Here is a 49,096-nt window from a genome sequence, read left to right on the forward strand (position 1 = left end):
ATAAAGAGAATTTTTTAAAAACATGGGAATAAATGTGATATTTAATGGTTTTATGATGAGATTCGCCCTAGTTATAAACTAGGGCGTGCGGAGTTTAGGGTCGAATCCTAACTTCACAAGGAGTTCGACCTTTTAATTTATCCGGGATTCTTTGAGTGTCGTAATACTCAATATATACTTCCATATTTTTCTGTATCGGCAACAGGCATTCCCATCCGCCGACTCATCGGGAAACATGAATCGTCCGAATTTAATCCCTGAAATTATTAAACTGGAACGGCTGACCGAGCTCGGCATTACGCACCAGAGCAATAACCTCCTGCAGATCATCTCTCTTCTTTCCGGTCACACGTACTGTCTCACCCTGAATCTGTGCTGTTACCTTAATCTTGGAATCTTTAATAAGCTTAACAACCTTCTTGGCCATTGTCTGATCGATTCCACTCTTGAGCTTTACAAGCTCATTGCATCTTTTTCCTGACGGTTCAGGATCCTGAAAATCCAGTGATGCAGGATCAATGTTACGCTTAGACATCTTGTCACGAAGAATATCGTTCATCTGCTTAATCTGGAAATCGGCATCCGCAGCCAGCTTAATCTGCTTATCCTTTTCCACAAGGGTAAAAGAGGCATCAACACCTCTGAAATCAAAACGATTGGTAATTTCACGATTAGCATTGTCAACGGCATTCTGAACCTCATTCATCTGCAGTTCAGAAACAATGTCAAAAGAAGGCATAAACACTCCACTTATATAACAGAAGGAATCGTGCGATACGATTCCCAACTCAAAACAAAAACAAAGGGACGCTCAATATCATGTCTCACGGAACCACCCCGGTCCGACGAACATTCATGAACGATTCAGAACCTTTTCATAACCCTTAAGAAAATCTTCACCCTTTTTAATGACTGAATCCCCATCCATTCCGCACTGTTCATAAATTTCGGCAGGTGACGCCTGATCAATGAACTCATCAGGTATACCAACGTTCAGTACCGGGCATATCAGATAATGTTTGCTGATGATTCGGGACACCTCCTCTCCGGCGCCTCCCTGAACCACGCCGTCCTCAAGGGTCACAATAACACTATGCGAACCTGCCATTCTGACGATCAGGTCCTCATCCATAGGTTTAACAAACCTCATATCCACTACGGAATACTCTTTACCGGAATCATTAACGGCTCTCAGGACATCGTGAACAAGAGGCCCCCACACGATGAAGCATATGTCCTTTCCTTCCTTCAGAACACACCCCTTCCCTATCTCGACCGTAACATCGGTAATTTCATTATCGGTAATTCCCTTACCTCTAGGGTAACGGACTGCGGCTGGATGTCCATATGAAAGTGCCGTATTAAGCATCTTCCACTGCATTCCCAGGGAACTCGGGGTCATAAGTATCATGTTCGGAACCGAACGGATAAAAGAAATATCAAAAACCCCCTGATGGGTAGGACCGTCAGGCCCTACAACTCCCGCACGGTCGATAGCCACCACGACCGGCACGTCCTGTATGGCAAGATCATGAATTATCTGATCATATGCTCTCTGAAGGAATGTTGAATATACGCATACCACAGGAAGCATTCCGCCCACAGCAAGGCCGCTGGAAAGCAGCAGAGCATGCTGCTCCGCTATGGCCACGTCAAAATAGCGGGATGAGTATTTCCTTGAAAAAGGCACCATGCCAGAACCGGAACACATGGCCGGAGTTATCCCCAGCACCTTTTCATTGTGCTCTGCGGCATACATAAGCCAGTTTCCAAAATTCTCATCGAAGGTATTGCGTTTTTTCTCTGAGGTCTCAACACCAACGGGAACTTCAAACTTTGGAACTCCGTGATAGGCAGTAGGATTCTCTTCTGCCGGCTGATACCCTTTACCCTTGATGGTACCAATGTGCAGAATTCTCGGGCCTTTAATCTGTTTAAGGTTCTGAAGTACGGCAACAAGTGTTTCGATGTCATGTCCGTCTATCGGGCCGACGTAATTAAATCCGAATTCCTCGAACAGGGTTCCCGGAAGCATCATGCCCTTCAGATGTTCATGGGTTCTTATTGCAAACTCTTTAATCTTGGGCAGGGAAGACAATGTCTTTCTGCCTTTTTTCAGTATGTTGTTGAATGAAGGAGAACTCAGCCACATGGCAAGATGCTTTGACAGACTGCCCACACTTTCAGATATGCTCATCTCATTGTCATTTAGAATGATGAGTATATCCTCGTTAAGATCTCCCGCATGATTCATAGCCTCAAAAGCAACCCCGCCGGTCAGGGCTCCGTCACCGATTACCGCAACAACCTTTTTGTTGTTTTTCTGCATGCGGTTTGCTATGGCAAGCCCCAGAGCCTCACTGATGGATGTACTGGCATGTCCTGTGGAAAACACGTCATATTCGCTTTCACTTCTCCACAGAAAAGGGTGTAACCCGTCCTTCTGACGAATGGTCTGGAGTCTGTCTCTGCGACCGGTCAGAATCTTATGCGGATACGCCTGATGCCCCACATCCCAGATAAGCTGATCATGCGGGGTATCAAAGACATAGTGCAGGGCTATTGTAAGTTCAACAGCCCCGAGACCTGAGGCAAAGTGTCCGCTGGTCTTGCTCACGGTACTGATTAAAAAATCCCTCAGCTCTGCGGCAAGTGGCGTCAGCTTGCTCACAGGTAACTTTTTCAAATCCTGTGGCGAATCGATCTTACTTAACAGAGGATACTGCTCATTACTCATCTGATTAGTGATCCCTTTCAACTATGTACATGGCAAAATCACGCAACACCGAAGTGTCATAAGGAAGAGGCTTAAGAGCGTCTACCGCAGTTACAGCCAGTGATTTTGCATATTCCTTTGCCTTATCAAGCCCCATAAGTTTAGGGTATGTGCTCTTGTTTGAATCGATGTCTGATCCCTGAGGCTTGCCAAGGGTCTCGGTATCGGAAATAATGTCAAGAACATCGTCCCATACCTGAAAAGCCAGCCCTATGCAGTGGGAATATGTGCGAAACGCCTTTCTGGTGTTATCGTCTATGTTATGAGTACACAGCAGACCGAGATCAACGGCGCTCTCAATAAGCGCACCGGTCTTGTACTGATGAACCGTTTCAAGCTCCTTCTGGGAAACCTGTCTGTTCTCAGCCTCAATATCCAGTTCCTGACCGCCGCACATTCCCTGGTACCCGCTTCCCACGGCAAGAACCCTTAACATTTCAAGCTGATTGGAAATCATTGACTGACCAAAGTCGGCACGTGCAAGGATCTCAAAGGCGAAGGCCTGAAGAGCATCACCAGAAAGAACTCCTGTTGCTTCGCCGTACTTCTTGTGCACGGTAGGGTGACCGCGTCTAAGGTCATCATCATCCATTGCGGGTAAATCATCATGTATCAGTGAATACGCATGCACGCATTCAATAGCAACGGCAGGTGCGTCAGCAACACTTAAATCTGCGCCGACAGCCTTTGCCGTGGCGTATACAAGAAACGGACGAACCCTCTTGCCGCCAAGCAGGGTTCCGTAACTCATTGCTTCCTTTAATTTCGGTGCGACGACAGGCAGATTATCAATGGCCTGCTTTAATCTATCATTAACCCTGTTCTGATATTCAGTTAAAACTTCCTTTAAAGTCATATCATTTACCCGTCATGTACACATATCCGCTCATGAGAATACTTCATGTATTTTGCGGTTTTTATGAATAATCCAGTCTATATTCCCGCATCAAAGTCGGAAATGACATCATCACCAGTTTTCGAACCATCAGCAAGTGACTGACTGTCCGTTAAAATCTTTACCTTGCCCTCTGCTTCCTTGAGTGCCTTTTCACAGCCCTTAATGAGCCCCACTCCCTGCTCAAACAGACTTAAGTGTTCTGACAGCGGCAGATTTCCGGACTCCATCTTCTTTACAAGACTTTCAATCTGTTCAAGCATCTGCTCCAGAGTCTGAGGATTTTCCATAACTTCATTCCTGCCGATCAACACAAAATATTTACTAAAAGGAAGCAAGCGTCCTATAATGCAATCCTTAAGAAAGGATGATTATAACACGGTATCAATATTCATGCGAATACATCAGATAAATGTGTTACATCCGCAGGATTATTCACAGCCCGCCCAGCACAGACATGAAAGCAATCAGATACCACGGAACTTACCGAAAAACAGACAGCCGAGCAGAGTTGAAGACATCTCACGGGAAACCCGTGGCCTGTATTATCGGAGCCGGAAGCATCGGCCAGCTCACTGCGGAATTACTGAGACGCAGAGGACTGTTTAAAACCTGTTTTATCGACACCAGAATTAAAAAACCCAAAAGAGTGGCCTGTACCTGCTCATCAATTAACGGTCGAAGCTCATATCGCTGTGCCAAAGGAGTTTACCCTGAATCTTTTGTCAGGTATGCCGATCTGCTGATTATTACAGTAAAGGCCTTCTCAGTCGCCAAAATCATCAGGGACATTGCCCCGCATCTCAAACACGACACCCCCGTTGTTCTCATGGTTAACGGTTTTGGAGCTCAAGAGGAACTGAAAAAGCTCACTCATGAAAACAGGCTGTACCTTGCCTCAACCTCAAACGGGGCTACACACAAAAAATACAGCGTTGTGGAAAAAGGACTGGGAACGACCTACATCGGGCCGTTGAAACATGCTAAGGAAATCAGCGTTATAAAATACTTTACCAAAAGCATGCCGTCCGGAACGTACACCGCATCCATCTATGACGAACTGCTCAGAAAACTGGCTGTCAATGCCGTAATAAATCCGGTGACAGCCATTCGAAACTGCGTTAATGCCGAAATTCTGAATGATCCCGACATCATAAGAGAAATCATAACAGAAATTTCCCCCATACTGCGTCATCTCGGACTGAATGATTCTCCTGACAGTTTAATGCACCGAGTTGAAACCGTTGCGGCAAACACCGGAGCAAACTACTCATCAATGCAACAGGACTATTATTACGGCCGATTATCAGAAATTGATTATATTTTGGGTATTTTAATCAAAAAGGCCAGAATTTATGGTATAAAAACTCCATGCATAGATAAACTTTATCAGCAACTGAAAAACATGTAGATAAGGAGTTCCCATGACATCAGCACTTGTTATTATGGCTAACGGGGCGGAGGATATCGAAACAATTTCCGTTACCGACATTCTGAGCAGAGGCGGTATTAAGGTTACCGTTGCAGCTGTTTCCGACACTTCAACAGAAATAAAAACCGCTCATGGTCTTACGGTAAAAGCCGACATTCTCCTTAAAGATGCCGCAGACAATTATGATGTAGTTGTGGTACCTGGAGGATACGACGGTTCCATGAACTGCAGAAAATCGGAACTTGTCGGAAATATTCTGAATACCCAAAAAGAGCGCGGAGCCCTCATAGCCGCCATATGCGCTGCGCCGGGCTTTGTGCTGGCACATCACGGCATTCTTGATAAGAACACTGTTGCTACCGGATACCCGGGAACAACCAAAGACATTCCCGTAACCTCAGACAAGGATGTAGTCATCGACCCAGTAAATAAAATCATTACTGCTCAGGGGCCTGCATTCGCTGCCAAATTTGGTCTGGCGATTCTTGCCGTGCTCAAGGACGTGGAAACAGCCAGGAAAGTGGCTAAAGGGATGCTCTATCCGCCGGAATCAGTTATTTAACGAACGCATTTTATGCACATAGTCAAAGGGGAGCTCTTCGCTCCCCTTCTTTTGCGGTTTTATCACCTGTTTTAAAATATTCTACAGGGCACAGCAACTCTGCTGCTTTTCTCTCTGACGGTAAACCTTTACATTCTGGAATCCCTGATCCTTAAGATACATGGCCTGCATCTTACTCATTACGCCTTTCTCACAGTACAAAAGATATGTTTTGGTCTGATCTAGATCCTTAAATACTGAAGAAATCTTAAAGAAAGGAATGGTAAGATGCGGTTTATCAGTAATGAGAGGTTTGGCATCAATCTCATCCTGAGCCCTGATATCAACAACCACCTCATTGCTTGCGGCATAATCGGTTATTTCCACGTCTCCGCCGATCATTTCCTTTGTATCTTCAGGAATATCCCTTATATCCATCCATTTGGACGCTTCAGCAAGCTCTTCAACAAGAGACATGTCAATCTTGCTTTCTTCGGATTCCACAAAATTTATGTCTGCCTTTACGGTAGGACGATCGGAAATAACGCCACAGTATTCAGGCATGGTTTCGGCAAAATGAATGGTGCCTATATCTCTTGCCTTATCGATAATATCCTGCTTGTCGGTTACAGCCAGAGGTCTCAGTATGAGGGTATCTGTAACCCTGTCAATAACAGACAGATTTGTCAGTGTCTGGCTGGACACCTGCCCTACGCTCTCACCGGTTACGAGTGCCCCGGCACCAAGCTTTTTGGCAATGATTGAAGCTATGCGCATCATCATGCGCTTTAAAATCACACCTCTCACACTGTGATCGGTCTTGGTAAGAATCTCTCCCACCATTTTCTCAAAAGGAACGCTGATAAAACGAACCTTGTGTGATGAAGAATATTTGTCCCAGATATAATAGCTTTCCTGCTTAACTCCAATCTCGTGGGCATTTCCGCCCATGTTAAAGAAGAGATAGTGTACACGACAGCCGCGTCTGATGAACATATAAGAGGATACACCTGAGTCAAATCCTCCGGATATGAGACTCAAAACCTCTTCCTGAGTTGACAGGGGATAACCACCCATACCCTGATAAACTGATGTTATGAGGAACATTCTGTTATTGTCAATCTCAAGATTGATTACCATATCAGGATTTTTGAGTTTAACACCTCTTGAACTGAAATTCTGATTGAGACCGCCACCAACGTATTTTTCCACATCAATGGACTTAAAGTCCTGATTCCCCTTTCTCTTAACGCGTACACAGAAAGTCTTATCCTGAATTTTAGAACCGTAAACAGCAGCAACCTTTTCGTAAATGTCATGCATTGACTCATACTCGAACTCTTCTGATTCGAGAATTGCATGAATTCCGGGAATACGGCACAGAAACTCCGCAATTTCCTCAGGAGTTTTGGTGCATGGACATTCTTCATCAAGACGCACTACCAGCTTGTCCCAGCAGTCCTGTATTTTTACCTTGACGGATACCCTGTTGAGAACGTTTCTGATATTTCTCTGCAGGACCTTGGACATTTCCTGTCTTACGGATTTACTTTTAACGATTATTTCAGGGAAAAACTTAATAATGTATTTCATAAAAAGGCGTGTATCGTATGTATGCAGTAAAAACAAGGACACAAATATCTTGTGTCCCATTCAAATCTTTAGACTAGACGAATAATTCCGACTGTTCAGTCAGGTGGTTACTCATGATCGTGATGATGTCTGCAGCAGCATTCATGATCATGATCATGATCATGATCATCATCGTCATGATGATGTCTGCCACAGCATTCATGATCTTCATCATGATGATGCTTTCCGCAGCATTCGTGTCCGTCTTCGTGATCATGTCCATGACAGCAGCCGTGAGCACCGTGTACATGACCATGTTCTATCTCTGAATCAGTTGCCTGCCTTACGTCTATAATATCCACAAGGAACTTCAGCGTCATGCCGGCAAGAGGATGATTACCGTCAACAACAACGGTATTACCCTTAATTTCCTTAACAACTATAGGCTTCTTTCCCATATCGGTATCAGCAAGGAAGCTGTCACCGACATTAAGTTCCATGCCCTCGAACATATTGATGTCGATTTCCTGAATCAGTTCAGGATGTCTGATGCCATAAGCACGATCAGGCTGCACCAATACGTCAACCCTGTCGCCTTTTTCCTTTCCCATAAGAGCATCTTCAAGCCCCGGAACAATGTTGGAATGACCGATAAGAACTTCCATGGCATCCTGACCATTGGTTGTGTCAAGAACCTGTCCGTTTTCATCAGTAACGATATAGTCAATTGACACTACAGTATTAGAGGTAATTTTCATAAATGAATAATCTCAGTAAAATCATCTAACAAATTAAACAAACCCAGCTGATTATATCATATCGGTCAGTATAAATACGTTAAGTTCATGCTTTTAATTTTAAGAACCTGTGCAAATTATTTGTTTTCAAATGAAAAATTACATTCTGTTTTGCAATTAGCACTTATTTTTCAGGTTTCTTATGTTTTCTCGTTGTATAGATACATACATGTGCAATGCCTTACAGCATTTCTTAATCGCCCTCAGGAAAGACAGAATCATCTTCTATGGACAGTACCGGAAATATATATTAAACTCACTGAGAATATTTAACGAACGCTGAAATTCAGAACAAGTTCGTCTGACTCATTATTTCAGCACCCGCAGGCCTCAGTGTATTCCGGCGCATACGGCGCTTTTTATCAGATGACGTAAACATCTGAGATCACGACTACGGCACGATCAGCAAAAGCTTATCACAAAATAACATTAAACAGACATCATGATCTATATTAACAATCTGGAAATAATGCGTGGCACCACGACACTGCTTCAGGAAGCCACGGCTACCATATATCCGCATAAAAGGGTTGGACTTGTAGGCCGTAACGGATGCGGTAAATCAACACTGTTTGCGGCAATCAAAGGCGAACTTGCACCTGAAAACGGGGAAATCATCGTTCCAAGCGGATGGGTTATCAGTTCCGTTGCTCAGGAGACCCCGGGACTTGACCGGAGTGCCGTTGACTACGTAATGGATGGTGATAAAAAATACCGCAGCCTTCAGCGTAAGATGCAGGATGCCGAAGAAAAACACAATGGAATGGCTATTGCGGAAATCCACTCCGAACTCGAAAACATCGGAGCATATACAATAAAAAGCCGTGCTGAAACACTGCTGACAGGTCTTGGATTCAGCCGTGAAGAATATACAAAGCCTGTTAAGAACTTTTCCGGCGGATGGCGAATGAGACTTAATCTGGCTCAGGCTCTGCTCTGCCCTTCAGATCTCCTTCTTCTCGATGAGCCCACAAACCATCTTGATCTTGATACCGTAATCTGGCTCGAGGACTGGCTTAAAAATTATCAGGGGACACTGATAATCATCTCTCACGACAGAGACTTTCTGGACAATATCTGTACCCATATCATTCATATGGAAAATCAGAAACTGAACATGTATACCGGAAATTTCTCCGGTTTCGAGGAAGAGCGTGCACAGAAAATAAAGCTGCAGCAGGCTCTTTATGAAAAGCAGCAGGCGCAGCTTTCTCACCTTCAGGCTTTTGTGGATAAATTCAGATACAAGGCAACAAAGGCCAAACAGGCCCAAAGCCGTCTCAAGGCAATGGAAAAAATGGAAAGAATAGTGCTTGCTCACTACGATTCACCATTTTCCTTTGAATTCCGAGACAGTCTAGAACTGCCTCAGACTCTGGTTCGCATGGAAAAACTTAATGCCGGATATCCGGATAAAACCGTGCTCACGGATGTAAAAATCAATCTTGTTCCAGGATCAAGAATAGGTCTTCTTGGACGTAATGGTGCCGGTAAGTCAACCTTTATAAAAACAATTGCCGGAATCCTGCCACCTCTCGGAGGAACTGTCGAAATAGCAAAAGGAATAAGGGTTGGATACTTTGCCCAGCATCAGTTGGAATATCTGGATGATGAAGGAACCCCTTTATCACACCTTACACGCCTTGCCGAAAATCACAAGGAACTGGAGCTAAGATCCTTCCTGGGAGGCTTCGGATTCAGCGGAGACAAGGCATTAGACAGGGTTCGCCACTTCAGCGGTGGTGAAAAGGCACGTCTTGTACTCGCTCTAATTGTATGGCAGAGACCAAACCTCCTGCTTCTTGACGAACCTACAAACCACCTTGACCTGAACATGAGAGAGGCAATAATACTGGCCCTGTCTGATTTTAAGGGAGCCCTAATTGTTGTGTCTCACGACAGGCATCTGCTAAAAACAACCACAAATGAATTCTACCTTGTAAGCGAGGGAAGAGTTTCACAGTTCAACGGAGATCTAGATGATTACCACGACTATCTGATTGAGCTTGATAAAAAATCCGAACAGCTAAGAAAAGAGCAAACGAAGTCTCAGAATGAACTAAAGACCAATCAAAAGACATCATTTAAATCAAAAGAACAGAAAAAGCTTGAGGCTGAATTCAGAGAAAAGCTCCGCCCGCTGAAAAAGGAAATTGAAAATCTGGACAAAAAAATGACTCAGCTTACCTCTGAAAAGGAACAGCTGGAAAAAAGACTTGCAGACGAAAATCTATACAGCGCTGAACATAAAGAAGAACTTCAGCAGATTCTGCTTAAGCAGAGTCAGGTCACATCCGAGCTTGAGGAAGCAGAAATGATGTGGATGGAAAAAAGCGAGTTACTGGAACAACAGACCAATGAATTTAATAAATCTCAGAACATGGATTAAACCAACAGGAAATATAATATGCTGAGCTACAGACACGGCTTTCACGCCGGAAACCACGCCGACGTACTGAAACACATGGTTTTATGTCTTATCCTGCGACATCTTAAGGCCAAAGGCAAACCATTAAGTTACATTGATACTCACTCCGGTGCCGGTGCATATTCACTTCAGAGTGCATGGAGTCAGCAGACATCTGAATATAAGAACGGCGTTGAAAAGATACTGAACAACCGGATTCTAATGGATGCCGTACCGGAATACTACAGAATCATAGACACGGTTAACGAAGGGGAAACATCTCTGAAATACTACCCGGGTTCTCCGATGTTTACGGCTCAGATTCTTGACGAGTCCGACAATGCTCATTTTATGGAGCTTCATCCGACGGAATACGACAACCTGAAATACAACCTCCACCACTACGCATACTGCCATGTTCATCATCGTGATGCGGAAGAAGGACTGCTGGCATTACTGCCACCGGCAATCCGTCGCGGGCTGATTTTTATAGATCCGTCATATGAACTTGAAAATGATTACAAAAACACAGTAAACATGGTCAAAAAGGCCCATCTCAAGTTTTCACAGGGGATTTATGCCATATGGTACCCTCTCCTCGGTAAAGCAGGAGACAGAAGCTATGAACTGGTGCGAAATCTCACCAAGCTCAATATTAAGAGAACCATACGTGCAGAATTCACTGTATGTGCACAAGATTCCATTATGGGAATGCACGGTTCGGGAATGATAATCTGTAACGCGCCGTATAATCTTATGGATGATCTTAAGAAGATTCTACCGGAAATAACCAAATCACTGGCTCTGGACGAAACGGCAAAATTCAAACTTGAAATGCTTACTGCCGATGACTGCTAACTAATGTAAAACGGAACATTAAATATAGCAGACTTACAACCACATAAAAAAGGCCCTGAAAACTCAGAGCCTTATTTGTCGATTAAATTCCAGACTTTACCAGCAGTGATACTCGTCAGCTACATTATGGTATGCAGCAACGGACGAAGCTGAAAACTTTCTTCCTAAACTATTGATGCCCAATGCGTGACAATTAGTCTCGTCACGAGTCTGTGACCCTGTAGCAACTACAGAAATATCGTACCTATTTGCCTGAATCCCGGAACCATCAAAAACGTAGTACTGAGAGACATTAGACGGAAGAATATTCACATTATTATTCCCTGTGTCAGTCAAGCAGTTTAAGTAAGTATTATTTAGCGAGAAACAGTTCTCAAGTGCACTCGCCAACTTTACAAGTTCCTGCTGAGCGTCAGATCTTCTTGCCTGTACTATATAATTTCTGTATGAAGGAACTGCAATTGCAGAAAGAATACCAATTATTGCAATTGTTATAAGCAACTCTATCAAGGTAAAACCTTTCTTTGATTTTGAATACATCATAAACACAACCCAAAAAAATTAAAGCAACGAAACTGAAACTCTCACAACTGTCTGGTAAATAGCTGCCGAGGAGGAATTGGCCACACCATCGACACCTAAAGCAGTAATCCTAAAGTAATGTTCCTCGATATCTGAATTATTACCTGGACCCGGTAATCTCTTCATCAGTTCGACATAGTAGATCGTATTACCGTCATTCAGTACAACACACCTATTCCTATTAGCATCATCAACATTAACACACCCACTATCCCAGGCATTATCCACTCTATACCAAGGAGTTTTACTTGAAATAACGTTAACACCATCTTGCAGAGGCTTAAGGCCATTAAAAAATTCGCTAACGTCAGATAGAGAACCATTTATGTAAACAGAAGTAGGATCTATAGATATTCCATTAGGATTATCCAAACCTAACGCTCGTCTTTCATCCTGCCCAATGGCATCCGGCCTACTTAAAACAGCTAAGAAATTAATTGCTCTGTTAGCACCGGATATAGCATTATTAGCACCAACAACCCTACCATAATTAGAATTGTCTCCTCTCTGCGTTTTTGCCGTTATCCCAGCTAATGACAGTGCGATTATTCCAACAATTACCGTAATCATCAGTGCTACAACAAGAGCCACACCCTTCTGATTCTTTATATACATATCAGAACACCTCTTAATCATAATTTTGCGGATTGTTTAACAAAGATACGGTACCAGAAATAATCTTATGCATTCTGGTAGAATCCTGAATGGCATACGTTCCGTACCCTGCATCAGCGAACCCATCAAATAACGTAATTTCTGCACCATTGCCGGATCTCACCACGCGCTGACCAGTTCCCTGAGAAGTAACCATATAATACTTTACAAGATTAACATCTTTCCAAAGATTATTCGCATTCAAATATTCAGCCGTATAATACGAATCAGAATCCGCTTCACCTTCTCTTGTAGTTATTCCGTACAGAACCTGCATGTCAACTACGGAAGAATCAACTACAACTGGTGCATTCAAATTCCAATCACTAGCCCCCTCCAATGCATGCTGATTACACATCAGCCCATCCGGTCCGACATACAATATCATCTCAAGCTGAACCGTATTTGGAACATTCACACCTCTACAGTCAAAAATAAAACCATTAGCCGTAGGATCGCCAAAGAATGATGAATTATCACTTACATCATCAGCTACAGATGCACCAAAGAATCTAAACTTTACACTGTTAGACGTATTGTTGTTCAGATTGGTTGTCTCTCCACCTAAAATGAAAACATCATCTGTCCAAGCACGGGTATTATTTAAGTCGCTACCGTTAAATCCTGTAGCAACACTATTAAAATGATAATTCTGAATAACCCTTCTATAGTTTATATAACCAGCCTGAAACATGAGTGTATTGACAATATTATCAACCTGTCTCGCACTCTTGCTAGATCTGGCTGTAGCACTTGATATACCAAAGTTTAACCAGCTAGATGTAACCATCTGATACAGACCGGCAACTATAATGGAAGCGACAAGAATACTGATCATTAATTCTATTAAGCCAAAGCCTTTTTGATTAAGTTTCATTACAGCATTACCTCCACCTTACTGCACACAACGCCAGCAGACACGCGGTCTTGATTATATTTTTCCCCTCTCTCATTCTCGTTGAGCGGGCAATATTTAGCAACGGTCACTGACTCAACGTCCTGAGTCTGATCCTGTCTAATACCTGCTTTTTTGGGAACATATGCAAAACTTATTCTCAGCCTATAAGAATAAATTTCAGTTTTGGGCACATGACGACGATCCAATTGGAATGCAATATCATGGGCAACAATTTTATTTGACTGTTCTATCTGAGCGCATATATCACTAACCCCAAATCCCAAAACCGAGTTGACTGTTGTGGTTTCTCCCCTATGCCAAAGTTGGCCGGGTGCATTTTCACAAGTAAAAGCTATTCTGCTAATATTCTCTGTCTCAGTCGGCCAGTTCAAAGTTGAAACAGATCTGGTACTTACCTGAAATAATTTCACAAAATCATTAAGTACGGCTGTTTCTGAAGTTCTTGAGTACGATCCGCTCAACGCTCTTGTACTGTATGCCTGCAAAGCGGCATAACCTAACAATGCAATTGACACAATAAGCATTGACACCATAAGTTCCAGTAATGAAAAACCCTTCTGTTTTCTTAACATGTTATCCCTCCTAGAACCCTGCGCAGTTATTGTTGGTATCATCAAAAGCCTTGGTTATGTCACCTGACGGTCTCATAACTATCGTCCATGTGTTAGTCCTACCGCCAATCACGCGGCACACCTTAATGGTCACGTTCCCCTGAGCTGCATCCAGATCAAATTCATCATTTCCAGAGATTACTCTCGACATTCCGTTAGGAAGAAAATTAATATTTGCGTTATGATCGCTGTCGCTTGCCACCGTACCTGCTGCAGTGGTCGGAAAAACCCCCAATCTGATATTGGAATCAGCAATATCCAATTCAGACAGTATATCGTCGTTTTTTCCGTCGTAATCACCTCTCTTCAACGTATATTTGGCGTTTTCGTATACGAAGAAACCGCTCTTCCAATCTCTGGAACCTGCAACAGTATTCGGTGAAATGGTTACTAATTTGTTTCGTTGCTGTGCAGAAGTTCTTGCCATATCAAGCTCAGAAATCACCTTTTCAGCCAACGTGGCAAGATCCTGTTCATAACGCCAATTCCTCATTGCAGGAAGTGCAGTTAACATTAAAATACCCGCGATAACTATTGCTATAACCATTTCAATTAATGTAAAGCCTTTTTGACCACGAGTTTCAGGTGACGACATGCTTCCACCTCCTGTGTACAACATACCCGTCATATTCAGATAAGTCATAATAAACTCCGTTAGACTCAATTTATAATAATCCACACTCCTCAATTTTAATTAGTTTTTTAATCTTTGTTACACTTGAGTTAAATATTTGAGAGATAAATACAAAAAAAATCACAATAATGATAACATTATGTAAACGGTTCCATTGTTTTGTGCGAAATCAATCAATTTTTTAAAGAAGAGTCTAATGATACGCACGTCATTGTGTGATCTGACATCAAAAAAACAAGTAGTCAATGTTATAACAAGGTTGTGATAAGCTCATAATTTGGTAGTAGTGACACGTACCCGCCATTCTTATCGCCCCGTAAGTCCTCTATTGATCTTCCAAATATTTAAGAAATTTATAAAAATCATCTTTCATTATCCCCTAATTCGTGAGCATCTAAGGAAACTTAGGCTTTTTGCATTTTTGCATATATTATATTTATAATTTAATCTATAATTTTTCGTTGAAAAAATGACATTTTATAAAAAAAAATAATTTTTTTTGGTTATCCGAAAATATTTATTGCACAAAATTACGTTTTTCACAATAATGCACAAACTAAAAAAATTTTAAGCTTTATCAGAGGCACTTTTTATAAAAAAACATCTCTCGAAAGAGGGCTTCTGATAATAATCTTTTGGCAGGGGTGCAAACCCATTTGTGAGGTGCTACTAGAAGCCCATGAACAATTTATTCAATACTAAACTTAATTATCGCGAACTTATCAATAAGCATGGTTCTCCTTTATTGATATTAGATAAAGCCACAGTTCGTTTTCAGTATCAGGAACTCTCAAGAGCTCTGCCGGGCGTGACCCTTCATTATGCATTAAAACCGCTACCAAACAAAGACGTCGTTGCTTCTCTTCTTGAAGAAGGTGCCTGCTTTGATCTCGCTTCCAAGGGAGAAATTGACCTCGTAAGATCCTTAAACATTGATCCTCTGCAGTGCATTCATACACACCCAATCAAGAAAGATCTGGACATCAGATACTCTCTTGATTATGGTTGCAACACATTTGTAGTGGATAATGCGGAAGAAGCCAAAAAATTCATTCCGTACAAGAACGATGTTAAGCTTCTTGTCAGGGTAAGCTTTCCTAATCCGGAAACTCCTGTGGATTTGTCAAAAAAATTCGGGGTTCTGCCAGGGGACTGTCTTGAACTCTTAAAGTTGGCAGGAAGTTTGGGATTGAATATTCACGGCCTGTCATTCCATGTAGGGTCTCAGGTTCCTAACGCCAACAGACATGTTGAAGCCATAAATGACTGTGCCCAGATTATCAAGGAAGCTGCCGATGCGGGTATCAACCTTAAGGTTCTTGATATCGGCGGTGGCTTCCCTGTAGATTACGAAAAGGCTGAAAGCACAAATATATACAGTTTCTGTGCCCCTATCCGTGAAGCGTTGAAGCAGATACCTGATGACATCAGGGTTATCGCAGAACCGGGAAGATTCCTTAGTGCTCCTGCTATGATTAACATCTGTACCGTTGTCGGCAAGGCCGAAAGATTCAACAAGCCTTGGTATTACCTTGACGACGGTGTGTACTGCAGCTACAGCGGTCAGATTTTCGACCATGTAATCTATCCTAAGTTTACACCTTATGTTGACGGTGATAGAGAAGAATCAGTTCTTGCCGGCCCTACCTGTGACAGCATAGACATCATTGCCGAAAACATCAAGCTTCCAAAGCTTGATATCGGTGACATCGTTGTCGGAAAGATGATGGGAGCATACACCATCTCCACAGCAACTGAATTCAACTTCATCAACAAGACAGACATTCTCGTTATCGATACCGAAAGGGATGCAGAATATCAGAATGCCTAACGCAAGTTGACACCTGGACAAGCAATAATCAGCAAAAACTGCCGAAAGGCAGTTTTTTTTTGCATCTTAGTCAAGATTGTTTTCAGTGAAAATCATTGAGGCCATGCAAACCGTCCTGCCGCAATAACTTCAGGTCGTTGAATGCACCGGGAGCCTGTAAATAAAAAGGCCTCCCATCCTAAATTCCGTAATTTACGAAATTAAAACATGGGAGGACCTATATACCCGTAAGACATAAAAATTAAGTCTTAGGACTTCTTTGCATTCTGCTGATTGAAATAAGGTGCGGCATACATTTTCTTTACATAATCGCGAAGCTTAGGATCAATTCCAGATATTCTATCTTCAAATTTCTTCTTTTCTTCTTCACTTACACCTTCAGTAACACCTGCTGAAAGAAGACATGACGGGAACATGGCATAATTTGCATAAATAAAATTATCTATGGTTTCAGCCAATTTCTCAGGGGTCTCAAAATCTCCGGTAAGAGGATCGCCGGCCACAATGTTGACCCTCCCCTTATAACCGTTTATACCGCCCACTATGCTGTCAATGTCTTCGAACTGAGACTTGACATAACTGCCGTTCTTTTCAGTCTCATACAACTCTTTTGCCTTGGCTGCGTCACCGGGATCAAATTCATACGTAATTGATACCGGAACAATATTCAGTGTCTTAACATACTCAGCAAAAGTAAGCTTCTTTTTCTTGCCATACATGTAAAACATCTTCAGAATCGCTTCTTCGGTCTTGTCATTACCATCCTTGGCTCTACCTTCCCTCTGAGCAATCCACACATTATGATTTTCCTCGATGGAACGGCCGATATATTCACTTAAATGAGCAAGAGCCTTTAACTTATCCCTGCCCTGGACGGATCTTTTAACAATAAAGCTTTTGTTTAAACGCATAAGATCAGTAGCAACCTGCATACGTAAAAGATTATCACCGATGGCTATCTTTACGGTATCCAGATTATTAAAGTAACATGCCATGTCAATAAATGCGGGATCCAGCGATATATCGCGGTGATTTGAAATAAACAGATATCCTTTTTTAGGATCCAGCTTTTCGAATCCCCTGCAGGTAAATCCGTCAGTGGTATCCCTTATGATACCTTTCATAAACTTGGCAACATATTCCTGAACCTGAGCTATTGTCCTGACCCTGGAGAAGCGCATCTTTAAAACAAACTTTATAAACGGCTTGCCCAGTTTTGACAGAAAATCAGGCAGAAAACCGAATATTCTCTTATAGATGCCGGTAACCAGCTCTTCATTATCCAGTATACTCTGTATGGCATCATGAACCTCATCATCACGATAATGTCTGATATCGTCAAACTCGGAAGATTCAGTAGTAATCACTTCTGCGGCTTCTGTCTGAGATAAAACCTTCTGACTTTCACTGTTCTGAGCGGAAGAATCTGTGCTCATTTAAAATTTCTCCAAATCCAGAAAAATTATTCCTTCGTGTTTAAAACTTAATTTATAGACCTGCAGTTACCACCTCAAAACTTGTTAAATGCAGGTTATCAACTTTACAACTACATGATATAATACACTAGAGTGATTAATATCACAGGATGTATCTAGCATGTGGCAAAGATCTTAATATACTAATGCAATTTTAGCAAATATTGAGTATCATTCAGAAATGAATGTATGTTTGGTTATTAAAGTCTATGCCTAAGATAGCACCTGAAAGATGCATCTTTTGTAATCAAACCTGATAAAAAGGTTGATAGCGTATATAAGGATAAATAATGTTTATTGGAAAACCTCAATCAGACCCAACTCAGGAATGGTTTCTATCTCACTGCCATGTGCATAAATATCCGGCTAAGAGTACTCTGATTCACGCCGGCGAAAAAGCTGAAACCCTTTATTACATCGTCAAGGGATCAGTTGCCGTATTGATTAAGGATGAAGAAGGAAAGGAAATGATTCTTTCTTATCTTAATCAGGGAGATTTTATCGGAGAATTAGGTTTATTTGACGAATCTGAAGATCCGATTCGTACCGCATGGGTTCGTGCAAAGGGTCCTTGTGAAATTGCTGAAATTTCATATAAGAAGTTCCGTCAGTTAATTCAGGTTAATCCTGAGATTCTGATGCGTCTGAGTGCCCAGATGGCTCGCAGATTGTCAAAGACCAGCGGTAAAGTCGGTAATCTTGCCTTCCTCGATGTTCAGGGTCGTATCGCACGTACTCTCTTCAACCTGGCTCACCAGCCTGATGCCATGACTCATCCGGACGGTATGCAGATTAAGATAACCCGTCAGGAAATCGGTCAGATTGTTGGCTGTTCAAGAGAAACTGTAGGCAGAATCCTGAAGATGCTTGAAGAACAGAACATCATCAGTGCTCACGGTAAAACCATCGTTGTGTTTAATACCCGTTAACACACACAGGTTTTCTCAAGGAATATCATTACCCGGCATCCTTTCAGAAGCCGGGTTTTATTTATCCAGTTCATATATCTTAAAGGTTTAAAGCACCTTTCAAAACCTTTCTGGCAGGACAGTAGATCCCCCTTACCAGATAAACAGAAGGAGATAACCGACGGCTACCTCCTTCCTTAAACACTAAAATATCAGCTTTTCAGATTAGCAGGAAAATACCACTGCTAAAGCCTTATCCATACGAGCAAAGCCTTCGTTAATATCGTCAACTGTAATATTAAGCGCAGGAACGGTTCTGATAACACTGTGCCCCGCAGTCAGAACAAACAATCCCTGATTCAGACATTCAGAGGTAATCTTCTTCAGCAGAGATTCATCCTTCAGTTCAGCACCAATCATCAAACCGACACCGCGAACTTCCTTGAAACAGTCGTACTTGGCATTAAGCTTTTCATAATGCTGTCTGAATAAATCAGCCTTTTCAGTAACTTCATTTAAGAAACCAGGTCTGTTAACCAGTTCAAAAGACTTACAGCCAACAGCAGTGGCCAGAGGATTGGAACCAAAGGTGGTACCATGAAGTCCAGGCTTGAAAACAGATGCTACTTTATCCTTAGCAAGCATTGCTCCGATGGCAATACCTGCACCCAATCCCTTTGCTGAAGACATAATGTCCGGTTCAACCTGATAGTACTGGTATGCGTATAAATAACCCGTTCTGCCGAAGCCGGTCTGAACTTCATCAAAAATCAGCAGTGCATCATTTTCATCACAAAGCTGGCGAACCCCTTTGATGAATTCAGGATCTGCCGGAAGGATACCGCCTTCACCCTGAATAGGTTCCATGATGACCGCACAGGTTCTCTCTTTTGAAATCAGAGACTTAAGCTGTTCAAGATTATTGAACTCGGCGTGAATAATGTCACCTGGTAACGGACCAAAACCTTCACAGTATTTAGCCTGACCACCAACCGTAACATCAAACAGGGTTCTTCCATGGAAACTGTTATAGAATGATATTATCTGAGATTTTTCCTTTCCGTACTTCTCAAAAGCGTATCTGCGGGCAAGCTTTAATGCAGCTTCATTGGCTTCGCCGCCTGAATTTGCAAAAAATACCTTATCCGCAAAGGTACTCTCTACCAGATGCTTAGCCAAAGTGATTGCAGGCTCTGTGCACATATAGTTTGAAATGTGCCACAGCTTATGAGCCTGTTCATCCAGTGCAGAAACAATTTCAGGATTGCAGTGTCCCATTACGTTGACAGCGATACCGCCACCGAAATCGACATATTCCCTTCCTGCATCATCCCAGAATCTGGAGCCGCTTCCCTTTACCGCTACAAATGGAGCCGGACAGTAAACACCCATCAAATACTTATCAAAATCTGCTCTGGTAACATTACTCATACAAATTCACAACCTCACTAATAATTAAGCGTCTATATTCAAACAGAAGTGCTTAATTCTACAACAAGCAACTGTACAATACAGTTGAAACTTACATTACGATTATACTTCTTTTTAATAATTATGCAATAATTCTGCATAATTATTCAGTATCAAACATAACATGATTTACACGAAAAATTATGCCGTTTTATCGTTTTCTTCAACGTCGGCAAGTTCCTCTTTCAGACGCGCAACATGGGTCCCGGGAACCGAAGTTAATTTCGCCAGCAGATAATAGAACCCCGGAAGGACGACAAGAGTAATCAGTGTTGCCACGCTCATTCCAAAGAATATTACTGCACCGACGGCTCGACGGCTTTCAAAACCTGAACCGTTCGCCATAATAAGAGGAAGAGCTCCTATAATTGCCGTCAGGGAAGTCATCAGAATCGGCTTTATTCTTCTGACTGATGCCTTAATGGTTGCGGTCATAAGATCCGGAGCTGATTCCCTCAGCTGATTAGCAAACTCCACGATAAGTATGCCGTTCTTGGTCACCATACCTACAAGAAGAAGAAGCCCTATCTCACTGTATATGTTTATTGACAGCTTCATTATCCACAACCCGAGAAGTCCTCCGAAAATACCTAGAGGAATGGTAATCATGATTGAAACAGGATGAATCAGACTTTCAAACTGAGCTGCCAGAACAAGATACGTTACGATGACTGACAGCAGGAAAACCATCAGCATTTCATTCTCACTGTCCCTGAAATTCCTTGATTCACCGTTAAGTGAAACACTCATGCTTTTATCAAGGTTCTTGACAGCCCAGGCATCCATCCAGTCCAAAGCTTCCCCGAGACTCTTGTCAGCGGCAGGATGAGCAGAGATGGTAATTGCCTTCTGACGATCGAAATGAGGCAGTTTTCTGGCTTTTGCAACAAGTCTGAACTCGGCGACACTGCCAAGTGAAACCATCTCTCCGTTTTCTGTTCGGATGTTTAATGAAGCAATGTCGGTTATATCTTTAAAAAGTTTCTCTTCGGCCCTGATATATACGTTATATTCCGTATCATTCTCTTCAAAAGACGTTTTTGTGGTACCACCAAGATAAGTCTGCAGGGCATTCGATATATCTGTCATGGTGACACCAAGAACGGCCGCCCTGTTATAATCAATCACAGCTTCAATTTCCGGCGTTCTCGCACTGTAGTTGCTGTCTGCATTAACAATAATGCCTGCTTCATTGGCATCCTTTATCAGTCTGAGAGTCATATTATTAATCTGATCGAAACTGTTTCCCTTAATCACATACTTTATCGGAGAACCAGACGTTCCCTTAAAACCCGGCTGATATATGTACACTTTCAAATCAGCTATGTGTTTAAGCTTATCATTGAGATATTTGATAAACTCCGTTGACGTTACGCTTCTTCTGCTCCAGTCCTCAAGCTGTATAACTACGAATCCGCTTTGATCCGACCCCTGACCTAACGACGGAGTACTGAAACTTACGGACTTTACAACACCGTTACCCAACATTGGCAGAAGTTCATCCTCCAACGCAGTCATACTGCGTTTCATTCTGTGGATGCTTGCCCCTTCCTCACCTAAGGCATAAATATAAATTACACCTCGATCCTCGCTTGGACTTAGCTGATGCGGAATTACCTGATAAAAAAGAAACATCAGACCCACAATGGCAACAAGGATTGCCGGATACAGATAGACTCTTCTAAGCATCTGGTGCAGGAACCTTTCATAAACAACTTCCAGAATACCTATAAATCTGTCAACCAGACCAAAAAGCTTCTTTCCTTCCTTCTTCCTCTTAAGAACAAAACCGCACATGGCCGGACTCAGTGTAAGAGCCACAAAACTCGAAAAGAAAACTGCCATGGAAATCAGAACGGCAAATTCAACAAACATCTTTCCGGTAACACCTCTGATAAACACAAGAGGCAGAAATATGATTATGAGAACAACGGAAGTGGACACTATGGCAAACCCCACTTCCTTCGAACCTCTCCAGCATGCGGCAAGAACTCCTTCACCGCTGTTTATGTGAAAGGATATATTTTCAACCATGACAATCGCATCATCGACAACCAGACCTATTGCAAGTATAAGACTGAGCAGTGTGATGATATTTATTGAGAACCCGAAAAAATATGCTCCGATAAATGAGGCTATCAGAGAAATCGGCACGGTCAGTGCAGGAATCAGTGTTGTGTTCCATGAACCTATAAACAGGTACAGCACGACAATTACAAGAAAAACTGTTATAGCCAGAGTCTCATAGACCTCTGTAATGGAATTCTGAATGTATACGGTGCTGTCAAAATCAGTATCCAGAACAAATCCGTCCGGCAGGAACTGTTTCAGTTCCTCAACCTTTTTCCTGATATTTCGGGATACATCAAGAGGATTGGCATTTGATTGAGGAATAACCCCTATACCTATACTTGAAATGCCGTTACGATGATATATGCTTTCCTCATTCTTGGCTCGGGTTTCAATGACTGCCACATCACGAAGACGGATGGTTTTGTCCATACCATTATGTCTTATCGGCAGCAGTTCAAATGTTTTTGGATCAATGTATACCCTTTTAATCTGAACAGGAAACACCATGTCCTGATTTCGGATTTCACCGCTTGGCAGTTCTATATTCTCATCACCGATGGCGTTTCTTATATCTTCTACGGTAACACCCATTACAGCCATCTTCTGTGGAATGAGACGTACGTACAGTACCTTTTCAAGGGCCCCAACAAGTTCAATCTGGGAAACTCCGTCAACAAGACTCAGGTTCTTTTCAAGAACATTGGTTGCATAATCTGACAGATTTACCCTGTCAACAACAGAACTGGAAAGATTCAACCACAGGACAACCTCTCCGTCACCACTGTCTCTTGATACCATCGGTTCATCTATGTCATCGGGAAGCTTTTTACGGGCATGAGAAACTGCGTCACGAGCATCTGACACAGCTTCAAGCATGTCTTTACCGCTTTTAAACTCTATGGAAATCCAGGAACGGCCGCTTCTGCTGTTGGAAGATATCTTACTTATACCGGAAATACCGGAAAGTTCATTTTCTATGACGCGGGTAACCTTTGATTCCACTACCTCAGGAGAAGCTCCAGGGTATGTAGTTATAATCGTGAGTGAAGGATAATCTATATTGGGAAGTTCACGGATCGGAAGTCGAAAAAAGCATACCAGTCCGAATATCAGTAACAATAGACTCATGACTGATGCAAAAATCGGTCTTTTTATTGAAATTTCACTTAAAATCACAACATCTGATCCCTGGTACCGGTTTTATCTTTTTTCTTAAGAGGCACCTCACCGCTGACGGCCTCAATGTCTTCCTGCTTGATGACGGCAACCGTATCACCGTCATGAATTCTGTTTACCCCCTCAACAACTATCGATGTTCCAACCCTAAGTCCCTGATTTACGGCAACCATGGCTCCGTTCACGGGACCTAAAACAACCTTTCTTCTGAATACCTTATTCTCTTCGTTAACAACAAATACGTAACGATCTTCACCGGCATATACAAGAGATTTAAGCGGAACTACGGGAAGCTTTTCGGAAGCCATGTTCATGGAGACCTCAAGCATCATACCGTCAAGAAGTTTAAATTCCTGGTTATCGAAGTAAATACGCACACCAACGGCAAGTGTATCAACATTAACGTGAGTATCAATCTGCTTAACCTTTCCGCTGAATATATGCCCAGGCCAGGCATCGGTTGTGGCAGTAACCTCCTGCCCTACCACGATTTTGGATAGAAAACGCTCAGGAATGGGAAAATCCACATAAACCTGACTAATGTCATCAAGCTGAAATAAAACGGTCTCAGGCTTAACAAACTGGCCGGCCGTGATATTATGAAGGCTGAGAATTCCGTCAAACGGAGCTGTTATATCTCTCGCATTAAGCTCAGCCTGTCTTGCATCAACCACCGCAGTCTGACTCTTGACAAGTGCCCGTATCTGCTCATAAGAATCCTGACTGACAACCCCTTTGTTTATAAGCTTTCCGGACATCTCAAGGCGTCTCTGGTAATTTTTGAGAACCACCTCAGATTCCTTAAGCAAAGCCTTGTGTCGGTCATTCTCCAGCTGAACAAGCAAATCACCGGTCTTTACCATCTGTGTCGGGCTGACAAAAACCTTAGATATTCTTCCCGTAACTTCAGAAACAATCTGAACGGATCTGTTAGCATGAACCCTACCTACAAGAGGCAGTCTTGTACCTGCAGAAGAATACTCGACTTCAGCAATCCTAACCGTAGTCGGTACTGACTTATCCCTCAGAACAGCCGGATACTTAAGAATTGATGAACAGTTAACGGCATACAGCACTCCGCAGATTACCGCCACCGATAACAAACCGCCTATAATTCTCCACATACCGACTGTCCCATAATTAAACAGATCTTAGGTTACAAAACAAAACCCACGGCCTTATATACCTTATCGATGATTACCTGTGCTCTCTCAGAAGCCTTGTCTGCACCTGTTCTGAGAACTTCACGCAGATATGATTCATCCGCACGGAGTTCCTTATAGCGGTGCTGAACAGGTTCAAGGAAAGCCACTACGGCATCAGCAACCTCAGTCTTAAGATGACCATACATCTTACCTTCAAAATGCTTTTCCAGCTCTGCAACAGGAGTTTCAGTTACCGAACTCATCAGATCAAGAAGATTTGAAACACCGGCCTTATTCTCCCAGTCATAACGCACAACAGGAGGTTCGTCACTGTCGGTTACGGCTTTTTTAAGCTTCTTGATGATACTCTTCGGATCTTCAAGCATGGTAATAACGTTGTTTCTGTTATCATCAGACTTTGACATTTTCTTGTGAGGATCCTGAAGGCTCATCACGCGTGCACCTGATTCAGGAACAAAACCCTTTGGTAAAATAAAAATATCACCATAGAGCTGATTAAATCTGTATGCTATATCTCTTGTCAGTTCAAGATGCTGAAGCTGGTCCTCACCAACGGGTACAAGACTTGCCTGATATAAAAGAATGTCAGCAGCCATAAGAACAGGATAATCAAACAGCCCGGCTGTAGTACCGGCATTGCCGTAACGCTGAGACTTGTCCTTGAACTGGGTCATACGGCTAAGTTCACCCATCTGAGTATAACAGTTAAGAATCCATGCAAGCTGAGCGTGAGCAGGCACGTGAGACTGAAGAAATAAAGTACACTTTTGAGGATCTATGCCTATGGCAAGATATAAAGCCAGAGTATTAAAGCTTGCCTCATGAAGTGCGGCAGGATCCTGTCTTACGGTTATCGCATGCTGATCCACAACACTGTACACGCAATCGTACTGCTCCTGCATTTTCACCCATTGGCGTAATGCCCCAATATAGTTACCAATGGATAATTCACCTGAAGGCTGAGCAGCACTAAACACTATTTCTTTCATGGTAGTAAAAATTCCTAATTCATATAAAAGCCCACAACGGGACTTAAGATGTATCTTTCTCCGGATATCTCTGCAGACGTATCCGTAAAGTGTTACCGATTAAACGTTCGATGGATATTATAGCCCAAATAACTGAAACTCATTGAAAAAAGCTAATTAGGATCCTTAATAATTGCCAAAATATCCCGGAAATCATCGATAATCCTAAAAGCGCCCAATTTCTGAAAATCCACTCCCTGATTGTACCCAAAGGTCAGCGCTATCCCGGGAATACCGGCATTTACCGCAGCAAGAATATCGTTTACGGAATCTCCAACCATCCAAGAATCATCAACACTTACTCCAAGTCTTGAAGCAGTGTATAACAACGGAGCCTTATCAGGTTTCTTTTCAGGAATAACCTCACTTCCGAGCCAAAAATCAAAATAATCAAGAAGACCAGACGGTTCCAGAACAGGTTCAATGAACCGGTGAGGCTTGTTAGTAACCACGGCAAGTCTGATACCGAGATTCTTCAGTTCAGAAAGGGTATCAACAACCCCCGGATAAATCTTTGAACTGCAGTCACAACAAGATAAATAAGTATCATTAAAAACAGATCTGGCTCTGAAAAGTTCTTTATCATCCACATCAGTTAATGAAATATCCCTTCGACCGGCCAGAGCCCTGGCTAGGAGCATTGTTGCTCCGTTACCTATGTAACTTCTGAGAGCATCCATTGAAATTTCTTTTTTCCCCAGATCTCTCAGAGCGGCATTTACGGCAATGCCGAGCTGAAATGCCGTATCAGCCAGAGTTCCGTCAAGATCGAACATAATTAATCTGGGAACCCCTTGCCGATTCATCAGACTTTCTCCAGTTCAGAACGCATAGAAGCAATAACCTTTCTGTAATCGTCGGCTCCAAAAATTGCAGAACCAGCAACAAACATATTGGCTCCTGCGGAAGCAATTTCCGCAATATTGTTCGGCTTTACACCACCGTCCACTTCAATCACAAGATCATCCCTGCCATTTGCTATAGCAGATTCTTTCAAGGCTCTAATCTTTGCCAAAGCACTAGGAATAAAACTCTGTCCGCCGAACCCCGGATTAACTGACATAATTACAACCATGTCAAGCTTATCCCAAACATAATCAAGCACATTTAGCGGTGTTGCAGGATTCAAAGCAAGACCGGCTCTGCACCCACGACTTTTAATAAGTTGTAAAGATCTGTCTACATGTCTTGAAGCTTCAGGATGAAATGTTATGCTGGTTGCACCGGCATCAGCAAAAGAACCGATTAGCTCATCTACCGGAGTTACCATTAAATGTGCGTCTATCGGAGCGGCAATGCCAAATTTACGCAAAGCACTGCAGATCTGCGGTCCAAACGTAAGGTTAGGTACATAATGATTGTCCATTACATCAAAATGAACAACATCAGCTCCTGCTTCCAAAACCTCCTTAACATCATCACCTAAACGAGCCAAATCGGCAGACAATATTGACGGAGCAATTATATATTTCATTGAATTTCCTTCTTAACTGCAGCAATGTTCTTTGCCCAAGGTTTGGTCTTTCTGATGGCCTCAGGCAGACCAGAAATGGATTGTGTCGCTGAACTTCTGTCCTTAAAATCGCCATACATAACTATGTACTGCTGATCCTTCTTTCTGAAGAGAACCCAACTGTTCCCCACCTTACGGGCAACCCTTTGTGCCTCATCCTTTTTAGAAGTTGCAACTAACTGCACAGTATAATGAGAATCATTCAATTCTTCAAAAGGTAATTGCTTATTATCCCCGGTAACACTCTGAGAATTACGCTCTTCCTGTTTCTTATGCTGAGCATCGGCTCTTGCTTTTTCTTCCGCAGCTTTCTTTGCCGCATCTAATTTTGCCTTTGCTTCAGCTTCTGCCTTCGCCTTTTCTTCTGCTGCCTTCTTTGCAGCCTCTAATTTTGCCTTTGCTTCGGCTTCTGCCTTAGCCTTCTCTTCAGCAGCTTTCTTTTCTGCCTCTAATTTTGCCTTTGCCTCGGCTTCTCTGCCTCCAGTTTCGCCTTTGCTTCGGCTTCTGCCTTAGCCTTTTCTTCTGCGGCCTTCTTTGCGGCTTCCAGTTTTGCCTTTGCTTCAGCTTCTGCCTTCGCCTTTTCTTCTGCGGCCTTCTTTTCTGCCTCCAGTTTCGCCTTTGCTTCAGCTTCTGCCTTTGCCTTTTCTTCTGCGGCCTTCTTTGCGGCTTCCAGTTTTGCCTTTGCTTCGGCTTCTGCCTTAGCCTTTTCTTCTGCAGCCTTTTTTGCAGCCTCTAATTTTGCCTTTGCTTCGGCTTCTGCCTTAGCCTTTTCTTCTGCAGCCTTTTTTGCAGCCTCTAATTTTGCCTTTGCTTCGGCTTCTGCCTTAGCCTTCTCTTCAGCAGCTTTCTTTTCTGCCTCTAATTTTGCCTTTGCCTCGGCTTCTGCAGCTTTCTTTTCTGCCTCCAGTTTTGCCTTTGCGTCAGCTTCAACCTTGAGCTTTTCTTCCGCTTTTATTAAATTTTCGTGCCTTGCGTTATTTTCCGCAATATCCTTGGCTTTAGCTTCTATATTAGCCTCAGCCCTCAATTTATCAACAGTTTCGCCGGTATCATTCAAGCCTGAAGATTTAGCGGTTGCACCAGTAACAATATCGGCACTGTCTTCATCAGAAATTACTATTTTCTTTTCAGGAGATGCAGAATCTTCGTTTTTTGAAATGTTTGCTGAACTTCCCTCAGACTTTGAACTTACACTCCCTTTCTCTTCCACTATTACAAATGGATTCAAATCCTCTCGAGGTCGACTGAGTTCAGGTGCCAGTGAATCAACATTTCTGTCGTCATTTTCAATGAGACTCTGCATTTCTCTGACACTGGTATTATGTTCATATGCATATTCATCATTCACAAGAGGTTTATTCTGATTCTTGATAACATATACAAGGATTCCAGCTACCGTGGCGGCTATGGCTGCTCCGCCAAACAACGCTGTCAGGACAGCTTTCTTTCGCTTTTTGGCCCTTTCTATTGGATTGTATTTATTACAGTCAACATCAGAAATCCCCTCAATCATACTCTTGATGGCCCCCGGATTTCCTTTTGCTGCCTGTAACTCCCTGCTGTTCTTTAATGAACGGTCGTCAAGACCGCGCATCCCGACCTGACTGCCATAATAATGCATTACAAGTATACTTTCCTGCATGCTTATCGGTTTTATCTGCATCTCCATAGGTTCAATTGCAAGGGAATTAAGCTGCCTTACCTTCTGAGATAATTTTGAGGATGAGGATACGGTAGCTACAATTGAAAAAAGCTGTTCTTTAGCATAAGTACTGTAGATGTCAGCAAGTTCGGATATAAAGCGATCGGCAACATTATCAAAATCATCAATAACGATAAGGACTCGTTTACCATTGAAATTAATCTTCTGAACAGTACCTATCAATTTATCATTAGAGTTAATCTTATTTGTTTTGGATATCTGATTAAGCAGTATCTCTCTGCACTTTGTCAGATCATGATTACCAGCTCCCGGGATATATGCCTTTATAAACTTATCATCGACAGCAGAAATCAACTGTTCACATATAACTGTTTTACCGGCCCCGAGACTCCCCTTAAGAATAATAAAAGGAGCCCCTACAGATATCTGGTATTTGATTCTTTCAACTAATGATTTTTGACTTGTTAATTGAGGCAGCTGTTCTAAAGCCATGATCTTTCTTTTCCCTACTATATGTCCAACTGTTCATTGGCAGTTAATTATTATAATTAGCACCGTTTCCGCTAACCGCCATGAACACAGATAAATTTTCATGGTAAATCTCGGCAGTTAACAATCTGTTATAACGACCTGTTGGTTTTCCGGTTCGTGATCTGTTCATAAGTGCTTAATGCAGGCCATTTAACGACTTCAGATCCCAACGAAGGAATTATAATAAATAATTGACCGACCATACACATATAAAAAATTTTTAACATTAAGACTGTGAATAGACTTGAAAAAATAATGAAACTGCTTTCTGTTTGAATTTTCAATAAAAAAAGAGGGCAAATCAATAATTTTCCCTCTTTTTACCTCATAATAAGAACCACAAATAATTATCTGGTTGCGTCTTCTATTTCCTTAAGCGTCAGATCATCTTTCACTGAAGACTGACCTAAAGAATCCGGAATAATATAGCGTATTTTTCCATTTACAGCCTTTTTGTCATGAACCATAAGCTTCAGGAAATCATCGGTGGTCATGCTGTCAGGCTTGGAAACAGGAAGCCTGTTGTTCTTCAAAAGACAGACAATGCGTTCAAACTCTTCCTCGGAAACAGAACCTCTGGAAAGAGCTACACGGGAAGCCATAACAATACCTGCCGCGACAGCTTCACCGTGAAGCCATACACCATATCCCATAAATGTCTCAATGGCATGTCCAAACGTATGGCCGAGATTTAGTATTGCACGAATTCCACCTTCTCTTTCATCCTCATGTACAACAGCAGCTTTTATTGAACAGCATCTGTGAACAACTTCTGAAATCACGTCAGAATCAAGTTTCCAAATATCATCAGTATGTTCTTCAAGATATTCAAAGAAGGATTTGTCCCAGATAATGCCGTATTTAATTACTTCAGCCATACCGGCAGCCAGTTCTCTTTCAGGAAGCGTCTTAAGACAGAACAAATCGATTATAACGGCCTTAGGCTGGTAAAACGCACCGATCATGTTCTTACCGAGTGGGTGATTTATACCTGTTTTACCGCCAACAGAGGAATCCACGTGCGATAAAAGAGTGGTCGGAACCTGAACGAAATCCACCCCACGCTGGAAGGATGCGGCTGCAAACCCCGTCAAATCGCCGATAACTCCGCCCCCCAAAGCAATAAGAGTAGTATCACGCCCACAGTTATGCTCAAGCAGAAAAGTCATAATCTGATTAAAACTTTCAAGATTCTTATACTTTTCACCATCAGGCAAAATACAGCTTGATACCTTATAACCAAGTCTTTTGACAGATTCCTCCAACCTGGATAAATACCAGGTACAGACTGTGGTATTTGTAACAATGACGACATTACCCTTCTTCTTGATGCAGTTTCCCCATACATCCTCACGATCAAGCAATCCACCATCAATATATATAGGATAACTGCGTTCTCCAAGTTCAACCATTAACGTCTTCATCATAGTTCCTTCATAGCTTCATATTTATCTATAATCTGTACGGCAATCTGTCTTGCAGAATACTGATCTGTTTCAACGACGATGTCAGCAACTTCCGTATAAAGCGGTTCTCTTTCTGCCATAAGTCTCTGTAGCGTTCCTAAAGGATCCGGGTTGTTAAGGAGTGGTCTCCTTGTGTCACGACATGTTCTCTGATACTGTTTCTCCACTGAAGTTTTAAGATACACAACAACCCCTCTGGAAGACAGAGCGCTTCTGTTATGAGCGTTTTTGACAGCTCCACCACCGGTAGCCAGAATAATACCTTTCTTCTGTGTCAACTCATCGATAACTGCTTCTTCTCTTTTTCGGAACCCTTCCTCACCCTCAACATCAAACACCCATGAAATATCGGCCCCGGTTCGTTTTTCAATTTCTGTATCGGAATCAATTAAAGGAAGAGAGGTAAGCTCGGACAGAATTTTTCCTATAGTACTCTTACCGGCCCCCATAGGCCCAACTAAAAAAATACTCTGACATTCAGACATAATATTTAACAGCCTTACATGAATTATGGTTACGGAAATATAAAAGAATAAGCTGATTATAACTTATTTTCCTGTAACATGCGCATTATAAAGACCAAGCATGAAAAATTGTCGACCATAAAAAAAGGCTGTCAGAGACAGCCTTTTTACTACCTAATCAAAATGCAGTATTACATTGCTTCCTTAAGAATGTGAGGAGTAATGAATACAAGCACTTCCCTCTTTGAGTTGGTGTTATCAACACTCTTGAACAACCAGCCCAGTACTGGGATGTCACCAAGTAAAGGAACCTTCTTCACAGTACGTGATACTGACTGCTGGAAGATACCACCGAGCACCAGAGTTTCACCGTTACCAACAAGAACCTGAGTTTCAAGTTCGCGGGTTTCAATTGAAAGTGAAGAGGTACCGAATGACTTAACTTCATCACCCTTATCATCCTGAGTAATCTTCAGGTCAAGGAATACTGAATCGTCAGGAGTAATCTGAGGAGTAACCTTCAGACTTAATACAGCCTTCTTCCATTCGATGGTAGTTGCACCACTTGAAGCGGAAGTGATTGACGGAATTTCATAACCCTGTTCAATGTAGGCTTCCTTCTGGTTAGTGGTTGTAATACGCGGACTGGAGATGATATCAGTACGCTTTTCGGTTTCAAGAGCCTTAAGAGCCAGATTGATGGCAAAATTCTTGGTTATACGGCCAAGTGAGAATGTACCACCATCAGCAGGAACGTCGGTCTGGGTACCACTACCTGCATACCACTTTTCTGAGTTATTAGGTTTACCGGTGTTTAAGGTACCGTTGTTGGTATCCATCTGCCAGTTAATACCGAGCGCAGTTTCAGCTGATTCATCAATTGAAACGATTCTGGCTTCAATAACAACCTGCTGTACTGGAGTATCAAGGGTCTCAACGAGTCTCTTGATGTTAGCAATTGATGCCTCAGTATCCTTAATAATAAGGGTATTGGTTCTTTCATCAACAGTTACTGTACCACGTGCAGAAAGAAGACTGTCGTTTGAATCAGCACCAGAAGAACCGTTTATGTTGTTTACTGAATTAGCTCTAATTGAAAGCTCTGAATCCTTTGTTGAAATCAGCTTCACGAAATCAGCAGCCTTAGCGTAATTCACCTGAATGAACTCAGTAACCAGAGGTTCCTTAGCGGTCTTCTTATCCTGTTCTTCGAGCTGTTTCTGCTCATACTGGGCAAGTTCGTCCTGAGAACCAATAAGAAGAATTGTACCTTCAACTCGCTTGTCAAGCCCTTTAACACGAAGAATGGTATCAAGAGCCTGATCCCAAGGCACACTGTCGAAGTTAATGGTGATATTACCACCAACAGAATCATTCATAACAAGATTCAGATTAACTTCCTGAGCGAGTACCTTTAATGCAGAGCGAACAGGTACGTCCTGGAAAGATAATGAAATCAGCTTACCGCTGTACTTCTGAGTATTATCAAGCTTGATTACCGGCTTCTTCTTAGCAACATTGATTACAATGGTTTCGCCAGACTGATCATATTTTGCATCATATTCAGAGTTGTACATGGTCATATCAAGAACAGCACCATCTGCAGTCTGAGACACGTCAATAGACTTTACCTGGGTAGCGTAATCTGCCACATCCATAACAGCGAGTAAGTCCGGGGCCACGTTAGTACCATGGAACTTGGCAATCAGATGTGAACCCTTATTCTGAAGATCAAGAGCTGCGCTCTTGTTATCCAGATTCACAACAACAAGACCATCACCTGCAGAGTTCTTCTTAAATGACAAACCATTGATACGGTTAATACCGCCAGCAACGGATCTATCAGCATTTGTCTTAACGATATCTGAACTGGTCACACCATTACGTGCAGCAGTTACACGAGGATCGTTACCGATGGTTACGTACAGCGAATTGTTCTGCTGAGAAACTTCGTAAGGCACTAAAGAATCCAAACCAAAAACAACATCAAGACCGTCACCATTCTGAGTCACGTTCATCTTATTGATGCCTCTGACATTAACATCAAGAGAATCCTTCAGAAGTGCTGACTCAGCGTCAGAAAGATTGATAATTAACTGTTCAGGCTGATACTGCAGTCTGTCCTGATATGAACCTATAGGACCATCAAACTGAAGTTCAATCTTAGTCTGACTTGCGTACTGATCATTAACCTTAACGTTTTCGAGCTTGGTAGCTGCCTCGGCAGGCAGTACAACGCCAGCCACGGTAGCCAGCATTACAAAAAGCCCTAATTTATTTTTTTGTAAATTCATAATAATTCCTGCCTGCTAAACTATTCCGCTGTAATTATATCTAAACGACTGGAGCGCTTATCCCAACAACCCTTACCGTCGGAAATAAACTCTTCAACTTCAACTGAGTCAGGTGCAACACGTACAACCTTACCAAAATTCAAACCCATATGCATGCCAGGGGTAACATTAACGAGCACACCGTCGGCTGTCTGAATAATCGCCTTAAGCTTACCATCAATGCTGATTGTCCCCTTCATGAAAAGATTATCCAATGCGAACTGTTCGAGTTCTTCCATCGGTCTTTCACGATCTGGCTGTTCACAATCCAAAGGCTTAAGAGGCTGAACCATGGAAATCTCAGGCTTTGGAAGCACAAACGGCATTCTATCAGTCTTAGGTTCAAACTTCATGGCCACAAAGGTATTCACCTTAGGCAACTCTTCAATGCGTGAACTTGCCTGTCTTAAAGCATTCTGTGCATACTGCTGAATGTCATCAACCTGTTCATATTTTCCACATGCACTCACGCTGACAGCAGTTGTTAGGAGCAAAGTAACTAATGCTAACTTCTTCATTATCTGCCTCCTCTGTTTCTTCTGCTGGCGCGATCACCGCCCTTCTTCTGTACAGTATTATTGTAACGGAAGGTCTTTGCCAACATATTCATTTCGAGAAGTTCACCATCACTCACTGCAGGCTGAGCTTCCTGAGTTGAAATAGTGGTTACATTACTGCCTGCACCATCCTTAGGTCTATCTTCAGCAGCCTTAACAGCCTTCTGCTTGGAAGAATCAACATGCTTTAAAGAGAACTTATCGATGGTAACAATTCGAGGTAATGCAGCAACATCTGCAGAGAAGCTACCTAACTGCTGATAGGTACCTGTTACAAAAATGCTCATAGGTAATTCAGTATAAATTTCCTGAGCAATTTCATTTTCCCACTTAATACTGATAAGGTTCAAACCATTATCCTGAGCGATAAAGCTGATGTCATCAAGGAGATTTGCTACCTCATTGCTGTTCGGCAACTGACGGAGCTGAGCATCAAGCAGACTTTCCAATTCAACAATCTGTTCCTTGTACTGCTCAAGATTCACAGCCATCTTTGCCTTTTCATCGAACTTAACCTGAAGCTGATGTTCAGTTTCTTCTTTCTGTTCCAGTTCATCAAGCTGATCCTGATTGAAAAGGAAGAACGATGCGCCGACAATCACTGCAGTCAAGAGACCGCCCACGGCATATCTTACGGTTACCGGCCAAGTTTCAACCTTACTAGGATCGAAATTGCCCATACCAAGATTACTAGCCATTATCTACCTCCTTTCTTTGCATTGTCTTGCGCACCGGCGTTATTCTGTGTGTCAAGAACGCTGAAGAACATGTCAAATGCATACAGTCCGTCAGGAAGAGTAGGAATAATCTTCTTACCGTCTCTAACTTCAGCCTTAGTCTGGGTAATGGAACCATTACCTAACCACTGACTGTTGTCAATGTTACGCAACATTGATGACAGACGAGGATTGGACTCAGCCAAACCACCAACCTTAACAATACGGTTATCATAATTCATATAACCGAGATATACACCTGAGGAAACAAGTGTAGGCAAATCAGAATAGAGATGTACCGGAATATTGCGACTCTGCTGAAGCTTATCAATTGCGTTCATACGATCAATAAGTTCCTGACGTCTCTGTTTAAGTTTTTCAATCTCGGCAATCTTCTGGTCAACTACCTTGATCTCATTCTCCCACTGTGAATTTCTGGAATTCTGTCTAGAAATCTGCATATCCAAAGCAAAGAAGAAGAGAATGGCTATAATGGCACCGGCTACAAAGAAAATGAACATTAACTTGAAAAAGTTCTTTCTCTGACGTTCCTTTATTACCTCACGCCATGGTAAAAGGTTTATATTGGACATGGTTCAAAACTCCTTAAAGCCAGACCCAAAGCAGTCATGTACTTATAACCCTGAGGGTTTTCTTCACTCTTGAATTTAGGGAACTGCTTAAAGATGTCAGGACACTTAACATCCTTTCTCAATAAAGAAACCATCTGTTCAGTAAGACCGTTTAAGAGGCAACCGCCACCGGTCAGTACAATCACATCAAGATCATGGTGAGTTGATGAAGAGGTGAACAGCTGAATATTTCTCTTAATATTCTGAGCCAACTGAGTCATAAACGGATTTATTACTTCAGTAGTTGCATCTGCTGGCATTCTGTTCTGAATCTTTGACTTTTCTGCATCTTCGTATGGTAAGCCGTATGCGTTACACAGATTCTGGGTAACATTGTCACCGCCGAAATTCTGCAGACGCTGATAAATAACCTCACCCTTGTACACAACACCAAAGGTTAAAGTCACGGCACCGACATCAACAATACCTACAGGCTTGTCGTCACAGAGAACGTCAAAACCAGGAATTAACTGCTTAACGGCTCTCGCCAAGGCATGAACAGAAACATCCACAACCTTAACTTCCATACCCAAGGTATCAAAAATCACTACGCGATCTTCAACACTTGAAGTACGGGCACCGCTGATTAAAACATCCTGTTTTTGGTTGTCAACGAAATTATCACCTAGGACTTCATAGTCAAGATTAATTTCTTCCAGTGGGAAAGGAATAAGCTGTTCAGCCTCAGAATTAATATAATTACTTAATTCTGCATCACTCTGATTAGCATCTACCTGTATTACCTTGGAAATCACACTTGACCCCGAAACTGATGTTGCTATGTATTTTGGTCTCTGTCCAATGTGCTTCATCAAAGTTCTGCAGGCATTAACCACCTTTTCCATATCATGAATCTGGTAATCAACTATAGATCCCTTTGGAGTTGGGACCTCAGCGACCGCAGTGATTTTAACATCATTAGGCTTTCCACTTATAGCAACAGCCTTTATAGATTGGCTCCCGAAATCCACACCTAGGAGGGGATATAGGTTACCTTTGTTTTTCATTCCAGCCATATATTGCATCCGTGCTGATTAACATTTTACTCGTTCTCTTATAATAGCTTCAAAATTTTAAATCGTGCCAAAAAATAATTTATTGATGCACTCTATTTTGAGCTAGGTAACAAATTATTATATAATTAGATAAAATTACGTCATGACAAATGGATTAAAAAAATGATTTTTATATGGTTGAGACGAATTATCGGTTTTTTCTTATTTATTATCAGTCTTTGCCTTGCAGCAGGATGTTTTTACTACTATCACGTTAAGAGCACCCTTCCTGACGTTAAACAGTTAAAGGAAGTCACATACGAAACACCACTGCAGATATACTCTGCAGACAATCTTCTGATCGGAGAATACGGCACGGATCGCCGAATTCCTCTGGAATTCGAACAGATTCCACAACAAGTCAAGGACGCGTTCATAGCAATAGAAGACAGAAGCTTCTACTCGCACTTCGGTATAGATCTCAAAGGAATTCTCAGAGCTGCCAAGGTTTTTTTTGAAAAAGGCAAAATGGCACAGGGGGCGAGTACCATTACACAGCAGGTTGCAAGAAACTTCTACCTTTCTCCTGAAAAGAACATTACCAGAAAATTAAAGGAAATCTTCATTTCAATACATATGGAACAGGAACTCACCAAAGATGAAATCCTGACCCTTTATCTCAATAAGATCTCGTTCAGCCATCATGCCAATGGTATTGCGGCAGCTGCATATATCTATTTCGGCAAGACCGTAGATGAACTGACGCTTGGAGAAACAGCAATTCTCGCAGGAATGCCAAAAGCCCCGTCAACCAACAATCCAATTTCCAATCCCGATAAGGCGAGAGAAAGACGACATCTGGTTCTGCTCAGCATGTTGAGTACTGGAAAAATAACCCAGGAGCAGTTTGACGAAGCTGATAATGAGCCTATCAACTCCTACTATCACGTTCCAAAAATTGAAGCAAATGCGGGCTATGTTGCCGAATCGATAAGACAGACTCTTGAAGCCACATACGGAGATGCCATTTATACGGAAGGCTTCAAGGTATATTCAACTGTAGACAGCAGAGTACAGGAAAAAGCAAATCAAGCTGTATATAATGGCCTTACAGATTATGACATGAGACACGGATTCAGAGCACCTGAAAATCTAAACGATCTGGGTATATCATCCAGCGACCATGAAAGATGGCAGACAGAGTTAAAAAAACGTCAGCAGTACGACTACATAACTCCTGCACTTGTCGTATCCCTAAAGGCAGATAACTCTGCCAATATTATCTTTGCTGATGATTCAAAAGCCTCTATACCATGGAATAACATCAAATGGGCCTCAAACTACAATAATCAAAATAAGAATGCCCGTCACCCTGTAGAAAGAATTCTCAAACCTGGCGACATCATCTATGTGCACAAAACACCTGCAGGAGAATACGCCCTCAGACAGGTTCCGCTGGTTCAGGGAGCGCTCATATCCGTTAACGCACAGACTGGAGCCATACTGTCAATGGTCGGTGGCTACAGTTACAGGAAGAGTAGTTTTAATCGCGTAGAACTGTCCAAAAGACAGGCTGGATCAAACATTAAACCTTTTCTATACAGTGCGGCTCTGGCCAAGGGATATTCTCTAGGAACTTACGTTCTTGATGAAAAATTCTCAATCTGGAACAAATGGAGCAACCAGATTTGGTCGCCTAAGAATTCACCTAATGTCTATGAAGGACCAATTCCTCTAAGAGTAGCCCTTGCAAAATCCAAGAATGTGGTTTCGGTACGTCTTCTAAATCACATTGGTGTAGGTAATTTTGTAAAGCACCTTAAAAAGTTTGGCATAGACGTTAACCAGAAGTACAGTCAGAATCTTTCATTGGCGCTTGGGGCTTATGAAGTTACCCCTCTGGAACTCGTAACAGCGTACAGCACCTTTGCCAACGGAGGCTATAAGATAGAGCCATACCTGATAGATAAAATCGTTATCGGCGATACGGAGCAGGTCATCTATGAAGCCAATCCCGCAATAGCCTGTACTGACTGTCCTGACGCTGTAACAAATACAATAGTCCCTGAAGTAATTGACGAGGAAGCGCAGTATCTGGAAGATAATAACTATGCCGAACAGGTTATAACTCACGGCAATGCCTTCCTCATAAGCGATGCTCTTGGAAGTGTAATTCACGGTGGCTACGGACCAAAAGGTCCGTTCAACGGAACAGGCACAAGAGCAAGAGCTATGAAGAGGTCCGATATAGCAGGAAAAACAGGTACCACCAATGACAGCAAAGACGCCTGGTTCAGCGGCTTCAACGCCAATATAGCAACCACAGTATGGGTTGGTCATGACAGCTTTTCCAAAGCCCTTGGCAGAGGGGAATCCGGTAGCAAAACCGCCCTTCCTATTTGGATTGAATTTATGTCGTATATCCTTAAGGATCAGCCTCTTGCCCCAGTATCAAAACCAGACTATATCGTTAAAAACAGTATCTATGGATATCCAGAGTTTATGATTAGTAACGGCAAGGATCTCAATTTCGGTTATACGTCTTCTTCTGACGAACCGCAGACATACACACAACAGGATGAATACGGAGCCGAGATTCATGCTGAGCCACCACAGGTCAAACCTGAAAGTTCTCAGTCTTCAGCAATAGAAGATCTGTTCTGACACTGAGATCATTACCCAAAAAATCCTAAAGATAAAGAGAAGGCAGTTACCAGCAACTGCCTTCTCTCATAATTAACATGTCATGATAAATTCACGTCGACAATACGTTACTCTTCCTGCTTCTTTTTTTGTTTTTCCTCTGTTTCAGTGATTTTCTCGCCGTATTTTTTATCAAGCTGGGAAAAAGATTCATGCACTTTGTTTATCCATACCCCCTTATTCACCTCGTCAACAAAATCATAAACAAGCTCAGGAGGCAGAGGCTTGGAGAAATAGAACCCCTGAATTACGTCTACCCCCTTTGACTGCAGGTACTTTAATTCATTTCCGCCCTCTACGCCTTCTGCAATAAGCGACAGATTAAATGCCTGAGCCAACATGATAATTGCGTTAACAATCTGTTGATTTCCCTTACTTGTATCTATATCGGTAACAAACCTTCTATCGATCTTAAGTTTATCAAGAGGGAAGCTGCTGAGATAACTTAAGTTAGAATAACCTGTTCCGAAGTCATCCATACTTATTTTTACCCCCATACTGCGCAGCTGTTCAAAAGATCTTCTTGAATCACTGTCCTTGCTCATCAGCATACTTTCAGTAATTTCAAGCTCGAGGTATTCAGGAGGATAATTAAGTTCATTTATAAGATCCAGGGCTTTCTTAAGGAAGTCTGACTTATGAATCTGCTTTGCTGACAGATTTACAGCAACGGGATAAATAACGCCGTACTGTTTTTTCCATAACAGGTTCTGAACCATGGCTTTTCTCATAACCCAGTCGGACATGGCAACAATAAGATCAGACTGTTCTGCCACCGGAATAAAGTCTGCAGGAGAAACAAAACCGAGTTCCTTGCTGTTCCATCTCAGCAGAGCTTCAAACCCCAAAATCTGCTTTCCATCTACCGAAACCTTAGGCTGATAATACAGGCTGAATTCATCATTCTCGATGGCCGGCTTCAGATGCATCTCAATATTGATTCTCTTAAAGTTTGCCTTGCCTATTTCTTTATCATAGAACACAATACAGTTTCTTCCGCGACTCTTTGCGGTATGAACAGCCATATCCGCCTGTCTCATCAGATCTTCATAATTGTCACAATCTTTAGGATATACACTGACACCAATTGATACATTTATGGTGACATTGGATTCGCAGATATCATAGAAAGTATTTATAAGCTTCCTAATATCCTCGCAGGTCTGAAGTATGTACTCATCCTCCTTTATATTAGGAACAACCACCACAAACTCGTCCCCGCCGAGTCTGCCTATAAACATCCCTTTACCACTTGTATAAACCTTTAGTTTTTGAGCCGTTTTTTTGAGAATTTCATTACCCACACTGTGACCGTAAAGGTCATTCAAATCCTTAAAGTTATCAAGGTCAATACCAATTACGGCAAGTTTTGTGTTTGTTTCATTGGCCACTGAAAGAAGTTTGGTAATTTCTACTGACAGAAACAGTCGATTCGGAATCCCGGTAAGATAGTCATTATAGACCATGGAATGCATCAGATTTTCGCTTTTCTTGATGGCAGTTATGTTAAAGGCTATACCGCCAAGGCCATACAAGGTACCATCATCAGATATTAACGGAAACTTAGTTGTTTCGAACCACATGCCTGATTTTTCGTTTTCACGATACACATATGGCTTTCTTGATTCTTTTACGTATAAATCATCTCGGATATACCCATCAGAAAGTTTTGCCGGTGACAGCTCTTTGTCGGTTAACCCGTAAATTGAGGAACGTGAACGGTCAAACATTTTTGCGTAAAACTTATTAACCCATGTGATTTTCAGATTCTCATCCTTAAACCATATTGGGGTTTTAACAATGTCGCACAATGTTTTAAAACTGTTATTCTCCTGCATCAGTCTGAAAAGCTTTCGCTTAAGTCTTATAACATACATAAGACCTATAAGCAGGAACACCATCATAAAAATGATGGTTGACAAGATGTATACTGAATCAATCGACATAACGTGCCCTCAGTTTCCATCTCCAATTAATATATCAGAGACAAAAAAACACATAAACACCCCTCCCCTAACGGGAAGATTACTCATATTTCAAGTTATCACATTTATTATTCTCACTTACATAACGGGAAAAAAATTGTGATGTAAAAAGACAGGTTTTTTCCGATATTGATACTTAACTCAAAAATAAACGGGACTAACTTTCGTTAGCCCCGTTTATTTCTAAAAATGGTCAACGGCCGAAACCGTCGGTAACACGATGTTTAAATTACATCATGCCACCCATTCCGCCCATGCCCATGTTACCTGCTGCCGGTGCCTCATCCTTCTTTGGCAAATCAGTAATCATACATTCAGTAGTAATCATGAGACCTGCAATTGAAGCAGCATACTGCAACGCACTTCTGGTTACCTTGGTTGGATCAAGGATACCCATCTCAAGCATGTCACCGTACTGTTCTGTAGCAGCATTGTATCCGTTGTTACCTTCAGCGTTACGAACGGCATTAGCAATTACGGAAGGTTCCTGACCTGCATTTTCAACGATCTGACGTAAAGGAGCTTCCATTGCCTTTAATGCAACACGGATACCAACGTTCTGATCTTCGTTATCGCCCTTGAGTGAAGCAAGCTTTGAAGCAACGCGTACAAGAGCAACACCGCCACCGGCAACAACACCTTCTTCAACGGCTGCTCTGGTAGCATGAAGAGCATCATCAACACGATCCTTCTTTTCCTTCATTTCAACTTCAGTTGCACCGCCAACCTTAATTACGGCAACACCGCCGGCAAGCTTAGCAACACGTTCCTGAAGCTTTTCCTTATCATATTCTGAAGTTGAATCTTCAATGGCCTTGCGAATCTGGGCAACACGATCAGCAATAGCGGCTGAATCACCGGCACCGTCAATAATAGTGGTATTATCCTTTGTAATTACAACGCGCTTTGCCCTTCCCAAGTCATCAATAGTTGCGGCATCAAGCTTCATACCAATGTCTTCAGAAATAACGGTACCTTCGGTAAGGATGGCGATATCCTGAAGCATTGCCTTGCGACGGTCACCAAAACCAGGAGCCTTGACGGCAGCAACCTTAACAATACCGCGCATGTTGTTCACAACAAGAGTTGCAAGAGCTTCACTTTCAACATCTTCTGCGATGATAAGTAAAGGCTTGCCGGCCTTTGCAACACCTTCAAGAACATTCAGAATGTCACGAATATTTGATACCTTCTTATCAACAAGGAGGATATATGGATCATCGAACTCAACAGAAGCGTTTTCTGACTTATTAATGAAGTATGGTGAGAGGTAACCGCGATCGAACTGCATACCTTCAACAAGATCAAGCTGATCATCAAAGCTCTTACCGTCTTCCACGGTAATAACACCGTCACGACCAACCTTTTCCATTGCTTCTGCAATCAACTTACCTACAGAAGCATCAGAATTTGCAGAAATGGTACCAACCTGAGCAATTGCCTTAGAATCCTTACATTCAACTGACAGGCTCTTCAATTCCTCAACGGCTGCTGAAACAGCCTTGTCAATACCGCGCTTTAAATCCATAGGATTCATACCCGCAGCAACGGACTTCAGACCTTCGTTAATAATAGCCTGAGCAAGAACTGTTGCAGTGGTTGTACCGTCACCGGCAGCATCGTTAGCCTTGGAAGCAACTTCCTTAACCATCTGAGCTCCCATATTCTGGAACTTGTCTTCAAGCTCAATTTCCTTTGCAACTGAAACGCCGTCTTTAGTAATTGCAGGTGCGCCGTAGGTCTTGTCAAGAACAACATTGCGTCCCTTAGGACCTAAGGTAACCTTAACGGCATTAGCCAGAATGTTCACACCTTCGAGCATTTTTACTCGAGCTTCATTTCCAAAAATTACATCCTTTGCAGACATTTTATTTTCCTGTAAATATTTACTTCAAATTCTTCTTACAACACCGGACATTCAATGCAATGAAGACCGGACGTCAAAATATTTCCAAAAAGATCTTCTGTTATTCTTCAACCACGGCAAGAATATCGTTTTCTGACATAATTAAAACTTCTTCACCGTCTAACTTTTCTTTTCTAACAGAATAACCTTCATTAAAGATTACCTTATCTCCAACCTTTACCGCTAAAGGCTTAACGGTTCCATTGTCAAGTGTACGACCAGGGCCTACAGCAATAACTTCACCACGGGTAGATTTATCAACAGCACTTCCGGTAAGAACGATGCCGCCTGCAGACTTGGCTTCAACTTCAATACGCTTAACAATAACACGATCATTTAAAGGACGAATTGCCATACTAATACACGAGTTAAGGTTTATCCCTCAACAGCCTCCACATTAAATATGTAAACAAAACTTAACTTACTAACTGTTACATATGGATTGAAATTAATAATTCAAGATTATTTTCATATTTTTTTTATAATTAATCCGAAACGGAGTTTTGGAAGCATTTCCAAAACTCCGTTTCGTTATTAACTAAGAACCCAACAATCAGAAAATTCTACAATTCCTTGAACTCCGCATCCTCAACATTTTTATGTCCTTTTTTTTGAGACTTGGTTTGACGTTCATGGGGATTTTCATATTCGGAATCATCATCAGATTCAATTCCTCCGAAATTACCAAACATGGATGACGCATTCTTCATAAATTCATCATCAAACATGTTCATATTCATACCCTGCTTCTGAAACTGATTCATGATTATCTTATTGACCAACTGAGGATCCGGCTTTAAGAAATTGAAGAAAGCCTTTCTCACAAAAGGGATAAAAACCGCAACGGCCATAACATCAGAAACAAATCCAGGAAAAGCAATAAACACGCCGGCTGCCATGAGAGCTACAGAAAAAGAATTCCCTCCCATACCTGCAAGCCCCATTAGTCCGACTGAACCGATGCCTGCCTTTTTTACAATTGAATATCCAATTATTACTTCAATAAACAGTATGTAAAGCGTAGTTAATCCCAGTTCGCCAAAAACATATATGATACTGGCAAGCTCTAGTACAAAAAAGACTATGGCGGTTAAAACATATTTAATCATTAAATTTCCTTTTATGAGTATATACAGATTAAAGACAACATTTCTCCAGGAAAAACTCGCCTCCTGTGTGCAAATCACGGATAAACACTATTTCCGACAAAATTCCTTGAATATCCATCAGAAATCTCTTCTTAAAAACTTTACTCCCATGTATATGTATGCACATACATAATATATGATGACACTGATAAGAAAATACAAGAAGATGTCTTTTGAATTTTACAGGACAGCATCCGTGGTTGGTTTTACAAAATATTAAAACAATATAAGAATAAACAATTTATTTACACCAACAAACACTTTATTCACCTGTCATAAAAACCTTTTCTTGTTTTTGTGATTAGTACAGTATTTCAATATTATTCACGGAAAATAATGTAGTATTTTACCACTGTTAGTTCTATCCTATACCATGCACCTTGATACTCCTGTAACAGTTAATTACAGGAGTATCACATATACAAGAACAATGAAACAGACGAACAGAGTTCAACCCCTGTGATTTTCGTCTTTTTGTTTGATAACAGAATAATATAACTACCTATCTATATATTGATATTGAGTAAGAATCTTAGGATATACAAATGGCTGAAAGTTACGGTATTCTCCGAATACTCAAGACATACAAGTTAATATCTCCGGAACAAGAGAAAAATGTAATAGAGGAATCCAAGAAAGACAGCAAACCGGTTATATCCACAATCGTGGACATGAAGCTTGTTCCTCCTGAAAAAATAAGGGAAATTCTGGTTAAGGAGTATGCGTACCCTTACCTTAATCTTGATGATATCGATGTAAAGGAAATCCCTTCCGCATACATGGATAAGAATCTGATTCTTCAGCATCATGCTCTTCCTGTTTACGCTCAGGGAAAAACTCTTTTCCTTGCAATGTCTGATCCAACCAACACGGCTGCGTTAAACGCATTCGGTCTAAAGTACTCAATGATGACCGATACAATTCTTGTTGACGAAGACAAACTGCAGAAAGATCTTACAAAATTATTTGCCGACGCCATGGAAGAACTGGACGTTGGACTTTCAGACTCTGAATTTGCAGAACTTGAAGCTATTGAAGATAACAACAATGATAATCTCAGTGCCGCAACTGATGCAAATGCAGATGACGATACTCCGGTTGTAAAGTTTATCAACAAACTTCTGCTTGACTCAATTAAGAAAGGCGCATCAGACCTTCACTTCGAACCTTATGAAAAGAAGTATCGTGTGAGATTCCGTATCGACGGCATACTACATGAAGTTGCCAAAGCTCCTGTTGAACTAAAGGACAAGATTGCTGCGCGTATTAAGGTTATGTCAAGACTTGATATAGCAGAAAGACGTGTTCCACAGGACGGTCGTATCAAACTCAAAATTTCACCTACAAAGGCAATGGATATGCGTGTTAATACGCTTCCTACTCTTTGGGGTGAAAAGATTGTAATGCGTATTCTGGACTCCTCAGCCGCCAAACTTAACATTGACATGCTTGGTTTTGAAGATGAACAGAAAAAGAAATATCTAGGAGCCCTTGAGAAGCCGCAGGGGCTTATCCTTGTTACCGGACCGACAGGCTCAGGTAAAACAGTTTCACTGTATACCGGTCTCAGTATTTTAAACACTGTTGAAACAAACATATCAACTGCGGAAGATCCGGTAGAAATCAACCTGGAAGGTATTAACCAGGTACAGATTAATTACAAGGCAGGATTAACATTCGCCAGCGCACTGAAGGCATTCCTTCGTCAGGACCCTGACGTAATCATGGTGGGTGAAATTCGAGACCTGGAAACAGCCGAAATCGCAATAAAGGCCGCTCAGACAGGTCACCTTGTATTGTCAACACTTCACACAAACTCCGCACCAGAAACACTGACACGTCTATTAAACATGGGCGTGCCTGCATTTAATATTGCATCTTCAGTAACGTTAATTATGGCTCAGCGTCTGGCTCGAAGATTATGTGAGAAATGTAAAATTCTTGACAATGTACCGGAGCATGAACTGCTCAAAATAGGGTATACTCAAGAAGATATTGATAAAGGATTAAAAATATACAAACCAAACCCTCAGGGATGCGAGGCATGCTCAGGCGGTTACAAGGGACGTGTAGGTATCTACGAAATCTTTGTTATGTCTGACAAGCTGGCCATGCTCATCATGGAAGGAGGCAACTCACTCCAGATTGCAGCTGAAGCAGAAAAAGAAGGGATGGTTCCTTTAAGAAAATCCGGATTAATGAAAGTGGCGCAGGGAGTCACAAGCTTACAGGAAGTATTCCGTGTAACATCGGGCTAAGCAGGGATTAAAATATGGCAGTAAAAAGTAACAAGAAAGACTTTATAAACTTCAAATGGAAGGGTACAAACCGTAAGGGCAAGCCTGTAGGCGGTTTCATGTGTGCCCGCAGTGCTGAAATTATAAAGTCTGAACTAAGAAAGCAGAACGTAAACGTAACTTCTGTTATTGAATACAAGAATGTCTTCGGTGATGGTCCTAAGATCAAACCAGTCGATATTGCAACCTTGTCAAGACAGATTACTACAATGTTGTCTGCTGGTGTTCCTCTGGTTCAATCAATTGAACTTCTGGCTCAGAGCCATGATAAGCTGGCAATGAGAAAGCTTCTTTCACAGGTGTGTGAAGACGTTTCTGCAGGTACTCCTTTCCATCAGGCTTTGAGGAAACACCCGGTTTACTTCAACAAACTGTACACAGACCTTGTTGCGGCAGGTGAAGCTTCTGGTGCACTGGAAACAATTTATGACCAGATTGCAACATACATGGAAAAAGCAGAGGCCTTAAAGTCAAAGATTAAAAAAGCGATGATGTACCCTATCGTCATAGTACTCATTGCTATTGTGGTAACGGCAATTCTTCTTATATATGTAGTACCACAGTTCGAATCTATTTTTGCAAGCTTCAATGCTAAATTGCCTGCATTCACTCAGATGGTTGTAGATCTTTCCAGATTCTTACAAAGTTACTGGATTATATTTGCATTAGTCCTTGGTGGCGGTTTTTACGCGTTCCTTTGGTCTTACAAGCACAATCAGAAATTTCACTCAAATGTTGACGTAGCATTTCTGAAGATTCCGGTTGTAGGTAAGATTCTCGAAAAGGGATGCTTAGCAAGATTTGCTTCTACTTTGGCAACAACATTCGCCGCCGGTATTCCGTTGGTTGATGCTTTGATATCAGCAGCAGGTGCATCTGGTAATGCAAAGTATGAAAATGCAATCATGGAAATCCGTCAAGATGTAATGGGCGGTATGCAGCTCAACATGGCAATGCGAGCAACCCAGATCTTCCCTGCAATGATGAACCAGATGGTTATGATCGGTGAAGAAGCTGGTTCTCTTGATGCGATGTTAAGAAAGGTTGCAAACATTTACTCCCAGGAAGTTGACGATGCAGTTGACGGTCTGTCATCAATGCTCGAACCTTTAATCATGGTATTCCTCGGTGTGGTAATCGGTTCATTGGTTATTGCTATGTACTTACCTATCTTCTCTATGGGTAGTATATTCTAATAATAATGTAATACGCATATTAAGGGTTTCACCTACAAGTGAGACCCTTTTTATTTGTCGGATATTTTAAACAGTGGCATTTATATGAGTTTTTTACAAAGTATAGTTCAGGCTTTTCAAGATTCACCATTTTTCTTTCTAACTTACGTAACAGTCATAGGATTTTTGGTAGGAAGTTTTCTTAATGTGGTTATCTACAGACTACCTGTGATGATGGAAAACGCATTTAAGGACGAATATCAAGAATACTTCCATCCCGATGAAGAAATTCCTGAACGCCCTAAATTCAATCTTGTCGTACCAAGATCCCGCTGTCCTAACTGCGGTCACAAAATCTCCGCATGGGAAAACATCCCTGTTATCAGTTATCTAATTCTCAAGGGCAGGTGTCATGGTTGCGGACAGCATATATCGCTGAGATATCCTCTGGTTGAAACTTTTACTGGTCTCATGTCCCTTCTAGTTGCCTGGCATTTCGGTCCTACTGTACAGGTAATTGGAGCCCTTCTCATGACATGGTCACTTATCGCCATAAGCGGTATCGATTTTGATAAGATGCTGATTCCTGATGAAATCGTGCAGCCCTTACTATGGATTGGTATCCTTTTTAATATGTTTAACACATACGTAACTCTTACCGACGCCGTTTACGGTGCTGTTGCAGGTTACATGTGTCTGTGGCTCTTCTATTGGACATTTAAACTTGCGACCGGAAAAGAAGGCATGGGATATGGTGACTTCAAACTGACAGCATGTCTCGGAGCCTGGTTTGGATATCAGATGCTCCCTGCCATAATATTCGGTTCTGCTCTTGTCGGTGCCGTAATTGGAGGCCTCCTTATGTTTATTAACAGACATAAGGAAAGCCAGCCTTTTGCATTCGGTCCATACATTGCAATTATGGGATTCATAGTCATGCTTTGGGGAAATGAGATTAACGGATTCTACCTAAACCTTCTGAGATAATCCATCACCGAACATTTATATTCATTTAATCATAAAGGGCAATGTTGAAAAACATTGCCCTTTTTTCTCTATAAATACCTTCATTAACACGGTTTAATTTTGTCATCTATTTATCATGAATAAAGGAAATTATCATGAAAAAGACTAAAGGTTTTACCCTCATCGAATTAATGATCGTTATCGCCATCATCGGTATCTTAGCTGCAATCGCTCTTCCTGC

The 49,096-nt window shown here is 41.9% G+C and carries 43 protein-coding genes; 11 read left to right on the forward strand and 32 right to left on the reverse strand.

The window, feature by feature from the left end:
* Positions 1-94: 94 nt before the first annotated feature.
* From QZU58_RS10200 to QZU58_RS05860, 5 genes are all read right to left on the reverse strand, one after another.
* Positions 95-184 carry an IS3 family transposase gene (locus QZU58_RS10200; protein WP_363174822.1) on the reverse strand — a complete coding sequence of 30 codons (90 nt, stop codon included), beginning with the start codon at positions 182-184 and terminating at the stop codon, positions 95-97.
* A gap of 66 nt (positions 185-250) precedes the next feature.
* Complete coding sequence (locus tag QZU58_RS05845) at positions 251-739, reverse strand: YajQ family cyclic di-GMP-binding protein (RefSeq protein ID WP_294459688.1); 489 nt, start codon at positions 737-739, stop codon at positions 251-253.
* Between the two features lie 114 nt (positions 740-853).
* Positions 854-2,749, reverse strand: coding sequence for a 1-deoxy-D-xylulose-5-phosphate synthase (gene dxs, locus QZU58_RS05850; RefSeq protein ID WP_294459723.1), 1,896 nt, complete (start codon positions 2,747-2,749; stop codon positions 854-856).
* Positions 2,742-3,632 (reverse strand): (2E,6E)-farnesyl diphosphate synthase, encoded by an 891-nt coding sequence (ispA, locus tag QZU58_RS05855; protein ID WP_294459686.1) that lies wholly within the window; start codon positions 3,630-3,632, stop codon positions 2,742-2,744. The genes dxs and ispA overlap by 8 nt, the downstream gene beginning before the upstream one ends.
* 77 nt (positions 3,633-3,709) lie before the next feature.
* Entirely contained in the window at positions 3,710-3,961 is a 252-nt protein-coding gene (locus QZU58_RS05860; protein WP_294459684.1) for an exodeoxyribonuclease VII small subunit, read from the reverse strand.
* Between the two features lie 245 nt (positions 3,962-4,206).
* Between QZU58_RS05860 and QZU58_RS05865 the strand changes: the two genes are divergently transcribed.
* Positions 4,207-5,082, forward strand: a complete 876-nt coding sequence (locus QZU58_RS05865; protein ID WP_294459682.1) for a 2-dehydropantoate 2-reductase — start codon at positions 4,207-4,209, stop codon at positions 5,080-5,082.
* Positions 5,083-5,095: 13 nt separating this feature from the next.
* Positions 5,096-5,665 carry a DJ-1 family glyoxalase III gene (locus QZU58_RS05870; protein WP_294495668.1) on the forward strand — a complete coding sequence of 190 codons (570 nt, stop codon included), beginning with the start codon at positions 5,096-5,098 and terminating at the stop codon, positions 5,663-5,665.
* An 81-nt stretch (positions 5,666-5,746) separates the two neighbouring features.
* On the opposite strand, the gene thiI is transcribed toward QZU58_RS05870, so the two are convergent.
* Together thiI and QZU58_RS05880 are read right to left on the reverse strand one after the other, a co-directional pair.
* A complete protein-coding gene (gene thiI / locus QZU58_RS05875; RefSeq protein WP_294495669.1) occupies positions 5,747-7,237 on the reverse strand; it encodes a tRNA uracil 4-sulfurtransferase ThiI in 1,491 nt (496 codons plus the stop codon).
* Between the two features lie 107 nt (positions 7,238-7,344).
* A complete protein-coding gene (locus QZU58_RS05880; protein ID WP_294495670.1) occupies positions 7,345-7,974 on the reverse strand; it encodes a peptidylprolyl isomerase in 630 nt (209 codons plus the stop codon).
* Between the two features lie 481 nt (positions 7,975-8,455).
* Between QZU58_RS05880 and QZU58_RS05885 the strand changes: the two genes are divergently transcribed.
* Positions 8,456-10,402 carry an ABC transporter ATP-binding protein gene (locus QZU58_RS05885; RefSeq protein WP_294495671.1) on the forward strand — a complete coding sequence of 649 codons (1,947 nt, stop codon included), beginning with the start codon at positions 8,456-8,458 and terminating at the stop codon, positions 10,400-10,402.
* Between the two features lie 18 nt (positions 10,403-10,420).
* Positions 10,421-11,278, forward strand: a complete 858-nt coding sequence (gene rlmJ / locus QZU58_RS05890; protein WP_294459670.1) for a 23S rRNA (adenine(2030)-N(6))-methyltransferase RlmJ — start codon at positions 10,421-10,423, stop codon at positions 11,276-11,278.
* Positions 11,279-11,374: 96 nt separating this feature from the next.
* On the opposite strand, the gene QZU58_RS05895 is transcribed toward rlmJ, so the two are convergent.
* Genes QZU58_RS05895 through QZU58_RS05915 form a run of 5 tightly spaced genes read right to left on the reverse strand, consistent with a single transcriptional unit; the run spans position 11,375 to position 14,639 of the window.
* Complete coding sequence (locus QZU58_RS05895) at positions 11,375-11,821, reverse strand: type IV pilin protein (RefSeq protein WP_294459667.1); 447 nt, start codon at positions 11,819-11,821, stop codon at positions 11,375-11,377.
* An 18-nt stretch (positions 11,822-11,839) separates the two neighbouring features.
* On the reverse strand, positions 11,840-12,475 hold the full coding sequence (locus tag QZU58_RS05900; RefSeq protein WP_294459664.1) for a hypothetical protein: 636 nt from the start codon (positions 12,473-12,475) through the stop codon (positions 11,840-11,842).
* 13 nt (positions 12,476-12,488) lie between these two features.
* Positions 12,489-13,391, reverse strand: coding sequence for a PilW family protein (locus tag QZU58_RS05905; RefSeq protein ID WP_294459661.1), 903 nt, complete (start codon positions 13,389-13,391; stop codon positions 12,489-12,491).
* Entirely contained in the window at positions 13,391-14,005 is a 615-nt protein-coding gene (locus QZU58_RS05910) for a prepilin-type N-terminal cleavage/methylation domain-containing protein (RefSeq protein WP_294459659.1), read from the reverse strand. Before QZU58_RS05910 ends, QZU58_RS05905 begins: the two co-directional genes overlap by 1 nt.
* A 10-nt stretch (positions 14,006-14,015) precedes the next feature.
* The gene (locus QZU58_RS05915; RefSeq protein ID WP_294495672.1) at positions 14,016-14,639 is read right to left on the reverse strand and encodes a GspH/FimT family pseudopilin; all 624 of its coding nucleotides are present in this window, start codon (positions 14,637-14,639) and stop codon (positions 14,016-14,018) included.
* Positions 14,640-15,357: 718 nt separating this feature from the next.
* On the opposite strand from QZU58_RS05915, the gene QZU58_RS05920 reads away from it, so the two are divergent.
* Complete coding sequence (locus QZU58_RS05920) at positions 15,358-16,509, forward strand: type III PLP-dependent enzyme (protein ID WP_294495673.1); 1,152 nt, start codon at positions 15,358-15,360, stop codon at positions 16,507-16,509.
* Positions 16,510-16,757: 248 nt separating this feature from the next.
* Here the strand turns inward: QZU58_RS05920 and QZU58_RS05925 are convergent, their stop codons facing one another.
* The gene (locus QZU58_RS05925; protein ID WP_294495674.1) at positions 16,758-17,945 is read right to left on the reverse strand and encodes a 1-acyl-sn-glycerol-3-phosphate acyltransferase; all 1,188 of its coding nucleotides are present in this window, start codon (positions 17,943-17,945) and stop codon (positions 16,758-16,760) included.
* Between the two features lie 329 nt (positions 17,946-18,274).
* On the opposite strand from QZU58_RS05925, the gene crp reads away from it, so the two are divergent.
* Positions 18,275-18,913, forward strand: a complete 639-nt coding sequence (gene crp / locus QZU58_RS05930; RefSeq protein WP_294459651.1) for a cAMP-activated global transcriptional regulator CRP — start codon at positions 18,275-18,277, stop codon at positions 18,911-18,913.
* Between the two features lie 204 nt (positions 18,914-19,117).
* Here crp and QZU58_RS05935 read toward each other — a convergent pair whose 3' ends face one another.
* From QZU58_RS05935 to pilM, 15 genes are all read right to left on the reverse strand, one after another.
* Positions 19,118-20,323 carry an acetylornithine/succinyldiaminopimelate transaminase gene (locus tag QZU58_RS05935; RefSeq protein WP_294495675.1) on the reverse strand — a complete coding sequence of 402 codons (1,206 nt, stop codon included), beginning with the start codon at positions 20,321-20,323 and terminating at the stop codon, positions 19,118-19,120.
* A gap of 180 nt (positions 20,324-20,503) precedes the next feature.
* Positions 20,504-23,611 (reverse strand): efflux RND transporter permease subunit, encoded by a 3,108-nt coding sequence (locus tag QZU58_RS05940; protein WP_294495676.1) that lies wholly within the window; start codon positions 23,609-23,611, stop codon positions 20,504-20,506.
* Positions 23,608-24,735 carry an efflux RND transporter periplasmic adaptor subunit gene (locus QZU58_RS05945; protein ID WP_294459646.1) on the reverse strand — a complete coding sequence of 376 codons (1,128 nt, stop codon included), beginning with the start codon at positions 24,733-24,735 and terminating at the stop codon, positions 23,608-23,610. The genes QZU58_RS05940 and QZU58_RS05945 overlap by 4 nt, the downstream gene beginning before the upstream one ends.
* Before the next feature lie 32 nt (positions 24,736-24,767).
* Positions 24,768-25,766, reverse strand: a complete 999-nt coding sequence (gene trpS, locus QZU58_RS05950; RefSeq protein ID WP_294495677.1) for a tryptophan--tRNA ligase — start codon at positions 25,764-25,766, stop codon at positions 24,768-24,770.
* A 152-nt stretch (positions 25,767-25,918) separates the two neighbouring features.
* Positions 25,919-26,611 (reverse strand): HAD family hydrolase, encoded by a 693-nt coding sequence (locus QZU58_RS05955; RefSeq protein WP_294495678.1) that lies wholly within the window; start codon positions 26,609-26,611, stop codon positions 25,919-25,921.
* Positions 26,611-27,279 carry a ribulose-phosphate 3-epimerase gene (rpe, locus tag QZU58_RS05960; protein WP_294495679.1) on the reverse strand — a complete coding sequence of 223 codons (669 nt, stop codon included), beginning with the start codon at positions 27,277-27,279 and terminating at the stop codon, positions 26,611-26,613. Before rpe ends, QZU58_RS05955 begins: the two co-directional genes overlap by 1 nt.
* Positions 27,276-27,524, reverse strand: coding sequence for an SPOR domain-containing protein (locus tag QZU58_RS05965; RefSeq protein WP_294495680.1), 249 nt, complete (start codon positions 27,522-27,524; stop codon positions 27,276-27,278). Before QZU58_RS05965 ends, rpe begins: the two co-directional genes overlap by 4 nt.
* A 242-nt stretch (positions 27,525-27,766) precedes the next feature.
* Entirely contained in the window at positions 27,767-29,473 is a 1,707-nt protein-coding gene (locus tag QZU58_RS05970) for an ATP-binding protein (protein ID WP_294495681.1), read from the reverse strand.
* 386 nt (positions 29,474-29,859) lie between these two features.
* On the reverse strand, positions 29,860-30,936 hold the full coding sequence (gene aroB, locus QZU58_RS05975; RefSeq protein ID WP_294460711.1) for a 3-dehydroquinate synthase: 1,077 nt from the start codon (positions 30,934-30,936) through the stop codon (positions 29,860-29,862).
* Positions 30,936-31,463, reverse strand: a complete 528-nt coding sequence (aroK, locus tag QZU58_RS05980) for a shikimate kinase AroK (RefSeq protein WP_294495682.1) — start codon at positions 31,461-31,463, stop codon at positions 30,936-30,938. Before aroK ends, aroB begins: the two co-directional genes overlap by 1 nt.
* A gap of 170 nt (positions 31,464-31,633) precedes the next feature.
* Entirely contained in the window at positions 31,634-33,736 is a 2,103-nt protein-coding gene (gene pilQ / locus QZU58_RS05985; protein ID WP_294495683.1) for a type IV pilus secretin PilQ, read from the reverse strand.
* A gap of 20 nt (positions 33,737-33,756) precedes the next feature.
* Entirely contained in the window at positions 33,757-34,293 is a 537-nt protein-coding gene (locus QZU58_RS05990; RefSeq protein ID WP_294460700.1) for a pilus assembly protein PilP, read from the reverse strand.
* Positions 34,293-35,030: a type 4a pilus biogenesis protein PilO gene (locus tag QZU58_RS05995; protein WP_294460699.1), complete on the reverse strand. Its 738-nt coding sequence runs from the start codon at positions 35,028-35,030 to the stop codon at positions 34,293-34,295. Before QZU58_RS05995 ends, QZU58_RS05990 begins: the two co-directional genes overlap by 1 nt.
* Positions 35,030-35,641 carry a PilN domain-containing protein gene (locus QZU58_RS06000; RefSeq protein WP_294460697.1) on the reverse strand — a complete coding sequence of 204 codons (612 nt, stop codon included), beginning with the start codon at positions 35,639-35,641 and terminating at the stop codon, positions 35,030-35,032. The genes QZU58_RS05995 and QZU58_RS06000 overlap by 1 nt, the downstream gene beginning before the upstream one ends.
* Positions 35,629-36,696: a type IV pilus assembly protein PilM gene (gene pilM / locus QZU58_RS06005; RefSeq protein ID WP_294460694.1), complete on the reverse strand. Its 1,068-nt coding sequence runs from the start codon at positions 36,694-36,696 to the stop codon at positions 35,629-35,631. Before pilM ends, QZU58_RS06000 begins: the two co-directional genes overlap by 13 nt.
* Before the next feature lie 162 nt (positions 36,697-36,858).
* On the opposite strand from pilM, the gene QZU58_RS06010 reads away from it, so the two are divergent.
* Entirely contained in the window at positions 36,859-39,339 is a 2,481-nt protein-coding gene (locus tag QZU58_RS06010; protein ID WP_294460691.1) for a penicillin-binding protein 1A, read from the forward strand.
* A gap of 107 nt (positions 39,340-39,446) precedes the next feature.
* Here the strand turns inward: QZU58_RS06010 and QZU58_RS06015 are convergent, their stop codons facing one another.
* The 4 genes from QZU58_RS06015 to QZU58_RS06030 form a co-directional block, all read right to left on the reverse strand.
* Positions 39,447-41,324, reverse strand: a complete 1,878-nt coding sequence (locus QZU58_RS06015) for an EAL domain-containing protein (protein WP_294460689.1) — start codon at positions 41,322-41,324, stop codon at positions 39,447-39,449.
* Positions 41,325-41,592: 268 nt separating this feature from the next.
* Positions 41,593-43,230, reverse strand: coding sequence for a chaperonin GroEL (gene groL / locus QZU58_RS06020; protein ID WP_294460687.1), 1,638 nt, complete (start codon positions 43,228-43,230; stop codon positions 41,593-41,595).
* Positions 43,231-43,330: 100 nt separating this feature from the next.
* Positions 43,331-43,624 (reverse strand): co-chaperone GroES, encoded by a 294-nt coding sequence (locus QZU58_RS06025; protein WP_294460685.1) that lies wholly within the window; start codon positions 43,622-43,624, stop codon positions 43,331-43,333.
* Between the two features lie 208 nt (positions 43,625-43,832).
* A complete protein-coding gene (locus tag QZU58_RS06030; protein WP_294495684.1) occupies positions 43,833-44,378 on the reverse strand; it encodes an FxsA family protein in 546 nt (181 codons plus the stop codon).
* Between the two features lie 584 nt (positions 44,379-44,962).
* Here QZU58_RS06030 and pilB point away from each other — a divergent pair.
* From pilB to QZU58_RS06050, 4 genes are all read left to right on the forward strand, one after another.
* Positions 44,963-46,675: a type IV-A pilus assembly ATPase PilB gene (gene pilB, locus QZU58_RS06035; protein ID WP_294460680.1), complete on the forward strand. Its 1,713-nt coding sequence runs from the start codon at positions 44,963-44,965 to the stop codon at positions 46,673-46,675.
* 14 nt (positions 46,676-46,689) lie between these two features.
* Entirely contained in the window at positions 46,690-47,910 is a 1,221-nt protein-coding gene (locus tag QZU58_RS06040) for a type II secretion system F family protein (protein ID WP_294495685.1), read from the forward strand.
* Between the two features lie 84 nt (positions 47,911-47,994).
* Positions 47,995-48,876, forward strand: coding sequence for an A24 family peptidase (locus tag QZU58_RS06045; protein ID WP_294495686.1), 882 nt, complete (start codon positions 47,995-47,997; stop codon positions 48,874-48,876).
* A 134-nt stretch (positions 48,877-49,010) separates the two neighbouring features.
* Positions 49,011-49,096: prepilin-type N-terminal cleavage/methylation domain-containing protein (locus QZU58_RS06050; protein WP_294460709.1), on the forward strand; the 86-nt coding region annotated here is incomplete at its 3' end.

The sequence above is a fragment of the uncultured Ruminobacter sp. genome (assembly GCA_902764345.1).
Taxonomy (GTDB): Bacteria; Pseudomonadota; Gammaproteobacteria; order Enterobacterales; family Succinivibrionaceae; genus Ruminobacter.

What these genes read in the sequence shown, in the direction of transcription:
- thiI (WP_294495669.1), bottom strand. Translation starts at nt 7,237, where the DNA reads ATGAAATACATTATTAAGTTTTTCCCTGAAATAATCGTTAAAAGTAAA.
- QZU58_RS05955 (WP_294495678.1), bottom strand. Translation starts at nt 26,611, where the DNA reads ATGAATCGGCAAGGGGTTCCCAGATTAATTATGTTCGATCTTGACGGA.
- QZU58_RS05920 (WP_294495673.1), top strand. Translation starts at nt 15,358, where the DNA reads ATGAACAATTTATTCAATACTAAACTTAATTATCGCGAACTTATCAAT.
- QZU58_RS06025 (WP_294460685.1), bottom strand. Translation starts at nt 43,624, where the DNA reads ATGGCAATTCGTCCTTTAAATGATCGTGTTATTGTTAAGCGTATTGAA.
- aroK (WP_294495682.1), bottom strand. Translation starts at nt 31,463, where the DNA reads ATGTCTGAATGTCAGAGTATTTTTTTAGTTGGGCCTATGGGGGCCGGT.
- rpe (WP_294495679.1), bottom strand. Translation starts at nt 27,279, where the DNA reads ATGAAATATATAATTGCTCCGTCAATATTGTCTGCCGATTTGGCTCGT.
- QZU58_RS05910 (WP_294459659.1), bottom strand. Translation starts at nt 14,005, where the DNA reads ATGTTAAGAAAACAGAAGGGTTTTTCATTACTGGAACTTATGGTGTCA.
- QZU58_RS06045 (WP_294495686.1), top strand. Translation starts at nt 47,995, where the DNA reads ATGAGTTTTTTACAAAGTATAGTTCAGGCTTTTCAAGATTCACCATTT.
- QZU58_RS05860 (WP_294459684.1), bottom strand. Translation starts at nt 3,961, where the DNA reads ATGGAAAATCCTCAGACTCTGGAGCAGATGCTTGAACAGATTGAAAGT.
- QZU58_RS05925 (WP_294495674.1), bottom strand. Translation starts at nt 17,945, where the DNA reads ATGAGCACAGATTCTTCCGCTCAGAACAGTGAAAGTCAGAAGGTTTTA.
- QZU58_RS05885 (WP_294495671.1), top strand. Translation starts at nt 8,456, where the DNA reads ATGATCTATATTAACAATCTGGAAATAATGCGTGGCACCACGACACTG.
- QZU58_RS05895 (WP_294459667.1), bottom strand. Translation starts at nt 11,821, where the DNA reads ATGATGTATTCAAAATCAAAGAAAGGTTTTACCTTGATAGAGTTGCTT.
- QZU58_RS06015 (WP_294460689.1), bottom strand. Translation starts at nt 41,324, where the DNA reads ATGTCGATTGATTCAGTATACATCTTGTCAACCATCATTTTTATGATG.
- QZU58_RS05935 (WP_294495675.1), bottom strand. Translation starts at nt 20,323, where the DNA reads ATGAGTAATGTTACCAGAGCAGATTTTGATAAGTATTTGATGGGTGTT.
- QZU58_RS06000 (WP_294460697.1), bottom strand. Translation starts at nt 35,641, where the DNA reads ATGTCCAATATAAACCTTTTACCATGGCGTGAGGTAATAAAGGAACGT.
- QZU58_RS05900 (WP_294459664.1), bottom strand. Translation starts at nt 12,475, where the DNA reads ATGTATATAAAGAATCAGAAGGGTGTGGCTCTTGTTGTAGCACTGATG.
- QZU58_RS05970 (WP_294495681.1), bottom strand. Translation starts at nt 29,473, where the DNA reads ATGGCTTTAGAACAGCTGCCTCAATTAACAAGTCAAAAATCATTAGTT.
- QZU58_RS05995 (WP_294460699.1), bottom strand. Translation starts at nt 35,030, where the DNA reads ATGGCTAGTAATCTTGGTATGGGCAATTTCGATCCTAGTAAGGTTGAA.
- QZU58_RS05870 (WP_294495668.1), top strand. Translation starts at nt 5,096, where the DNA reads ATGACATCAGCACTTGTTATTATGGCTAACGGGGCGGAGGATATCGAA.
- trpS (WP_294495677.1), bottom strand. Translation starts at nt 25,766, where the DNA reads ATGAAAGAAATAGTGTTTAGTGCTGCTCAGCCTTCAGGTGAATTATCC.
- QZU58_RS05990 (WP_294460700.1), bottom strand. Translation starts at nt 34,293, where the DNA reads ATGAAGAAGTTAGCATTAGTTACTTTGCTCCTAACAACTGCTGTCAGC.
- pilM (WP_294460694.1), bottom strand. Translation starts at nt 36,696, where the DNA reads ATGGCTGGAATGAAAAACAAAGGTAACCTATATCCCCTCCTAGGTGTG.
- QZU58_RS05945 (WP_294459646.1), bottom strand. Translation starts at nt 24,735, where the DNA reads ATGTGGAGAATTATAGGCGGTTTGTTATCGGTGGCGGTAATCTGCGGA.
- QZU58_RS06010 (WP_294460691.1), top strand. Translation starts at nt 36,859, where the DNA reads ATGATTTTTATATGGTTGAGACGAATTATCGGTTTTTTCTTATTTATT.
- QZU58_RS06040 (WP_294495685.1), top strand. Translation starts at nt 46,690, where the DNA reads ATGGCAGTAAAAAGTAACAAGAAAGACTTTATAAACTTCAAATGGAAG.
- QZU58_RS06030 (WP_294495684.1), bottom strand. Translation starts at nt 44,378, where the DNA reads ATGATTAAATATGTTTTAACCGCCATAGTCTTTTTTGTACTAGAGCTT.
- QZU58_RS05880 (WP_294495670.1), bottom strand. Translation starts at nt 7,974, where the DNA reads ATGAAAATTACCTCTAATACTGTAGTGTCAATTGACTATATCGTTACT.
- ispA (WP_294459686.1), bottom strand. Translation starts at nt 3,632, where the DNA reads ATGACTTTAAAGGAAGTTTTAACTGAATATCAGAACAGGGTTAATGAT.
- QZU58_RS05845 (WP_294459688.1), bottom strand. Translation starts at nt 739, where the DNA reads ATGCCTTCTTTTGACATTGTTTCTGAACTGCAGATGAATGAGGTTCAG.
- QZU58_RS05915 (WP_294495672.1), bottom strand. Translation starts at nt 14,639, where the DNA reads ATGTCGTCACCTGAAACTCGTGGTCAAAAAGGCTTTACATTAATTGAA.
- groL (WP_294460687.1), bottom strand. Translation starts at nt 43,230, where the DNA reads ATGTCTGCAAAGGATGTAATTTTTGGAAATGAAGCTCGAGTAAAAATG.
- crp (WP_294459651.1), top strand. Translation starts at nt 18,275, where the DNA reads ATGTTTATTGGAAAACCTCAATCAGACCCAACTCAGGAATGGTTTCTA.
- aroB (WP_294460711.1), bottom strand. Translation starts at nt 30,936, where the DNA reads ATGAAGACGTTAATGGTTGAACTTGGAGAACGCAGTTATCCTATATAT.
- rlmJ (WP_294459670.1), top strand. Translation starts at nt 10,421, where the DNA reads ATGCTGAGCTACAGACACGGCTTTCACGCCGGAAACCACGCCGACGTA.
- QZU58_RS05905 (WP_294459661.1), bottom strand. Translation starts at nt 13,391, where the DNA reads ATGAAACTTAATCAAAAAGGCTTTGGCTTAATAGAATTAATGATCAGT.
- pilQ (WP_294495683.1), bottom strand. Translation starts at nt 33,736, where the DNA reads ATGAATTTACAAAAAAATAAATTAGGGCTTTTTGTAATGCTGGCTACC.
- pilB (WP_294460680.1), top strand. Translation starts at nt 44,963, where the DNA reads ATGGCTGAAAGTTACGGTATTCTCCGAATACTCAAGACATACAAGTTA.
- QZU58_RS10200 (WP_363174822.1), bottom strand. Translation starts at nt 184, where the DNA reads ATGGAAGTATATATTGAGTATTACGACACTCAAAGAATCCCGGATAAA.